This window comes from Marinifilum sp. (genome assembly GCF_965230805.1).
Taxonomy (GTDB): Bacteria; Bacteroidota; Bacteroidia; order Bacteroidales; family Marinifilaceae; genus Marinifilum.
In genome coordinates, this window is the sequence record NZ_OZ246019.1 from 3,344,944 (window position 1) to 3,402,614 (window position 57,671).

General features: G+C 35.2%; 39 protein-coding genes (2 of these 39 only partly in view). 37 read left to right on the forward strand and 2 right to left on the reverse strand.

The features are described 5' to 3' along the window. From ACO05S_RS13475 to ACO05S_RS13600, 26 genes are all read left to right on the forward strand, one after another. Positions 1-2,980, forward strand: partial view of a SusC/RagA family TonB-linked outer membrane protein gene (locus ACO05S_RS13475; protein ID WP_421918530.1) — the 3' portion only. Its footprint begins 503 nt before the window's first position; only the last 2,980 of its 3,483 coding nucleotides appear in the window; its start codon lies beyond the left edge, outside the window; its stop codon occupies positions 2,978-2,980. Between the two features lie 39 nt (positions 2,981-3,019). Further along, positions 3,020-4,498, forward strand: coding sequence for a RagB/SusD family nutrient uptake outer membrane protein (locus ACO05S_RS13480; protein ID WP_421918531.1), 1,479 nt, complete (start codon positions 3,020-3,022; stop codon positions 4,496-4,498). A 41-nt stretch (positions 4,499-4,539) separates the two neighbouring features. Beyond that, entirely contained in the window at positions 4,540-5,268 is a 729-nt protein-coding gene (locus tag ACO05S_RS13485) for a DUF4843 domain-containing protein (protein WP_421918532.1), read from the forward strand. Positions 5,269-5,280: 12 nt separating this feature from the next. After that, positions 5,281-6,711, forward strand: a complete 1,431-nt coding sequence (locus ACO05S_RS13490) for a PKD-like family lipoprotein (RefSeq protein WP_421918533.1) — start codon at positions 5,281-5,283, stop codon at positions 6,709-6,711. 961 nt (positions 6,712-7,672) lie between these two features. Continuing rightward, positions 7,673-9,904 (forward strand): glycoside hydrolase family 3 C-terminal domain-containing protein, encoded by a 2,232-nt coding sequence (locus ACO05S_RS13495; RefSeq protein ID WP_421918534.1) that lies wholly within the window; start codon positions 7,673-7,675, stop codon positions 9,902-9,904. Between the two features lie 185 nt (positions 9,905-10,089). Next, entirely contained in the window at positions 10,090-11,010 is a 921-nt protein-coding gene (locus ACO05S_RS13500) for an ABC transporter ATP-binding protein (protein WP_421918535.1), read from the forward strand. Positions 11,011-11,092: 82 nt separating this feature from the next. Next, positions 11,093-13,558, forward strand: a complete 2,466-nt coding sequence (locus ACO05S_RS13505; RefSeq protein ID WP_421918536.1) for a Gldg family protein — start codon at positions 11,093-11,095, stop codon at positions 13,556-13,558. Positions 13,559-13,657: 99 nt separating this feature from the next. After that, the gene (locus ACO05S_RS13510; protein WP_421918537.1) at positions 13,658-14,986 is read left to right on the forward strand and encodes a MutS-related protein; all 1,329 of its coding nucleotides are present in this window, start codon (positions 13,658-13,660) and stop codon (positions 14,984-14,986) included. A gap of 230 nt (positions 14,987-15,216) precedes the next feature. Beyond that, a complete protein-coding gene (locus ACO05S_RS13515; RefSeq protein WP_421921290.1) occupies positions 15,217-15,291 on the forward strand; it encodes a hypothetical protein in 75 nt (24 codons plus the stop codon). 163 nt (positions 15,292-15,454) lie between these two features. Continuing rightward, positions 15,455-16,786, forward strand: a complete 1,332-nt coding sequence (locus tag ACO05S_RS13520; protein ID WP_421918538.1) for a MutS-related protein — start codon at positions 15,455-15,457, stop codon at positions 16,784-16,786. A 228-nt stretch (positions 16,787-17,014) separates the two neighbouring features. Further along, positions 17,015-17,161, forward strand: coding sequence for a hypothetical protein (locus tag ACO05S_RS13525; protein WP_421918539.1), 147 nt, complete (start codon positions 17,015-17,017; stop codon positions 17,159-17,161). Positions 17,162-17,671: 510 nt separating this feature from the next. Next, on the forward strand, positions 17,672-18,223 hold the full coding sequence (locus ACO05S_RS13530) for an RNA polymerase sigma factor (RefSeq protein ID WP_421918540.1): 552 nt from the start codon (positions 17,672-17,674) through the stop codon (positions 18,221-18,223). A gap of 408 nt (positions 18,224-18,631) precedes the next feature. Beyond that, entirely contained in the window at positions 18,632-19,771 is a 1,140-nt protein-coding gene (locus tag ACO05S_RS13535; RefSeq protein ID WP_421918541.1) for a FecR family protein, read from the forward strand. Positions 19,772-20,116: 345 nt separating this feature from the next. Next, positions 20,117-23,377 (forward strand): SusC/RagA family TonB-linked outer membrane protein, encoded by a 3,261-nt coding sequence (locus tag ACO05S_RS13540; protein ID WP_421918542.1) that lies wholly within the window; start codon positions 20,117-20,119, stop codon positions 23,375-23,377. 10 nt (positions 23,378-23,387) lie between these two features. Continuing rightward, the gene (locus tag ACO05S_RS13545; RefSeq protein WP_421918543.1) at positions 23,388-25,010 is read left to right on the forward strand and encodes a RagB/SusD family nutrient uptake outer membrane protein; all 1,623 of its coding nucleotides are present in this window, start codon (positions 23,388-23,390) and stop codon (positions 25,008-25,010) included. 11 nt (positions 25,011-25,021) lie between these two features. Then, on the forward strand, positions 25,022-25,702 hold the full coding sequence (locus ACO05S_RS13550) for a DUF4843 domain-containing protein (protein WP_421918544.1): 681 nt from the start codon (positions 25,022-25,024) through the stop codon (positions 25,700-25,702). A gap of 19 nt (positions 25,703-25,721) precedes the next feature. After that, complete coding sequence (locus ACO05S_RS13555; RefSeq protein ID WP_421918545.1) at positions 25,722-27,284, forward strand: PKD-like family lipoprotein; 1,563 nt, start codon at positions 25,722-25,724, stop codon at positions 27,282-27,284. A 174-nt stretch (positions 27,285-27,458) separates the two neighbouring features. Further along, positions 27,459-28,394, forward strand: a complete 936-nt coding sequence (locus tag ACO05S_RS13560; RefSeq protein WP_421918546.1) for a hypothetical protein — start codon at positions 27,459-27,461, stop codon at positions 28,392-28,394. Positions 28,395-28,446: 52 nt separating this feature from the next. Continuing rightward, positions 28,447-29,883 (forward strand): TlpA family protein disulfide reductase, encoded by a 1,437-nt coding sequence (locus tag ACO05S_RS13565; RefSeq protein ID WP_421918547.1) that lies wholly within the window; start codon positions 28,447-28,449, stop codon positions 29,881-29,883. Between the two features lie 72 nt (positions 29,884-29,955). Beyond that, the gene (locus ACO05S_RS13570; RefSeq protein WP_421918548.1) at positions 29,956-31,383 is read left to right on the forward strand and encodes a TlpA family protein disulfide reductase; all 1,428 of its coding nucleotides are present in this window, start codon (positions 29,956-29,958) and stop codon (positions 31,381-31,383) included. 69 nt (positions 31,384-31,452) lie between these two features. After that, complete coding sequence (locus ACO05S_RS13575) at positions 31,453-32,886, forward strand: TlpA family protein disulfide reductase (protein WP_421918549.1); 1,434 nt, start codon at positions 31,453-31,455, stop codon at positions 32,884-32,886. 83 nt (positions 32,887-32,969) lie between these two features. Next, positions 32,970-34,391 carry a redoxin family protein gene (locus tag ACO05S_RS13580; protein WP_421918550.1) on the forward strand — a complete coding sequence of 474 codons (1,422 nt, stop codon included), beginning with the start codon at positions 32,970-32,972 and terminating at the stop codon, positions 34,389-34,391. Between the two features lie 79 nt (positions 34,392-34,470). After that, the gene (locus ACO05S_RS13585) at positions 34,471-35,880 is read left to right on the forward strand and encodes a TlpA family protein disulfide reductase (RefSeq protein ID WP_421918551.1); all 1,410 of its coding nucleotides are present in this window, start codon (positions 34,471-34,473) and stop codon (positions 35,878-35,880) included. Positions 35,881-36,016: 136 nt separating this feature from the next. Next, entirely contained in the window at positions 36,017-37,384 is a 1,368-nt protein-coding gene (locus ACO05S_RS13590; RefSeq protein ID WP_421918552.1) for a TlpA family protein disulfide reductase, read from the forward strand. Positions 37,385-37,490: 106 nt separating this feature from the next. Next, the gene (locus tag ACO05S_RS13595; protein ID WP_421918553.1) at positions 37,491-39,173 is read left to right on the forward strand and encodes a S1C family serine protease; all 1,683 of its coding nucleotides are present in this window, start codon (positions 37,491-37,493) and stop codon (positions 39,171-39,173) included. Between the two features lie 18 nt (positions 39,174-39,191). After that, complete coding sequence (locus ACO05S_RS13600; RefSeq protein ID WP_421918554.1) at positions 39,192-40,763, forward strand: DUF4369 domain-containing protein; 1,572 nt, start codon at positions 39,192-39,194, stop codon at positions 40,761-40,763. A 519-nt stretch (positions 40,764-41,282) separates the two neighbouring features. Here ACO05S_RS13600 and ACO05S_RS13605 read toward each other — a convergent pair. Continuing rightward, positions 41,283-41,447, reverse strand: coding sequence for a hypothetical protein (locus tag ACO05S_RS13605; protein WP_421918555.1), 165 nt, complete (start codon positions 41,445-41,447; stop codon positions 41,283-41,285). A gap of 139 nt (positions 41,448-41,586) precedes the next feature. Further along, positions 41,587-41,757, reverse strand: a complete 171-nt coding sequence (locus ACO05S_RS13610; RefSeq protein ID WP_421918556.1) for a hypothetical protein — start codon at positions 41,755-41,757, stop codon at positions 41,587-41,589. 441 nt (positions 41,758-42,198) lie between these two features. Between ACO05S_RS13610 and ACO05S_RS13615 the strand changes: the two genes are divergently transcribed. The 11 genes from ACO05S_RS13615 to ACO05S_RS13665 form a co-directional block, all read left to right on the forward strand. After that, positions 42,199-42,678 carry an RNA polymerase sigma factor gene (locus tag ACO05S_RS13615; RefSeq protein ID WP_421918557.1) on the forward strand — a complete coding sequence of 160 codons (480 nt, stop codon included), beginning with the start codon at positions 42,199-42,201 and terminating at the stop codon, positions 42,676-42,678. Positions 42,679-42,861: 183 nt separating this feature from the next. Continuing rightward, on the forward strand, positions 42,862-43,998 hold the full coding sequence (locus ACO05S_RS13620) for a FecR domain-containing protein (protein WP_421918558.1): 1,137 nt from the start codon (positions 42,862-42,864) through the stop codon (positions 43,996-43,998). Positions 43,999-44,146: 148 nt separating this feature from the next. Beyond that, positions 44,147-47,410 carry a SusC/RagA family TonB-linked outer membrane protein gene (locus ACO05S_RS13625; protein ID WP_421918559.1) on the forward strand — a complete coding sequence of 1,088 codons (3,264 nt, stop codon included), beginning with the start codon at positions 44,147-44,149 and terminating at the stop codon, positions 47,408-47,410. Between the two features lie 11 nt (positions 47,411-47,421). Then, positions 47,422-49,083 (forward strand): RagB/SusD family nutrient uptake outer membrane protein, encoded by a 1,662-nt coding sequence (locus tag ACO05S_RS13630; RefSeq protein WP_421918560.1) that lies wholly within the window; start codon positions 47,422-47,424, stop codon positions 49,081-49,083. Positions 49,084-49,094: 11 nt separating this feature from the next. Next, complete coding sequence (locus ACO05S_RS13635) at positions 49,095-49,766, forward strand: DUF4843 domain-containing protein (protein ID WP_421918561.1); 672 nt, start codon at positions 49,095-49,097, stop codon at positions 49,764-49,766. Beyond that, a complete protein-coding gene (locus ACO05S_RS13640; RefSeq protein WP_421918562.1) occupies positions 49,738-51,363 on the forward strand; it encodes a PKD-like family lipoprotein in 1,626 nt (541 codons plus the stop codon). The genes ACO05S_RS13635 and ACO05S_RS13640 overlap by 29 nt, the downstream gene beginning before the upstream one ends. 144 nt (positions 51,364-51,507) lie before the next feature. Continuing rightward, positions 51,508-52,623 (forward strand): thioredoxin-like domain-containing protein, encoded by a 1,116-nt coding sequence (locus ACO05S_RS13645; RefSeq protein ID WP_421918563.1) that lies wholly within the window; start codon positions 51,508-51,510, stop codon positions 52,621-52,623. A gap of 1 nt (position 52,624) precedes the next feature. Beyond that, the gene (locus ACO05S_RS13650) at positions 52,625-54,277 is read left to right on the forward strand and encodes a DUF4369 domain-containing protein (RefSeq protein WP_421918564.1); all 1,653 of its coding nucleotides are present in this window, start codon (positions 52,625-52,627) and stop codon (positions 54,275-54,277) included. Positions 54,278-54,335: 58 nt separating this feature from the next. Beyond that, a complete protein-coding gene (locus ACO05S_RS13655) occupies positions 54,336-56,666 on the forward strand; it encodes a Gldg family protein (protein ID WP_421918565.1) in 2,331 nt (776 codons plus the stop codon). Between the two features lie 44 nt (positions 56,667-56,710). Further along, positions 56,711-57,640, forward strand: a complete 930-nt coding sequence (locus ACO05S_RS13660; RefSeq protein WP_421918566.1) for an ABC transporter ATP-binding protein — start codon at positions 56,711-56,713, stop codon at positions 57,638-57,640. Positions 57,641-57,648: 8 nt separating this feature from the next. Next, positions 57,649-57,671, forward strand: the 5' portion of a protein-coding gene (locus ACO05S_RS13665; RefSeq protein WP_421918567.1) for a Gldg family protein. It continues 2,281 nt past the right edge of the window; only the first 23 of its 2,304 coding nucleotides appear in the window; it begins with the start codon at positions 57,649-57,651; its stop codon lies off the right edge, out of view.

Consider the following 57,671-nt stretch of genomic DNA (forward strand, 5'->3'; position numbering starts at 1 on the left):
CTTCAATATTACCGTTGACGAAGGAACTACTTTGGTGTTCTCATTTGTGGGTATGACAACACAGGAAGTGTTGGTTGAAAATCAAAAAACATTGCAAATTGTAATGGAGGAAGATGCCAAGCAGCTTGAAGACGTAGTTGTAAATGGGTATTTTGTTCGTAAGAAGGAAAGTTTTACAGGTTCAGCTACCGTAGTTAAGCAAGACGAGCTTAAGAAGATGGGTGTTGATAACCTTGTACAAAGTCTTGGTTTACTTGATCCATCTTTCCAAATTCTTGAAGGCAATGAATTTGGATCAGACATCAACCGTATGCCTGATATCAGACTAAGGGGAAGTGCTCTTCTTCAGGCTCCTGGTCTTGGAAGTGTAAGCCGTTCATCCCTTACCGGTAATCCAAACCAGCCTATCTTTATTATGGATAACTTCGAAACTACTCTTGAAAAGGTACTTGACCTTGACATGAACCGAGTAGAGTCCGTTACCATATTAAAGGATGCTGCAGCAACTGCCATTTATGGTTCAAGAGCTGCCAATGGTGTTATTGTGGTAAAAACCATACAGCCAAAATCAGGACAGATAAAGGTAAGCTATAACCTGAATATGGACTTTTCTTTTCCCGATCTGGATACCTATGACTTGCTTAATGCAGAGGAACTATTCCAACTACAGAAAGATCTTAATGTACGTAGCTATAGATTACCTACGTATAAAGCGCAGGCTTCTGCCATAGAAAAAAATCTTGCAAAAGGAACCGATACTGACTGGTTGGCACAGCCCGTAAGAAATGCAGTTGGGCATAGGCATTCACTTAACCTTATGGGTGGTGATGACAAAATGCGATATATGTTCGACCTTTCCTATGCCGACAGAGCTGGTGTAATGAAAGGTTCTGATAGGGAAAACCTTGGAATGGCAGTGACCCTTCATTACAATTCCGGTGATAATTTGGCATTTAGTAACCGTCTTTCTATCGATAAGAACAACTCTTCTGAGTCTCCCTATGGTTCGTTCGATACTTACACCAAAATGCAACCTTATTTCCCTATATATGATGATCAAGGAAATTTGCATCAGTATTATACTTATTACTCTTCTATTTATGAAAGAGATAGAGTGTTTGATCGCCCATGGATTTCCAACCCTATGTACGAGGCAAGTGTTGGAAATAAAGATGAATCAAAATACACTGATATTTCCAATAACTTTCAGATGGATTGGACAATTCTCCCATCTCTACGTTGGAGAAACAACTTTACATATAACTATAAGTCGACAAAAAGAGAACAATTTGTTTCGCCTAAATCAATTGAATATACTCTTGCTGATGTTAATCCAAATGTTATATCTATACCAACAGAACTAAGAGGAGCTTATCGTTCTGTAACTACAGAATATGAAAATTTCAATATCAACTCGGTATTAACATTTACAAAAGATTTTAACGGACATTTTGTGAATGCCTCATTGGGATTCAATGCCTCTCAGACTGATACCAGAACGGATGGATATGCAGCGCAAGGATTTTCTACTGCCAAATACCCTGATCCTTCCTTTGCTGCAATGTATGAATTGCTAGGAGTACCAATTGCAGAAGAGGGAAAATCAAGACTGATGGGACTTCTTACAGGTATTAACTATTCCTATAACAACAGGTACCTTTTTGATTTTACATACCGTCTTGACGGATCTTCGCAGTTTGGTGCAAATAAAAAAACAGCAGGTTTCTACTCCGTAGGGCTTGGATGGAACCTTCATAACGAGAATTTCCTTAGGAACAATAAAATCATCAACCAGCTAAAAATTCGTTCAACATACGGAGAAACAGGTTCTATAAACTTTGCACCTTATCAGGCAAAGAATATTGTAAACTATTTTAAATATACCAGATACTTAAACTTACAGGGAACAGCTCTTAAGGGTATAGGAAACGAAGACCTGAAGTGGCAAACTACTGAAACTCTTGAGTTAGGATTGGATTTTGGCTTGTTTAATAACACTTTGTCGGGTAGTGTAAATTTCTACGATAAGCACACCGTAGATATGGTAAGCCCTGTAGATACACCTACATCTATGGGATTCAGAAACTTCACGGCTAACCTTGGAGAGTTGTCTAACAAGGGGATTGAGTTTAGCCTAAAGCTTAACTTAATGCGCAAGAACGATATTAACTGGAACGTTTATGCAAACGGTGCCCACAACAAATCAGAGATCTTGTCTATTGGGAATTCTTTATCAGCCTACAACGAATTTAGTGATCTGGGGGGCTACTCAGCAGACGATGTTGAGCAAGGATACGTAAGAAACGAGGATGGTTCTACAACGACTATCGATCTGGAAGCATTAAGTCACCAGTTTAGGGTGCGATTTGAAGAAGGAGGGTCTCCTTCAGCTATATGGGCTGTAAAGTCTTTGGGAATAGATCCTTTAACGGGCCAAGAAATCTTCCTAAAGAAGGATGGTACTCCTACATTTGTATGGAACACCAATGATAAAGTAGTTGTAGGGGATGAAGAGCCAACCCTTAAAGGAACATTTGGAACCTCTTTTGCCTACAAAAATATTGATATTAATCTCACTTGCAGGTATCAGTATGGAGGGCAGGTCTATAACGCAACACTCGCTGACAAGATTGAAAATTCAGACAAGAACTATAATGTAGATCGCAGGGTATTGGAAGAGACCTGGAGAGAGCCGGGAGATATGGTTAGATATGTCTCCAATGTAGATGAATCAGGTTTTAATAGTAGGACGACAGGATTAAGTTCAAGATTTGTTCAGGACTTTGACCTGTTGGAGCTTAGTTCGATTAACGTAAATTACAATCTACCAAAGAATATCTGTCAAAAGTTTAAGATGGAATCTATGCGATTGTCATTCAATATGAATGATATTTTCTACACTTCAACTGTTAAGAGAGAGCGTGGAACTGCTTATCCGTTTGCTCGTTCATTTACACTTGGCTTACGTGCTAATTTTTAGTAAATAACTGTAACCTACGAAATTTTAAAAGATACTAAAATGAAAAATACATTTATAATATTACTGTTCATTTTAAGCCAGTTGTTTATCGCATGTGATGAGTGGCTTGATATACAGCCAAAGCAAGACGTAGATCTTGAAGAGCAGATCAGTACTGCCAACGGAATATTTGAAAGCCTTACCGGAGTATATACCACTATGGTGGGAGAAAATCTGTATGGGCAGGATCTTTCCTACGGATTAATCGAAGTAGCAGCGCAGAACCATTATCCAAACACACCAAGACCATTTGCCGATTTTAACTGGACAGAAATAGAGGCAAAAAACCAGATTGATGATATCTGGCTGGCGATCTATAATGCGGTTGCAAACAACAATATTATACTGGACAATATTGATGCAGTAAAAAATCAGTTTGCTGCTGACGACTACAACTTGGTTAAAGGTGAAGCATTGGCAATTAGGGCTTTTCTTCATTTTGATGCTTTGCGTTTGTTTGGTGAAAAATACGCAGAAGACACAAAAGGAAACAAACAAATACCTTATGTTGTAAGCTTTGATTTAAAACGTTCTCCACACCTTTCAATGGATAGCGTTTACAGCCATATTATCAAAGATCTTGACGAGGCGGAAGCATTGTTTTTAGAATCAGACCCCATTGTTGGAGCTTATGACGGGTATTACTTTGATACCGATAACAGAAAGTATCGTTTTAACTATTACGCCGTTCGGGCTCTGAAGGCAAGAGTTTATATGGCCAAGGGTGATAAAGAAAATGCAAGATTTTATGCTGAAAAGGTAATAGAAGAGTTCAACTGGCAATGGGTTTCACAATCAAACCTTGTTGGTAGCAATATTGGTGAAAGGGATTTGTTATTTTTCGATGAGGTGATTGCGTCCCTTAATGTTCGCAGTTTAAATACTTTTTACGAGGATAACTTTTCTTCGTCAAGCGTAGGTTATACTGCCTTTGGTTCAGGAACGAATTATGGAGAGTTTATTTTTGAAGTTTCAATTCCTGGTCCATATCCGTGGAATCCCACAACGCCAAGTATTGGAATTAACGATTACAGATATCAGTATCTATTCAAAGCTAATGATGATGGAGCACTTGCAGTATCAATTAAATACAATCAGTACGTAAATGAATACTCTACCAGATATCAGGAGTATATGGCTATACCTTTGTTTAGGGTAAGTGAAATGATGCTTATTGCTGCAGAATCATACTTGGGAGTTGATAACAATAAGGCAATAACACTTATAAATGACTTAAGAGACCACAGGAGTGTTCTTCCGGAAGATCTTAGTGGAAAAACAGAAGCTGAATTGCTGGAAATAATAGTGAAGGAATTTCGTAAGGAAACATACCTTGAGGGTCAATTATTTTATATGTACAAAAGGCTTGGATTAACAAGTATTCCACAAATGAACAGTTGGGATCCTTTGAAAACAGTTGATCCCGACAGCTATGTAATTCCTCTTCCTGATGTCGAAATTGAATATGGTAACCTATAGGAGAATCCGGATTGATTTAAAAATTTTAAAAAAATTACATTATGAAATTTAAATATATATGTTTAACACTGATAGTCCTTTTTGCTACGTATGCCTGTAATACCGACGACCCTATAGAATATATAGGAGTGGACTATGTATATTTCGAAAGTGAAGAGGAGGAGGGTACACTTCTTGAAAAAAGCTTTACTTTTTTGTTCGAAGAGGAAACGACGACAAGCAAGGAGCTTGAAATTCCTGTAGCTGCAAGTGGTATGCTGGTAGATAGCGACAGACTATTTTCTATTAGTATTATTGACAGCCTTACAACGGCAACCGAAGGTACGCACTTTAGCATTGATCCTGCCAAACTAGTTATTAAGGCTGGAGAAATTAATGGCAATGTGCTTGTTACGCTTAATCGTACTGCTGAAATGAAAGATACGGTATATACCATTGGGATTGAACTTTCTAAAAACGATCAGTTTGACAGAGGATTCCGAACGGTGTGCAAAGTAAAATTCAGTGACCTTTTCCTCGAGCCTGAATGGTGGTATTCAAGCTGGCAAAATATAGGACCATTTACAACTACCAAAGGTTTGTTATGGCTTGAATACCACGAAGTAACGGATGGCTCTGATCCTATAGAGATATACTATGATGATGACTTTGGCATGTATGCGAGAGAGGAATTTAATGCAATTAAAGAAGGGTTTAAGCAATGGCTAACGAATCATCCGGAAGCACCAATTTATGACGAAAACGAAGATTTGGTAGCATCAACACTTTAAATACTAATAATTATGGAAAGAATTATATATATACTTTTAATCATGGTAATTGCCTGGTCATGTATCGAGGATGACGGCAACTACGAATACAAAGATCCACAGGAAGTGGACTTTTCATCCATGCCATCCGAAATGGATCTTATACTTGGAGAAGACCTTTTTATAGCAGGAGATATTGAGACTGATGCAGATATGGCTGATCTTGACTTTGCATGGTATGTAGAGGGGAATGATGAATTTGGTCATCCTACTTTTGATACGCTAAGCATTGATAAAGACCTGGATGTTATAGTAAACATTCCTCCGGGCAACGGAATACGTCTGTTCTATTCGGTTTATAACAATAAACTTGATGTTCATTACGAAAAAGCTATCTCTGTGAACGTTGTAACACCTTTCTCTACTGGATGGGGTTACATTACTGACAAAGGAGGAAATACGGAATACTCATTTATTTCCGAGATTACTGGTAAAACATATTTAAACGCACTTGAAGCTATTGGTGGAGAGGTGCTAAGTGGTAAACCTGTGAGGTTGTCTTATAATTCTGATAAATATGAAGAATATAACCATGTAGTGATACTTACCGAAACAGGAGGGGCGGTTTATGATGGCTATTCTGGAAGAAAGATTGAGGATTTACTGGATAGGTGGAGATCAACAGATAAGGTAGAATTTCCTTTTATTGATGGCGCATTTGAATATGGGGCATCTCACTCACTAGCATTATTTTTTGCAGGAGGAAAGATTTTCCCTAAGGAAGGATTCCATTTCCATCAGGGATTTTGGGAAGTCCCAGCCACGGGCGATTATGAAGCAACAGGTCCAGTTGCTCACTATTATGAAAAAATGATATTCTTTGATGCGAAATACAAGAGATATATGTACATAAATCCGGAAGATAATCCTTGGGAAGTAGAGGAACTCTCAGTAACTAATCCGGAAACGAAGCCCTTTGATCCTGAAAATCTTAACAAAACATGTCTTTGGATGAGGACTAATGTTGTCAATGGTAATCATGCAGGATCTAATACTACTATGGCAGTACTTAAGGATGATGCCGGTAAATTTTATGTGCAGGAGTTTGTTAATGATAACTCTGATGGATTTATTCCATTGGCTGAAGTAGAGCTTCCAGGGGATTTAGATGATAACTCATGCTTCGATACAAACCCTGTTTTTCCATATACTTATGTAAGTGCAGGCAATGTTATTCACAGGTATAACAGAACGACTAAGGGGATTCAGACTGATTACATTACTGTGGAAGATAACATTACCGATATGTATGTACACAATGATGGAAACATGCTTGGGGTAGTTGTTGACAATGGAGCAGGCTCTAAGGTATTGATACTTGATCTTGATAATAACGGAGCTGTATTAGAAAGCTATGAATCCGAAGATAAGATTGTTGATCTTAAATACAAGAGAATGGAATAACAGTAATGTGTCATAAAAAAAGTAAACTACTATAATTAGTAGAGATTCAAGAGGAACGCTATAATGTGTTCCTCTTGTTGTAAAATTACATTTGATGATTTAAAATGGGTATTTAACGTCGAACTCACGTTATTTAGGAGCAAGCAGGTAAGGGGGCTTGCTCCTTTTTGCATGTTGTAATGTGGGGTATCAATTGAGAGCATAAAATAATCAATTGAGATAGAGAAAATACCAAGTGGAATATCTATTTGATCAATTATTGGCATAAAAAATCGAATTGAGATCGTACTTTTTTCAATGGGGATAGTAAAACAGTAAATTGAGATTGTACTTTTTTCGATTGAGATAGAAAATGAAGTCAGGGGATGCATTGGGAAGCCAATTATTGGGTGCTTTTTTCAAATTGAGTTCGAAATTTGACCGAGGGGATAGGTGAAAAATGAAATTGAGATACTTCCCGACTTAAGGGGGGCTGAAAAATTCCCCAATGGCGAGTCAAATCTTTATCGGGGTCAGTATTTATAAAGGTTTTAGGAGTTAGGATCTTTAATTTCTCAGTGACCAACAGATTTTTATCGTGTCTATTTCATTTCTGCCAACACTTAGCAGGAAATACCTCTATGTGCGATAAGCCATAAACTAGTGTAAAGAATGCTAATTCCCCGAACTAATGTTTTGACCTATTTTCCTTTCTACTGCGTTAAGCTTTTTCGCCGTAGCTACGGCTATGCCTGTAAACCTTGCCTTGTAAAAAGAAAAATATTTTCAAAAACTTTAATTCGTTTTATTAACACTCTTCATACTAGTCTTTTTATGATCGCATTTATTGCGATTGAATTCTGTTATTAATGACTATCAGCTATCGGAATCAATAATAAAACACTAAATTGCACAACAGGATAGAACAGGATGGAATATTTTAAAATATGGGTATAATTAAGGTAAAATAGAAAGAATTGAAATGAAAAGACTAGTTTATGGTTTAACAATTGCCAGTTTGTTATCGCTAACAATGATGAATTGTGCGCCAGCAGATCAAGCGACAGAAAAAAAAGTCAAAGTTTTTAAATATGAGTTTCAAAATACAGCCCTGCCTGTTGACGAACGAGTTAAAGCACTTATTAAAGAGCTAACATTAGAAGAAAAAATTGGCCTGATGGAGAACAACTCCAAGGCGGTTGAGCGTTTAGGAATACCGCAGTATCATTGGTGGAACGAAGGATTACATGGTGTTGCACGTTCGGCTCCGGCAACGGTTTTTCCACAAGCTATTGGTATGGCAGCAACTTTTAACCCCGATTTGGTGGAGAAGGTAGCAACAGCCATTTCGGATGAAGGAAGAGCGCTTTACCATGCTGCAATAATCAAAGGAATCCGTAAACAGTATTTGGGTTTGACTTATTGGTCGCCCAATGTAAATATTTTTCGCGATCCTCGTTGGGGCAGAGGTCATGAAACCTATGGCGAAGATCCTATTCTATCAGGTAAAATAGGCTCATCCTTTGTAAGAGGATTGCAAGGGAACGATGATAAATACATTAAAATTGCAGCATGTGCCAAGCACTTTGCCGTGCACAATGGTCCCGAAGCAAAACGCCATACATTTAATGCTATTGCTAATCCTAAAGATTTAAATGAAACTTATCTTCCTGCATTTAAGTCCTTGCTCGATCAAAATGTTGCGGGATTTATGTGTGCATACAACCGTACCAATTCAGAGGCATGTTGCGGAAGTCCAACCTTGTTGCTAAATATCCTAAGAAAACAATGGGGATTCGAAGGTTATGTGGTGTCGGATTGTGGCGCATTAACTGATTTGCATAAAAATCATAAGTTAACGGCAAACCGCGAAGAATCGGCTGCCATGGCCATTAAATCGGATGTAAATGTAAATTGTGGAAACGTTTATCGTTATTTGCAAGCAGCCATAGATAAAAAACTAATTACTGAAGAAGAATTGAATGGCGCTTTGGCAAAACAATTAAAAGTTCGCTTTCAATTGGGAATGTTTGATCCGCAAGAAGATGTGCCTTATTCTAGTATTCCTCTATCGGTTGTAGCAAGCGAAAAGCATAAGGATTTGTCGCGTGAGATTGCCCGTAAATCAATTGTGATGCTGAAGAATGAAAATAACACTCTGCCCTTAAAAAAGAATCTATCTCAAATTTATGTAACGGGTAATAATGCTACTGATGTAAATGCATTAATGGGGAATTACTACGGAGTTGCCAAGAATTACGTGACCGTATTAGAGGGTATTGCCAATGCTGTAGATCCAATCAGTATTGTGCAATACAATCAAACCATTCTTTTAGAGCAGGATATTAATAGAGTAAACACAGGTCAGGTATGGAATGCCAAGTTTGCAGATGCTGTAATAGCTGTTGTGGGTATTTCACCATTGTACGAGGGAGAGAATGGTGATTCTCCCTTTTCGAAAACTGGTGGCGATAGAGAAAAGATTGAGCTACCTGCCAATCAATTGAAATTTTTAAAAGCATTAAAAAAAGAATGTAATGACAAACCATTGGTGGTGGTTGTAATGTCGGGAAGTGCATTAGCCATGCCCGAAGTTCATGAATTGGCCGATGCCATATTATGGGCATGGTATCCGGGTCAAGAAGGAGGCAGTGCTGTGGCAGATATTTTATTTGGTGATTATTCGCCATCCGGAAAGCTTCCTGTTACAATTTATAATTCTACCGATCAGCTTGGTGATTTCGAAGATTACAATATTTCAGATGGTGGATGGACATACAGATATTTTAAAGGAGAACCACTCTATCCGTTTGGATATGGATTAACATACAACGATGTAAGCTATAAATTAAATGGCAGTTCAAATATCGATATGAATGAAGAAGAATCAATTGATATAGAATTGAGTCTTACCAACCATGGCAAAATGGTACAAAGTGAGGCAATCCAATTGTATGTGAGCAAAACAGATGCCGATTTTATTACTCCAATCTATGCCTTAAGAGATTTTGAAAACATTACAATTGGAGCTGGTGAAACAACAAGTGTGAACTTTACCATCGATAAAAAAATGCTTTCGCAGATTGATATAAATGGCCAAGCGGTTCTTCTAAAGGGACAATATCAAATTTACATTGGCAGTGCCAGTCCTTCTAAAAGGATAGAAAAATTAGGAGGTGCAAGTCCGGTTAAATTAAATGTAAGCGTAAAGTGATCGTTCACTGCAAAAATGAAATCAATTCTATTGGAGGCAGTCACTCATTTATGTGGCTGCTTTTTTTATCATTATTGTGGCTGTTAACCTAAATTAACCTTAATTGTGTTATAATTAACGTGACACCCAAATAATTATAATTTAATTGTGACTTAATTAATACAACTTATTATAACCCGAAAGACATGAAAGAGTCATTAGTACGAGTAGAGAACTTATCCCACCGTTATACCATTCAATGGGCGGTTAAGGATGTAAGTTTCGAAATTCCTACCCAGGGAATTTATGGTTTGCTAGGTTCAAACGGTGCCGGTAAATCAACCACCATGAACATCATGAGTGGAGTGTTAAAACAAACCAAAGGTCAGGTTTATATTAATGGGGTAAATATGTCGAAAGACCCTATTAAAGCCAAAAAGCAGATTGGTTTTTTGCCTCAAAAACCCCCTTTGTACACTGATACAACAGTTGAAGAATATTTAACCAATTGCGCCCGCTTGCGACAGATTCCATCAAACGAAATTAAACGTGCGGTTGATGAAGTATTGGAGAAATGTGCCATTAGCCATTTTAGAAAGCGTTTGCTAAAAAATCTTTCAGGTGGTTACCAGCAACGTGTAGGAATTGCTCAGGCTATTATTCACAAGCCTGCATTTATTATTCTTGATGAGCCAACAAATGGATTGGATCCCAACCAAATTGTTGAAATTAGAGGATTGATCAGAGAAATTGCTGAAGAACGTGCAGTATTACTTTCAACTCATATCCTTACCGAAGTACACGCAATTTGCGAATACATTTATATGATTGAAAATGGTAAACTGGTATTCTCGGGCAAAACCGAAGAATTTGATAATTACCTCCAGCCAAATTCCATTTTTGTTCGCTTGCTTGAAATGCCATCAGTTGGTGAATTAATGAAAATAGAAGGTGTTGAAGGCGTTGAAGAATTAGGAGGTCCGGAATATCGACTAAAGTTTGTCGACTTAAACGGAGCCTCTGAGCGAGTAGTTCAAGAGAGTGTGAAAAACAATTGGCGTCTTGATGAAATTCGCGCCGAAAAGAATTCACTGAACGAAGTATTCTCTGCATTATCGAATAATTAATTCTAATTCTCAGGAAAAAGTTTTGTGTCTCCTATATAACGGAGCAAGTATTGATTCCTAAATTTAAAATTTAACAATAATAATGAAAAATATATTCACAATAGCAAGAATGGAACTTCAGAAGATGTTCTTTTCTCCCATCGCATGGTTGGTTTTGATCATATTTGGTATCCAATGCGGTTTTGAAATTATATCTGACCTCAATAACCAGGTCCGCATGTTTGAATTGGGATATGCACGACCGGCAGTTACGGCTAGTATGTTCGCGGGCATGAACGGTTTCTTTGTTCGAATACCACAATGGTTGTTTATTTATATTCCTTTGGTAACCATGGCTTTAATGAGTAAAGAGTATAGCTCTGGTTCTATAAAGCTTTTATATTCGTCACCTATTTCAAATATCCAGATCGTTCTGGGGAAATACCTGGCAGCCCTGGTTTTTGTAGCTTGTATGTCAGTTTTACTTTTATTAGCAGGAGTATTAGGATTGTTTACGATTGAAAATGTTGACTTTCCACATATTCTAACAGCAGTATTAGGTTTGTTCCTGATGATGGCAACTTATGCAGCAGTAGGGCTTTTTATATCATCCTTAACTTCATATCAGATAGTAGCGGCCATCGGAACTTTTCTTACCCTGTTTGTTTTTCAAAAAATTGGCGACCTGTGGCAAACTGTTGAGATGGTAAGAAATATTACCTATTGGTTATCTATCAGTGGAAGATCAAGTACATTTGTGCGTGGATTAATTTGTAGCGAAGATGTTCTCTACTTTATCCTTGTGTCTGGGCTATTCATTTCCTATACTATTTTCCGTCTTAAAAGTATCAGGGAAAAAAGCCACAGATTGGTGTCAACAGGCAGGTACTTATCAGCATTTTTATTGGTAGCCATTATTGGTTTTGTTTCAACTATCCCTTCATTAATGAAGTATTACGATGCAACCGCTACCAAAACCAATACCTTAACTGTTAGCAGCCAGGAGGTGGTTTCAAAGCTCGACGGAAAGGTGAAAATTACTGCCTATGCCAATGTTTTTGGCGATAACTTTTATGGATTAAGCCCACGATCTCAGGTAAGAGATGCGGATAATACTTGGGGGCAATATTCACGTTTTTTCCCAAACCTTGAATTGGAATACAAATATTACTACGCACTTCCAACCAATGAACAGGCATTAAAAAGCCATAACAGAAGATATGCTGACATGACCTTGGAACAGGCTTTGGAAAAAGTATGTAATACCTGGGATATGAATCCTAAAAAAGTAAAACCAGCCGAATTTTACAAAGATGAAATTAATCTTGAGGCTGAAATGAACCGTTGTGTGCGGAAAATTGAGACCGCAGATGGTAAATTTACTTATGTACACTTTTTTAATGATATGTACAGGGTTCCGTTTGAATCACAAAAAACAGCTGCCTTAAAAGGGCTTGTTCAAACACTTCCAATGATCGGTTTTGTTGATGGGCACCAGGAACGTAATGTAAACAACATTAGCGAAAGGGGCTTTTATACCGTGGCTAAAGAAAAAACATTCAGGCATGCCTTACGAAACAACGGAATTGATTTTGTAACCGTAAACCTGAATCAGCCTGTTGAACCGTTTATTGATGCTCTTGTAATAGCCGAAGCAAAAACACAGTATACGGAAACGGAGATGAAAAACCTGAACGACTTTGTCGACCGTGGAGGTAATTTAGTTATTGCTGCCGACCGTAAACGTCAGGAAGCCATGAATCCATTGGTAGAGCGCTTTGGAGTAACATTTGAGCCTGGTCAAGTGGTGGAATACAATAAGGGGTATACGATGGATCTGGTAACTTCCGTATTCACTGAAGAAGGAATGAAATTGTCTTATCCGTTTGAAGAAACAATTGTAGCTAGAGAACAATGTGTTACTATGCCAGGGGCTTTGGCATTAAGCTACGAAGATAAAGGTGAATTTGCATACACCACTGTACTTAGAGCTGATTCAATTGGCAATCTGCCAAAAGCTTCTGATATGGACGAAATTAAAAAAAACATAGCCAATCAGGCAATCAAGTTTGAAGGCATGAGTGCTGAGGACAAGCGCTTGATGATGATGTTGCGTGGACGCGAAGACAAGTCAAAAGATTCAGGAAAGTATAAAGGTTCGTGGAACGAATTGGTAACTACAGATTTTGTTGATGAAGTGCCATTGTACAATCCTGAAGAAGGTGAAATAGGTGGCCCTGTAACAACAGCTTTGGCACTTACTCGTAAAGTAGGTGATAAAGAACAACGTATCATGATTTTGGGAGATGCCGATTGTATCTCAAACGGTGAAATTTCAAGGCAACGTGCCAACATTCAGGCCGGGAACTTTAACTTTGTGGGAGGTTTATTCTTCTGGCTAACCAACAACGAATCTCCGGTTGATATGCGTCGTCCTACTCCTCCAGACAATGCTTTGAAGATTGTAAAAGATGATGCTGGACCGTATAAGATGTTATACCGATTTGTATTCCCAGCTTTACTGTTACTTATCTTTTTATTGATTTGGTTAAGAAGAAGAGGAAGATAATCTAAGAGATAAAGGCAAAGGTGTAGGCGAAGGCAAAGGGTAATTTCCTGCGTCTTTGCCAACACCTCATCCATTTCCTTTCAAAAAAAACAAAAAAATATGGCTTTTAAAGTAGATCATCAAACCATAAGCGATCTGAAGATTATTGGCGGTGCCCGGGAAAAAGACATTTATGGTTTATTCAACCGTACCAAAACAAGAGGTGGTGCCAGAATACTCAAAGACATGTTTATGTACCCACGTTCGCGAGAAGAAGAGATCATGAACAGGGTAAACATCATCTCCTATTTCAAGGAAAAAGAAATTGAGTTTCCTTTTGAAAGTAGTGGTTTTGATACCATTGAGCATTATTTAGGCAATACCGATGAGCGAACACGCTTAATGGAGCACGATGATAATCTGAAACGCAAGTTCAATAACGCCATTGGCGGGGATACAGAATATCAGCAAATCAATAAAGGGGTTATTAGCACATTGGTTTTTCTTTATGATTTAAAAGAGTTTTTATCAAGCTTGGACAGCAATGGGGCAACTGCTGAAATCAATAAAGATGTTATTGCAATTAAGAAAGTTTTGGACATACCCGAACTGGAATTTGTGAATGGTCTTGAAAAACGAACAACTAAACTTTCGTATGCAAAAACAGCGAAATACGATAAGCTTTTACGTTTCGAAATCAACAAGCAGGTCCAAAAACTGCTTTACCATGTGTTTGATTTTGATGTGTACATTGCAGTAGCTGAAGTTGCCAACCAACACAAGTTTTCATTTGCTGAGATTGAACAAACCGATGGCAATCTAATTCAATTGAATGAGGTATATCATCCTTTGGTCCCCAATGCCATTCCAAATACCATTCACATCGATCAAAACAACAACATGATTTTCCTGACGGGAGCCAATATGGCGGGTAAATCTACCTTTATGAAGACATTCAGTATCGCCATATATCTGGCGCATATGGGATTTCCGGTGCCAGCTAAAAGCATGCGTTTTAGTATTCAAAACGGAATGTTTACAACCATAAACCTGGCTGATAATTTAAATTTGGGATTCAGCCACTTTTATTCCGAAGTAAATCGAGTAAGAAAAGTAGCCGAAAGTGTGAATCAAAATGAACGCCTGGTTGTATTGTTCGATGAGTTGTTCAGAGGAACCAATGTAAAAGATGCATACGATGCAACCGTGGCAGTTATGGATGCTTTTGCAACCAAGCGAAATTGCACTTTTGTGATTTCAACCCATATTATTGAAGCTGGTGAAGAGCTCAAAAAAATGAGGGATAATATAAAATTCATGTATTTGCCCACTGTCATGAAAGATAATCTGCCTCAATATACCTATCAAATTGAAGAGGGTATTACCGAAGACAGGCATGGGATGATCATTATTAATAATGAGAAGATATTGGATATTTTAAAGGAATAGCTGTTGGGTGTTAGCATTTAGGTTTTTGTATTGGGGTGTTAGGTGTTTTGCGAAATTAAGTAACATCAATTAAATCAAAAGTAAATGAGAGACATTAGGCAATTGAATATTTGGAAGGAAGGATTGATTATTATTAAACATGTATATCGTGTATCTGAATTACTTCCAGATGCTGTGAAATATGGTTTAAATGCCAGATTTGTCGCTCTGCGGTTTCAATCCCTTCAAACATAGCTGAAGGTTGTAGCAGAAGCAGTCAGTTGGAGTTTAAGCGTTTTTTAAAAAATGCCATAGGATCCTTTTGAGTTAGAAACACAACTAATCCTAATCGAAGAATTATCTTTAGTACCCCAAAATGAAACAGCAGAAATAATTGACGCCATTAATAAAGAAAAAACATGATTAATAGTTTTATTAGTAAACTAAAAGCTAACAGCAAATAGCCAACAGCAAGAAACAACAATAACAATGGACTTTGTAACTGATAAACAAACGCTACAGGATTTAAATATCCTTGGGCAATTCAAGAATAACTCAATTTTTAGCCTGTTTAACCAGACCATTACAAGCGGAGGAGGACGATTACTTGAACGCATGTTCAACAATCCCTATACTGAGTTGGAACCAATTGAGAGGCGAAAACAGAATATTGCTTTCTTTGAGAAATTAAATACTTCTCTTCCATTTACCGAGAAAGAGTTCGACGAAGTAGAGAATTATTTGAGAAACACCGAATCAAAAAGCCGGATAGTGGCTGCAATGAATATTTCCCGCACAAAGTTCATGAACTTTATTGCTCAGGAAAAAGAGTATCTGGTTATTCGGGAAGGTTTGGAAAGAAGCATTGTTTTATTAAAGAAGTTTCGTGAAACAATAAAATTAATTGTTTCAAAATCTAATGGCACTCCCTTTTACGAAAAGGCATTAAAATTACAAGCTCTACTTGAGCGCAAAGAGCTTTTGGAGGCATACGAATTGGAAGGAATAAGTCCTCTGCCATATAAAAATGTATTTCGTTTTGACTATATTTTCCGTGGACTCTTAAATGATGAGATGGAAGATCTGATCAATGAAATTTACAGTCTGGATGTTTTTATGGCTGTTTCAGATGTAGCCAGAAAACGTGGATTTAAATATGCCAAAGCACTTGACAAAGAACAGAAAGTAATTGATTTAAAAGGGGTGTTTCACCCGGCAATTCCCAATGCGGTTGATAATGATATCAAAATTGAGGGGAACAAGAATGTGTTTTTTCTGACCGGGGCCAATATGGCAGGTAAATCAACCTTTATGAAATCATTCTCGGTGGCGGTTTATTTGGCTCACATGGGTTTTCCTGTACCAGCAAAGGAAATGACTTTTTCGGTTCACGATGGAATTTATACTTCGATTAATGTGCCTGATGATTTGGCTCAGGGGTATAGTCACTTTTACGCAGAAGTTTTGCGTGTAAAACATGTGGCCGAAGAGGTGGCTTCCAATAAACAATTGGTAATTATATTCGACGAATTGTTTAAGGGAACCAATGTTAAAGATGCCTATGATGGTACAGTCTCAATCGTTGATGCCTTCTCTAAACGATTAGGCACATTCATTATCTCAACCCATATTATGGAAGCGGGTCAAACATTGCAAAAAAGCAACGACCGTTTATTTTTCAAATATCTGCCTACGGTAATGAAGGGGGCAGTGCCTACCTATCCATATAAACTAGCCGATGGCATTACCGATGACAGGCATGGAATGATCATTATCGAGAATGAAAAAATACTGGAAACCATTAGAGGGGGTAAATCCTGAAACTTTTTTGATTACAATTCATAGTAAGTGTGAATAACAAGGAATCTACTATTCAATTTTATAAGGGTTTTGTTTACGAAATACTTTCAAATCATAGTCGGGTTTAAGAAAGTATTTTAATTGATTAGTTGTTAGGGAGCAAGCAGGTTAGGGGGCTTGCTCCTGTTTTTTTGTGTATAAGAGGAAGATAAGAAAGGCTCAGATTATTGATTGCTAGCTTATGTCATCATGGAGTTAAAGCGATTAATATTCGGAAAGAAAAGCTGGTTGGAGAATAAAGATGTTAGTATGGGAAAAAGACAAAAGAATAATATTGATTTCATGGTAATGCAGGTATTAGGATTAGGTATGAATGTTTATGAATCCACTTTTTGAATTTACTTATTTTAAAAGCAAATTTTAATTTTCCGTCCATTCTTTGCATTTGTTGCAATATCTACAAAACAACTTTAACCTCCTACATGACCGCAAGTTCAAATATTTAGCGGTAAATGTGCTTCCCATATTTTTTATACCTGTTTAATTATGAAGTGATTCTTAAATTATTTTGTGTTTAGTCAAGACAAAATGGTGTTATAGCCTAAGCTACTATGATATTTTTTATTGGAAGAATCAACTTAAAAGGACAAAAGAAGCAGACTTGTTTTGGTTTAAATTTCCTTAAATCTTCTCGCAATATCCCGATACTCCTTCGGTAATTTGAGAAAATTTATAAGCAAAACCTTTGCAAACTGTAACAATAATTTTAGACGAACTCAGGCTAATACCAGTATAAGTTTGAGAAGACAAGTTGCAGCACGGAAATTGCTTTATTAGGTATACAAATTACCATTTGTTTTTTTCAGTGTAGTTGCATTTCAAAGAAAAAATTTATATTTGAACACAATGACGCTAACCAACAACCACATAAAACAGATTAATCAAGGGGATATTAAGGCTTTTAAAGAGGTGTACAATAACATGTTTAAATCTCTCTGCTTATATGCTTATAAAATGTTACAAGAAGAAGATGTGGTGAGTGATGCCGTACAGGAAGCCTTTATCGTTATGTGGAACAAGCGTAAGGAATTTAATTCAATGCGTGGTGCACAGAGCTATTTGTATACGGTGGTGCGAAATAACATCATTAACGAGATAAGGAATCGTAAAAAAGAAGCAAAAGAAGCTGAAATTGCAGAAGAGATCGAATTCGATAATCAGATCACCAAGGAAGAAACCTACAAGTTGTTGCATCAAGCAATTGCCACTCTGCCCGAAAAAACTCAGAATGTGATAAAGATGTCGATGAATGGTCACACCAATCCCGAAATTGCAGAAAGACTTGATGTTTCAGTAAATACGGTAAAAACATTAAAAAGAATTGGTTACTCAAGACTGCGTGAGCAGTTAAAGGAAAACATTTTCTTATTGATTTTACTCTCCGAACTACTTGGTTAATCCTCTCTTGTTTAGATTTATTCCTTTTAAGTGAAGCGGCTTGCCGATATTCAGCAAGTAGGCTAAATTGATAACTGTACTAACTAAAGTTTGAGATTTATAGTGTTTTGAGTATTTAAAAGAGCTTAAAATACTCATTGCAAAAAAATCTGAAAAGCCTTATAGATTATAGCCCAGGGCATTGCCTTGGTGATGTATAAGAAAATGGAAAATCGTAGCATTTTATGTTGTTGATAATGGAACATACGTTTCATACGACGAAATAGGAGTAATCGAAATGAAAGGATTTTTTTTCAAAAAAATAAAACTCAGTTCACCCACCTTTATGTTTTTGCTCTATTAGTATCAAAGTGCACACAAAAATACCATTTGTAAAAATCAATTGTCAATTGAACAAATATTGCTTAAATGAATTCAGCTGAAAAATACATAAATAAGGCAAAAGAATGGGCCAAAGCAATCTTGAATGATAGTTTAGGTTCTTTGGAATTGAATGAAGAGGAGAAAAAAGATCTTCATTCACTTCGGAATGGTTCCTATTCAGAATGGCGTTCAGATTTAGAGGCAAAATTCGATGAAGAATTGGTATGGAAGAACATCGAGAGTTGTATAATAAAAGGGAAGAAAAAGACTAAAGTTATTCAATTGTTAAAATACTGGCCATCGGTTGCGGCTATTTTAGTAATTGGTTTGCTTTCTTATCAGGCTTACTTTATTTACAACGATTACCAGAGAAAACATCATGAGGCTTTAATGGTTCCAGGTCAGTCCAAAGCATATCTAGAGATCGATAATACGCATAGAATTGAATTGGGACAATTGGATACCTTAATGACATTTAATGGGACGAATTTGCAACTCAAAGCAGATCGGATTTCCTATACAGGTTTAGAAAGCAAGAATACTGAGAAGAGCTCTCACAAGTTAAGAGTTCCGCGAAATGCAGAGTATTGCATTCAGCTTGCCGATGGTAGCGTAGTGTGGGTCAATTCAGAATCTACTTTAGAATTTGATACTCGTTTCGATGGCAATAAAAGAATTGTGGATCTAAGTGGTGAGGCTTATTTTGAGGTAAAAAAAAATCCAGATCAACCATTTATTGTGAGAACCGAAAATGCTGATGTTAGAGTTCTGGGAACAAAGTTCAATGTAAGAGCTTACAATGATGAAGCCTACACAGTGGCAACTTTGAATGAGGGAAGAGTGAGAGTTCAGACCGATGAAATTAGCCAAGATCTTTGGCCGGATGAACAGTTGGTATTTGAAAATGCGACAGGAAAAATCACAAAAAAAGTAGTTGATGCAGATATTTATTCAGCTTGGGTGAATGGAAAGTTTGTATTCAAAGATCAGCGTTTGGAGGATATTCTGCATACCATAAGCAGATGGTACGATATACAGGTGTTCTTTGAGAATCAGGAATTGCAGGAAGAAAGATTCTCACTCAGCTTAAATCGAGATGCGGATATTTCGGATTTGTTAGAGCATATTGAAATGACTGAATCGGTGCAATTTGATATCAAGGGCAAAGCTTTGATTGTGAAGTGAGGTGTGGGATTCAACTGAGCTAGATGTGCAAAGATGAGTGAGTGAAGAGTTTAATGAGTGAAATAATAATAACATATTAATTGAGGAGTTCGCTTTTTAGGAGAGACCTGGAAAAGAAAAGGGGGTGATTTCAATTCAGAAAAATCAGCGATAATCATATCGATCATATATAACCTAAGTCTAAAAAAATAAAATAAAAAGAGGGAAATGATACTGCGAATATCATTTCCCTGAGATTAAATAACCCATTGTTCAATTAAATTATCTAATCATTACAAATCTATGGAAAATAATTTAGAATCTTTCCGTGTCTTGATGCGGAAAAGGATTAAAATCCTAAGAGTTATGAAAATTACCGTTCTACTTCTGCTGATTGGGATTCTACAGGTTTCGGCAAGTGTTTATTCCCAGAATGGGAGAATAAGTGTTGAAGTCAATGAAATGGAACTTTCTGATTTGCTTTGGCAATTGCAGGAAGAATCGGGAATTGTGTTTGTTTACAAAACCAAAGATTTAAAAGGAATCGATAAAGTTACTGTAAACAAGGAAGATGCTACCTTAAGTGAAATTCTGGATGAGTTATTGGAAGATACTAGTTTGGAATACAGGTTAAAAGATGATGTTGTAACGATTAAGCGAAAAGCGAAAGAAATCGATCAACAACAGCAACAACAAGATGTCAAAACGATTAAAGGAAAAGTCACCGACAAAAACGGCTTAGCCCTACCAGGAGTATCTGTTCGTATTAAAGGAACATATACAGGAACTTCTACCAATAATGATGGAATTTATGAAATAGCAGTTTCAGAAGGAGCCGTATTGGTATTCTCTTTTGTGGGGATGGAAAGTAAAGAGATTATGGTTGGCACCCAAGCCGTTATAAGTGTGGTGATGAATGAGTCTGATACACAGTTAGAGGATGTTATTGTTACTGGTTTAGGATTTTCATGGAACAAAGAAACCTTTACAGGTGCAACAACAAAAGTAACAGCTGATCAAATTAAAGAAATTAATCCTATTAATATATTTCAAGTGTTGGAGGTTATTGATCCATCTTTTCAAATTATGGAAAATGAAGAATTTGGCTCAGATCCTAATCGATTACCTGAAATTCGTCTTAGGGGTAACAGTTCTCTTCCAAATCTTTCCGATGTATACGAAGGTGACCCGAATACGCCTGTATTCATGGTTAATGGGTTTCAAAAATCGCTACAGTATGTGATGGATCTTGCACCTTCTGAGATTGAATCGATTACTTTATTAAAAGATGCAGCAGCAACTGCCATTTATGGTTCTAATTCATCCAATGGTATTGTTGTTATTGAACTTGTTCGGCCTAAAGCTGGAAAGCTCAGGGTAAACTATGCAGTATCAGCTATTGTGCAACAGCCAGACTTATCGGACTACGATATGCTAAATGCTGAGGAAAAGTTAGAAATGGAATTGATTCGTGGATATGAAGGGCGGCATACTGATTCATATAACAGTAAGCAATTCCAAATATCAGATGGTATTGATACCGACTGGCTTCGTATTCCAACCCGAACAGGAACTAACATAAGGCACTCATTAGGTATCAGCGGTGGAGCCAATGAGTTTAATTATCGTATAAGCCTAAATGCCAATCCAACAAAGGGTGTTATGAAAGGTTCTGATCGTGATAGATATTCTGGTGGGGTTACTTTAAATTACCGGACCGATAAGATACAAGTAAGCAACGACTTTAACTATGGCGAGGTTTTAGCTGAGCAATCGTTGCATTCTTCCTTTAGCCAATATGTTAGCATGAACCCTTATTACAGCCCTGTTGACAACGACGGTAATATTGTTTACAATATGGCCTTGGAAGACGATCAGAACGAAACAGTTCTTAATCCACTTTGGAATACTACAATTGGTGGTTATAATAGAACTAAGACAACATCGTTTAACGAAAATTTTAGGTTGCGTTGGCAACTAATTAAGAGTCTTGCATTAACTGGGGGAGTTTCGTATGCAAAAAGTATTAACCATGCCGAGGTATTTTTACCTTCTAAACATACCGGTTTTAATTCTATTTTAAATCCGGCAGAAAGAGGCTCTTACTCATCTAATCATAATACTACTCAGTCGTTTAACACAAGAATAGGATTGAGCTTTTTTAAGGCTTTTGGATACCATAATATAAACGCTAATGCCAACATGCAATACGATGAATCGGAATCTGAGAGTGATGGTTTTATCGCAACCGGGTTTCCTTCGCCAAAACTGGAGCACCCTCAATTTGCTGTTCAATATCAAACGGGAACCAGACCTAGCGGTTCAAGTCAATTGTTTCGTACTTTAGGTTTATTGGGAACATTCAGTTATAATTACAAATTCAAGTATTTTGCTGATTTTTCTTATCGCACCGATATTTCTTCTCAGTTTGGAGCAAACAACCGTTGGGCTGGTTTCTGGTCTGCTGGTGTGGGTTACAATCTAGATAAAGAACCCTTTATTAAGAACCTTGGCTTTGTTGAGAGGCTATCGATAAGAGGCTCTGTGGGTAATACGGGCTCAACTTCTTTTAATGCTTATCAGGCTCTGCAAGTATATAGCTATAATACCAACGAATATTATATAGGAAATGTTGTAGGAACTTCGTTAAGTGGTATTGGAAACCCAAACCTTAAATGGCAAAGGGTATTGCAAAAAAATATAAGCTTTAATGCATCTTTGTTTAACAATCTGTTTGATATTTCAGCATCCTATTATCACAATACTACAGACGACGCTATTGTTGATCAATCTATTCATTCTTATTCAGGGTTTTCTTCCTATGCCATAAATCTGGGAGGAATAATAAATAAAGGGGTGGATTTTAGCTTTAGGTCATTGCTTTACAATAAAAATTCTGTTCAGGTTTCAGTTGGTTTATCAGGCAATCGAAATTGGGAAAAACTAAAAGATTTGGGTGATACCTACTTCAATTACAACCAAAGCCAATTAAGTAACAAGAGAAACTTAACTCCGCTAAGATTAATTTACGAAGATGAGTCTACTACTGTAAGATATATAGCACATTCGCTAGGCATAGACCCTGCAACAGGAAAAGAATTGTTTTTGGACGAAAATGGCAACCAAACCTTTGAATTTACTGATGCTGAGATTATTTCTTTCGAAACAGCTCCCGATCTAAGAGGTTCTGCGAGTTTAAATTTTCGCTATAAAACATTTCGATTAGGATGTAGTTTTCAATATGGAATTGGGGGGAAAAACTTTAATTCAACAGTGTTAGGAAAAGTAGAAAATATTGGTTTAGTTTCCTCAAATGTAGACTCAAGGGCTTTTGATGAACGTTGGAGGAATCCTGGCGACATCTCATTTTACAAAGATGTGAGTGATATCGCTGCTACTTACGCATCTTCGCGTTTCTTGCAAGATGCATCATTTTTAACGTTGGGTTCTTTATCTGTTTCCTATGATTTTAATCAGGAAAGTTTAAAAAACTTAGGATTTATACGACATCTCACAATTTCGGCTGTTACCAATAACTTGTTCAGGCTATCTACAATAAGGGAGGAAAGAGGAACAATCTATCCATTCGCCCGAACATATAATTTTAGTTTAAGAATGAACTTTTAATACCTAGGTCATGCAAAAACAAATCATTTACATATTTATCATATTCACATTGGTTATTCCGATCTCTTGTGAGGATCATTTTGATATTGATCCAAAAACGGAAATTTTGGAGGAAGACCTTTTTAGTGAAGAATCAGGATATTACAACGTACTTTACGGAGTTTACCTAAAACTGAACCAGCAAAATCTTTATGGGAAAACATTAACTTATGATATCCTGGAAGATTTGGCACAATCGTATAGTGGAACTCGCTACAGAATAAGGGGATACGACTATTTTGAGCCTTTGCTTGGGCAATCGGGTATGACTGCTCATGATCGCTTTACAAGTATTTGGGAAACAATGTACAACGCAATTGCTGAATGCAATAATTTACTTGAAAACCTTGAAGCATCTCCTATTGAATTCCCGGATGGTAATCGGGAAATGGTAAAAGCAGAAGCAATGGCCATTAGGGCATTCTTGCATTTCGACCTGCTTCGGATGTTTGCTCCTTCCGTTATCTCAGATCCGGAATCTCCGGCAATTCCTTATGTCGATAACTTTTCGCTTCAGGATTTTCCACGATTAACTGTCAATCAAGTCTTGGACAAAATAATAGCCGATTTAAAGTCAGCTGAGAGCCTTCTACAGGTTCACGACCCAATTTTTATTGATGATCCTGATGCAAAGCCTACCCTCTTGGATTTGCATAATAGCAGCTTGATTAGATTTAACCGTGAAGCCAGAATGAATTATTATAGTGTGCTGGGTATTTTATCTCGTGTTCAATTATATGCCGGAAATAAGAACGAAGCATTTACTTATGCTAAAAAGGTTATTGAAGCTGATCGTTTTAGATTGCCTACAAATGCTATAGACTATAGAGACCCGATTTTAACGGGGGTATTTGCTATAAGTATCTCCTATAATGGATTAAATGGTGTATACGCCAAAGATTTTATAACTGAGACCAGAAGGGACATTACGTATTACCAGTTAGAAAGTGTATACGAAGCCGATTTAATTCGAAGTAAAGACATTCTACCCTGGAACTATAGAAACTATGGGCTCTCTGAAGAAGAATACCAACTATACGCTAGCTTTTTTTCTGAGAATGGGACTAATGATGCAAGAATATCAAGAAAAACAGGTAAAATGCTAATATGGGAAGATCTTTTAGAAATAAACGACACGCTCGATTTTGTCTCAGACAATCCAGGTGATAGAGATTATCGCTTATTTGAGAACTTCTACAAAAGTACAGAGAATTCTGGTGTTAGGTTTTTAAAATTTCCGGATTTGCTTCATGAGAATGTACCAAGTTATTTACCCTTGTTAAAGCTCAGCGAACTCTATTTAATTGCTGCAGAAGCTGCCCCTGATCTAAACGAAGGCCTAAATTATTTAAATATGCAAAGGGCATCGGCAAATGTGATGCCTTCATTGTCAGCTGATGATATTACGAGTGCAGAACTGCTTCAAGACGAAATAGAAAAAGAATACAAAAAAGAACTACTTGCCGAGGGACAATTGTTTTACTATTTCAAACGACTCAATTTAGACACTTTTAAGGGAACCAACGGAGTTACCATACGCGAGGTTGATGATGAAATTTATGTTATTCCAATCCCTACCGATCAGGGATTCTAAAATCTGATACTATGAAATATTTTGCTATAATTTTAATTACCATTTCTATATTATCTTCTTGTAACGAGGAGTTTATGAATTATAATGGCGCAAACGACTCAGTATTTTTTGAAGAAGAAAGAGATTCGGTTACAAAATCATTTGTATCCACTTCTGAGGATGAAATTACAATGGATGTCAATATCCTATTGACAGGACTAACTGTTGAACATGACAGGAAATACAACATTACCGTAGTTGCTGATTCAACATCGGCTGTAGAGGGCGAAAATGGGGATTATGTACTTGTAAATAATGACTTTACGATCTCTGGAGGTGAAATTTCAGACATGTTCAATATTAAATTCTTTAAACGAGACTATTTAAAAACCGAAACACGTACCCTTTATCTCAAAATAACTGACAGCAATGATTTAAAGGCAGGCAATGTTAACCAGCAAGATTTAAAAATTAACATTACCGACCAAGCCGTAAAACCAGACTCCTGGCCATATTCGTACAAAACTTATCATGAAATTAAGCTCAGGGTATTTTACCAAATTACCGGCTTGGAGGAGTTTCCTCCAGCAGAAGATTTTAGGAGAGGCAGTCCGAATTATGAATACCTGACAGGTACAGTTGTCAGGGCTATGACAATCTATTTCGTTGAGAACGAATTTTATGATGAGTATGGAAATAGAATAACTTTGTAAAATTTCAAAAGAAATAAAAATGAAAAATTACATTATAATAGTATTCTTACTGATTAGCATGGTTTGGATATCATGTGAAGAATACGGAATTCAAGAATTAAACCGGATTGGAATCGAGAATGATTCGATCTCAATATCCGGAGTTGATGCATTCTATGAAAAAATTGTGGGCGACCAGCTTACTATAGAACCTCAGATTACCCAAAGGGGAAATAAAGAGCTAAGTTACTTGTGGATTGCACGTTTAAGGGATGATATTGGTTTTACTGTTTTAGCAGATACTTTATCTTATGAGAAGAATTTAAACTATCCAATTAGTTTGTTTCCTCAGTTTAAGCCTTACGAGCTAGAATTCTATGCAATTGATAATGAAACACAAGTATTTAAACGAAATGTGTCGGAATTAAAGGTTTCAACTGACTTTGCACATGGGGTATTGTTATTAAATGAATTGAACAATACTGCAAAATTAGATTATATCCGTTTTGATGGAAAACTTTATGATGATGTATATGCTGCTAGCAATGGTGAAGATCTTGGGGAAAATGGATTATCCATAAAATTTACACCTACCAGTGATATATATGTCCCCACCTATATACAAATTACTTGCGCAGACAGTAGGGGTGGAGTGATGCTGAATCCTTTCTCCATGACCAAAATACATGAAACGAAAGACTTATTTGCATTTCCCCCATCAAGTATGGAATCAATCAAGTCTTACACTACGGTTCATCAAAGTGATTTAAGTATATTAACCTACAATAATAACTATTATTTTAGAAGATATTCTGAAGGCTGGGCTTCGTATGTAGGTAGTTATGCTTTAGTGGACAATCATGTGTATACCATTACATATGATTACACTTCAAACATTAATTCTAAGTTCGGATATCCTCAGTCGATTGCAGAAGGGGATATACCTGAATTTGATCTCTATCACAAAGGTTTTTCTGCAAGTACTGGATCAGTATTCTATTTTGACAAGTTAAATAAACGTTTTTTAAGTTTTGAAGCGCCAAATTCACCCTATCTCCGAACAGGAGTTTTCCCAACTTCTACTACCAATCTCAATTTTGATATAATTAATGCAGGTTGGGGTTATTCCGGTGGCCAATTTAGAAACAATACTTCTTTTTTGGTTAAAAATGAAGATGATGAATTTGAGCTTTTTGTCTCGTATAAGGGTAATGCTCCAATTTTAAGGGAAGTTTTAACCGGTACATCAACAATCTTTACAGAAGATACTCCAATTGCATTCTCAAATTACGCTCATGGCTTTTATTATGCCGACGAGGCAAATAACCTGATGTTTTATAATGCAAATGGACATTCTAATACCAACTTAGGCAATTTGGGTCAGCAAATTACAGCATTAAAAATAAGACCTCTTCCGCAACGAGATGATTTTACTAAAATGGAATCATACCGTTTGTATGTGGCCACTTATGGAGGAAGCGAAGGAACAGGTAGTGTTTATGTGTATGAAATTGACATCGAAGACAATAAAAATGTTACTCTTCTTGAATCTTATGAGAATGTAACTGATCGCGTAATTGATATTGATTATAAAATGTATTAAACATTTTTAAACCTATTTCAGGAAATCCTATTTGAGATAGGGTTTCCTGAAACCTCAAAAAGACAGAAAAACCAACAATACATTAAGCAAGGGAATAATTAGTGTTTGCAGTGCATTCATGCATTTCCTGTGGATTGACTGTAGCAGCAAACAATCAGAAATAAATTATAAAACATGAAAACTAAAAGCGTCCTATTTTTTATTGTCCTAATATTCATGGTTAATCTAGGTTATGCACAAAGCAAAATCTATTTGGTAGGAGAAAGGCATAATAATACCGATGATAATATACGAAGCAATGCGATTACCCAAGAAGCCCAAAAGGGAGATTTTTTTCTGGCTCTGGAGGGGAAAGAATTTTTAAAAGAAGATTTAAGCAAAGACTCGTTACGCATAAAAACCAGTAGGATATTTGGGGTGGAGGATCAGTTTGAACTTGACATGGTTATGGCCATGAAGTTTCGCTTGCTTTTTTACCTGTACTTAAATAATCTGGACGACGGACAGTTCAGGCTTCAAAAGGTTAATTTTATTACAAGTTTTTTGAACAGCCCGATTTTTATTGATGCCTGGAAATTAATGGATCGGCCGTTTAAAGATAAGTATGCTGAAAAAGTAGCTTTTAATATTGACCTCATTATACTGACTAAAGACTCAGAATTAAAACACCTCAACGGACCAACTCCTGAAAAAAGCTTTTCGATGAAGTTTGTCAATTCCAAGGCTTTCAATTACAACTATGCTTTTTCAATCGTAAGCAAAGAGCTGGCAGGTGCTTTTTACCAATTAGGTCAAGAAAAGAAGGATCAATATAAATACATGCCCGACCTTACACTATACCAAAAGTTTAACCAACAACCATTTAACAAGGATTTAGAGCTTGGATTTACTAACGATTTTGCTGTGAACTGGAGGAATGAAACCATTGCAAATAATATAGCTCAAATCTATAAACAGGCTAAAAGCGAGAAAAAGGACTTAAAAGTAGTTATAGGACAATTACATCTGAAAGGAATGGAAAGCATGCTCAGTGAACATACTGAAGCTGAAATAATAGTAATAAAAAGCAATTCGGCAAATAGCAAAAAAGTCGAAGAAGGCACTGAATAACCAAGGGAAAAAACAATAAGAGAACTTGAAAAAGTATAAACAATACATTATCATGAAAATACCCAAAGCAATTGGGAAACTTTATATAGCAATAGTTACATTATTGGTTATTGGGGGCTTGCAAATAACATCATCTATAGCTCAAACACCAAATACTGTTAGGATTGAAGGTATTATAAAACCCATTGAGAGCAATTTGCAACAGGTCGATATTTATTTTAGGACTAATTCTCCAAGGGTTAAATTTGAGGTAGATAGCAACTTAAGGTTTTCAGGAGACTTAAGTCTTGAAAAGCCAGACTATGTTGAATTTACCAGCAGAAAGTGCGGATTTCGGTCAGCAAAGTTCTATCTAAAACCAGGTATAAAGGTTAAGCTGGAAATTATTGAAAACACAGACCGTAAATGGGAAGTTCGTTTTATTGGAGATGGAATAAGCGATATCAACTCTTACCTTGGTAAAAAAGCACAAATCGTTGAAAAAATAAAAAGAAGCAAGGGGAAAAACATTTATCAATTAAACGGATCTGAGTTTCTAAAAACAGCCAATACTATTGAAACACAAGTTGAGGATTTGCTGAAAGAAATGAAATTAGAACCGAAATTTACAAATACTGAAAAGCAAAAACTGGAAGAAGAAAAGTTGCAAATGCTTACCAGATTTTCTTCGAATAGCGAGTTTGTAATGAGTGGGGCTCAATTGCCCGAAAATTTTGATGATGGTTTTATAGGTTATAATTTAAATACCCCACTTACCCCCGCTAAAAAAGCCATTGTTAAAAAAGCATTTGAATTGCAGGCTATACATCTATTTAAAACAAAGAATATTACATTATTCGAAGCTCAAAGAAACATTATCGAAGGTATTGATTACAAAGAAACAAGAAACTACATGATCCGATCTTTGTCAGAATATACACGTTATAGGTTGCCATCAACGAAAGAACATTTAAAATTTATAATTAATAATATTGATGATAAAGAGCTTGCCAATGGTGTTAAGACCACTTATGAGATCATATCATCAGTAAAAATTGATGATTCATATTCGCTTTTAGATAGTTTAAAAACTATTAACGACGAGTATGTCAATTTATCGGATTTCAAAGGGAAATATGTATTTCTTGGCCTTTGGTCTACCTGGATGGAACCGATTAAAAAGGAGATGGTTTACCTGAGAAAACTCGAGAAGGAATATCGCAATAAAAACATTGTTTTTGTGGGTTTATCAAAAGATGGCATAACAAATACAGAAAGATGGAAGAAACTGGTGAAAGATCTAAAGCCCGGAGGAGTTCAATTAATGATAAATAGGAATAAAAAAGAACATACAGATTTTCTGGCACATATAAAGAAAATTGGGATTTATCGTTTTTTATTATTTGACCCTAATGGCAAACTAATACACTCTTATGCCCCAAAGCCTTCAGATGAATTTTTATTGAAAGAGCTATTTAATACGCTTGATGTAAACTTAGTAAACTTCTAATAATCAAAATGCCCATAATAAGACACAGCATAATATTGAAATAAAAAATAAGAAACATCAAATTAAATAGTCATGAAAACAGGAAAATTTTATATCGCAATATTCACATTATTATTTATTGTAGGGCTGCAATTTACATCCTCTTTTGCTCAATCATCAAATTCTGTGAGAATTGAAGGTATCATAAAGCCTATTAAAGATAATTTTCAGCAGGTTGATGTTAATTTTGAGCCTATTAGTTCGCAGAGGGTTAAATTTGAGGTAGATAGCAATTTAAGCTTTTCAGTAGACTTGCCACTTGACAAACCGGACTATGTTGAATTTACTAGCAGGAAGTGCGGTATTAGGTCAGCAAAGTGTTATCTAAAACCAGGAATAAAGGTTAGGCTTGAAATTATTGAAAATACAGATCGTAAATGGGAAGTTCGTTTTGTTGGAGATGGAATAACCGACATCAACACTTACCTCGCTAAAAAAGCACAAATTGTTGAAAAAATAAAAAGAAGCAAGGAGAAAAACATCTATCAATTAAACGGATCTGAATTTCTAAAAAAAGCCAATACGATTAAAGCACAGGCTGGGAATTTGCTGAAAGAAATGAAATTAGAACCGGAATTTACAAATGCTGAAAAGCAAAAACTGGAAGAAGAAAAGTTGCAAATGCTTATCAGTTTCTCTACAAATAGCGAATTTATAATGAGTGGCGCTCAATTGCCCGAAAATTTTGATGATGGTTTTTTAAGCTATAATTTAAATACTCCACTTGCTGACTTAAAAAAATCCATTATTAAAAAATCCTTTGAATTGCAGGCTATACATATGCATAAAACAAAGAATGTTTCATTGTTCCAGGCTCATAAAAATATTATTGAAGGTGTTACTTACAAAGAAACAAGGGACTTTATCATCCGATCAATGTATAAATATACATTGTATAGAGATCCCTCATCTAAGGAATATTTAAAATTTATGGTTGATAATATAAACGATAAAAGTTACTCCAGCGATTTACAATCGATCAGTGAAAGCATTTCATCAATTAAAATGGATGATTCATATCCACCTTTAGATAGTTTAAAAACGATTAACGACGAGTATGTTAATTTATCGGATTTCAAAGGGAAATATGTATTGCTTGGCCTTTGGGGAACTTGGTGCGGTCCGTGTTTGAAGGAGTTGGTTTATATGAAAAAACTAGAGAAGCTATATCACAATAAAAACATTGCTTTTGTGGGTTTATCTATTGATGGTGCAAGATCAGAAAAAAGATGGAAGAAAATGATCAAAGGTTCAAAACCTGGAGGAGTACAATTAATAATAAATCGTAACAAAAAAGAACATACAGATTTTTTAAAATATATAAAGCTTAGAGGGGCTTCTCGTTTTTTATTGTTTGAACCCAATGGCAAGCTAATACACTCTTATGCTCCAAAGCCTTCAGATGATTTTTTACTGAAAAGCTTATTGGATTCATTAGAACTAAAACAAGCACAATCTTAATAAAAAAATGCTAAGAATAAGACACTGTATAGTTGAAATAATAAATAAGAAACTTAAAAGTAAAATACAATGGAAATATGCAAAATGACAGGAAAACTTTACAATTTCATATTCATATTATTGGTTTTTTCGAGCTTGCAAATTACATCTTCTTTTGCCCAATCATCAAATTCCGTAAGGATTGAAGGTATTATAAAACCCATTGAGAGTAATTTGCAACAGGTTGATATTTATTTTAGGCTTATTGGTTCCCCGAGGGTTAAATTTGATGTAGATAGCAACTTAAGGTTTTCAGGAGACTTAAGCCTTGATAAGCCAGAGTATGTTGAATTTAATTGCAGGAAGTGCGGAATTAATGCAGCAAAGCACTATCTAAAACCGGGTAAAAAGGTTAAGGTTGAAATTATTGAAAATACAGACCGTAAATGGGAAGTTCGTTTTATTGGAGATGGAATAACCGACATCAACGCTTACCTTGCTAAAAAAGCACATACCATCGAAGAAATAATAAAAAGAAAAGGCAAAGTCTACAATTTCTATAAATTGAATGGAACTGAATTTCTAAATGCAGCCAATACTATTGAAACACAGGTTGGGGGTTTGCTGAAAGAAATGAAATTAGAACGGGAATTTACAAATACTGAAAAGCAAAAACTGGAAGAAGAAAAGTTGCAAATGCTTATTAGGTTTCATTCAGAAAGCGAATTTGTAATGAGTGGCGCTCAATTGCCCGAAAATTTTGATGATGGTTTTTTAAGCTACAATTTAAATACTCCACTTACCAACTTTAAAAAAGCCATTGTTAAAAAAGCCTTTGAATTGCAGGCTATACATATGCATAAAACAAAGAATGTTTCATTGTTCCACGCTCATAAAAAAATAATTGAAAGTATAGATTTCAAAGAAACAAGGGATTTCATGATCCGATCTTTGGCAAGATACACACGCTATATGTTGCCCTCGCCTAAAGAATATTTAAATTATATAGTAAATAATCTTGATGATAAAGAGTTCACCAAAAGTATTGAGTCCACTTACAAGGAATTTTCATCAATTAAATTGGGTGACTCATATCCGCCGTTGGATAGTTTAAGAACCATTAACGATGAGTATGTTAATTTATCAGATTTTAAAGGGAAATATGTATTTCTTGGTTTTTGGGCTACCTGGTGTGGTCCGTGTAAAAAGGAGATGGTTTACCTTAAAAAACTAGAAAAGGTATATCACAATAAAAACATTGCGTTTGTGGGTTTATCTATTGACGCTGTAAAATCAGTTGAAAAATGGAAGAGATTGGTGAAAAAGATAAAGCCTGGAGGACTCCAATTAATAATAAATCGTGACAAAAAAGAACATACAGATTTTCTGAAATATATAAGCCTTAAAGGCATTTCTCGTTTTGTATTATTTGATCCGGAAGGCAAGCTGATACATACAGACAATCCTAAACCTTCAGAAGATTTTTTACTGAAAGAGCTATTGGATACATTGGATATAAAATAAGCACATTTCTTATAAATAAATGCCCATAACAAGGCACTGAATAATTTTGAAAAAATAACCAGGGAACTTCAAAATAAACGATCATGGAAACATGGAAAACGTTAGAAAAACCTTATAAAGGTATATTTGTATTATTGCTTATTTGCGGCTTGCAAATTACATCAGCTTTTGCTCAAACACCAAATTCTGTATGGGTTGAAGGTATCATAAAACCCATTAAAAGTAAGGCTCAACAGCGTATTAGTTTTACAAAATCAAATTTCAAAAAAGTCAGCATTACGGCAGATAGTACCTTAAAGTTTTCAGGGGAAATACCACTTGACAAACCTGATTATGTTGAGATGGTTGGTATGTACAAGATTAAAAAAAAGTTATACCTAATACCAGGGGCAACTGCTAAAATAGAAATTATTGAAATAGGTGATAGAGTTTGGGATATTCATTTAATTGGAGAAGGTGAAATTGTCGACATCAATTATTATGTCAGTAAAAAAGCACAAATCATTGAAAAAATAGAAAAAAGCAAAGGGAAAGACATCTTAAGATTAAGTGCCACTGAATATCTGGAAACGATGGTTAAAATTAAATCGCAGCTTGAAACTTTGCTTGAAGAAATGAAATTAGCACCTGAATATATAAATGCTGAAAAAGAAAAACTGCTTGAGGAAAAATTAGACAAGCTTATTAAATTCAATGCATTTGCTACTTACATTGGAACTAATACCGGATATCCCGAAAACTTTTTCGATGATTTTTTAACCTATAATTTAAATACACCTCTCACTCGCGAAAATAGATCCGTTATTAGAGAAGCGTTTAAATTGCAGGCTTTGCATAAGGCTAAAAAAAGGAATGTTTCATTATTTCAGGTTCAAAAAAATATTATTGAGGGTGTAGATTTCAAAGAAACAAGAAACGTTATGATCAAATCTATGTCAAGGTTTGTGCTAAAAGGAATGCCTACATCAAAAGAATATTTAAATTATATTGTTAGTAATCTAGATGATGAGGATTTCACTGACTATCTTCTATCAAAGTATAATTCCATTCCACCAATTAAACCTGATGATGCATATCCATCATTAGACAATCTAAAAACTATAAATGATGAATATGTAAATCTATCTGATTTTAAAGGAAAATATGTATTTCTGGACCTTTGGGCTACCTGGTGTGGTCCCTGCAAAGCACAGATACCTTACCTGAAAAAATTGGAAAAGGAATACCACAATAAAAATATTGTGTTTATGAGCTTATCTATTGATAAAGCAAAGGCAACTGACAAATGGAAGCAAATGGTGAACGACATGCAGCTTGGAGGAGTACAATTAATAATGGATTATAACAATAAAAAACATACCGATTTTCTGGCACATTTTAATGCTAAAACAATTCCTCGTTTTATATTATTTGGCCCCAATGGTAATGTCATACATCCAAACACTCCAAAGCCAGTAGATCAGGCCTTATTAAAAGAGCTATTCGACTCGCAGGAGATAAAATAAAATTGAGTTATAAATTAAACAGGAATATCATAACAAATACAATTTTTTAAACAATTAAGACACTTCAAAGTAAACAATCATGAAAATAAAAAAGATCCATACGATAACAGTTATATTATTGGCTTTTCTGAGCTTACAGTTTATTACTTCTTTTGCTCAAACACCAAATTCGGTAAGGGTTGAAGGTGTTATAAAACCCATTAAAAGTGACCGCCAACAGCGTATCAGTTTTGTAAAATCAAATTTTAAAAGATTCAGTTTTAATACAGATAGCGACTTAAAGTTTTCAGGAGACATCCCGCTTGACAAACCCGAATATTTTGAAATGAGTGGCATGTACAAACTTAAAACAACCTGTTACCTGAAACCAGGTATCAAAGTTAAAGTTGTGATTGTTGAAATAGCGCGTCATATGTGGGATTATCATTTTATTGGAGAAGGAATAACCAATATAAATACCTATTTAATTAAAAAAGCACAGATCACTAAAGGAATACAAAAAAGTTATGGAGAAGAAGACATCTATAAACTGAGTGGAGTTGATTACTTGAATGTAATGAATACGATTGAAAAGCAGGTTGGCGCTTTACTCGAAGAAATGAATTTAGAACCGGGTTTTACAAAAATTGAAAAAGAAAAACTAGCTCAATATAAATTAAATCAACTTGTTCAGTTTCCAATAGTATCTGGTTTTATGGGGTATAACACTCAATTACCTGATAATTTTTACGACGAATTTTTAAGCTATAATTTAAATATTCCATTCTCGGCACATAAAAAATTTAGCATTTCAAAAGCATTTGAGTTACAGTATTTGCAAATGGCTAAAGCAAAGAAAATATCAGTGTTTCAAGCTCAAAAGAATATTATTAAGGGTATCGATTATCACGATACAAAAGACTTCTTAATTAAAATGATGTCAAGATTTGCACTTAGTAAAATGCCCTCGTCTGAAAAATATTTAAAGTATGTGCTTAAGAATGTTGATGATGTAGATTTTACCAAGGATCTTCAATCAAAGTATGATTCTATTTCATCAATTAATATGGGAAATGCGTATCCACCCTTAAATAATATGAAGGATTTAAACGATGAATATGTAAACTTGTCTGATTTTAAAGGGAAATATGTATTCCTTGACCTTTGGGCTACCTGGTGCGGTCCGTGCAAAGCGCAGGTGCCTTACCTGAAAGAACTTGAAAAGGCATATCACGGTAAAAATATTGAATTTGTGAGCATGTCCATTGATAAACCAAATGCAGTAGACAAATGGAAAGGCATGGTAAAAAAGATGGAGCTTGGAGGGGTGCAATTGGTCATGGATCATTACAACAAAAATCACATCGATTTTCTGGAACATTTTAAAATTACAGGAATACCTCATTTTATATTATTCGACCCTAAAGGCAATGTGGTACATCCTGACACACCAAAGCCTTCAGACGAGGCTTTATTAAAAGAGCTTTTTGACACACTGAAACTAAACTAAATCTCATTTAAAAGAATATAATAGAATAGCCATGATACAACATCAGCCATATATGCATATGGGAAATTCATGGAGGTTTCCAGTCTGCCTAGTGGGTAGGCAGCTTAAACCAATAAATAATTTAATATTAAATAAGATGAAAAATATTGGAATATTATCTGTATTGATAATAGTTAGCTTAATAAGTTTTAGCTGTCAAAAAGTAAGTGAAAATGTAACAGTTTCCGGAACGATAAAGGGACTGGAAAAATTGAATAAAAAAGTGCCAAGCCATGTTTATTTGCACCATGGCTTCATACATGAAAGTATCCCCATTCAAAAAGATGGTTCCTTCCAAAAAGAAATTCCACTTTCAGAACCTGTTTATTGTTCTATTACGATTGGCAAGATGCAACAGCAAGTGATCCTACTGAAACCAGGCGAAAATTTAGAAGTATTTGTTGATTTTAATAAACCATTGGAAGAGGCATTAAGCTGCGGTGGAACATTGGGTGAATACGCTAATAAGTTAATAGAAATAGAAAAGCCTTTGAAGAAAAAGTATTTGTACCAGCTTTATACCGAAGATGAATACATTGCAGAAATTGAGGCACTAAAAGCAAATGTACTTGCTATGGTTGACACGCTGATTAGTGATGCCGATTTACGCAGACAACAGATAATTAGGGTTGAAAATGATATCCGTATTAAATACCAGAACTACCGCAAAGAGATTCTTTCGATATATAAGGATCGTGTTCTTTCCGACAAGTTTAAATCAAAAATTAAAGATTTAAAAATGGATGACATGGAGGCGTTTAATTATTCAATGGATTTTCGTCGTTATGTGTTAAGAGACATATATGACACTTTGTATTATAAATATTACAAACACAATGGGGAGTGTTATGGAAAAGCAGGTATTTCTGCGATTAGTAAGCTGAAAAATGACTTGATAAAGGATCATGTAATTGTTTCTTCACGCCTTAGTATGTTGAGAAGCGATGTTCGTAAGGAAGCCTATGAATTCTTAATTTCTAATGCTACAGACCCAAGAGCCAAACAAATTGTTGAAGAGGCTTACCAGCAAATTGCTCCTGGTAAAAAATTGGAATCGTTTACCTACAAATCATACGATGGTAAAATGGTTTCGCTCGAAGACTTTAAAGGCAAATACGTTTACATTGATATATGGGCAAGCTGGTGTGCACCTTGTATTAGACAAATGCCGTACTTAGATACCATAGAGCAAAAATATCATGGAAGAAATATTGAGTTTGTTTCCATTTCGGTTGATGATTTGCGCAACACCGACAAATGGAGAGAAAAAATTGAAAATCTTAATCTGAACGGTATCCAATTGATTTCCGACCAGCGAACAAATTCTCCTTTTCTAGAGCAATTTGGAGTTAAATCCATACCTCATTTCCTACTAATAGGTCCCGATGGTCATTTAGTGGATGGCTATGCACCCCGCCCTTCGAATCCAAAATTGATTGAAGTTTTTGATGGATTAGGATTGTAATGGAGGAGTTCTACCAACTTTATTTAGGCTAGAGTTTATATAAGACAGAGAAAATGAACGAATCAATAAACTTCAGTAGAACGTGTATTTTTTTAAACAAAAAAGCATGATTAAATATTTCATTTTGGTTTTGTTAAGTGTTTCAAACTTTGGGATACAACTATCAGCTATAGCTAATAGTAAACCAGGAAAGCATAGCAATATCATACAAATACAAAATGAGCTTGGTGTTGAAAAGGAAGTAGCCAAGCTTGAAAAAAGAATCCAAAAGAATTATACAAAAATGCTGGGCGCAACAGTAATTATTGGAAACTTTAATAATCGTGCAACTGGTGTAATTGTTTCAGAGGATGGTTTAATATTAACAGCAGCGCATGTTGCCAAAAATATTTCCAAAGCTGGAACTATCGTTGAGCTAAGTGACGGACGTACATTCAAACCTGAAATACTAGGAAGAAATGAAAAGTTAGACTGTGCACTTCTTAAAATACAGGGAGCAAAAGACTTACCCTTTGCAAAAATTGGGAAAACTTCTCAGATGGTCGGAGGTGAAGCCTGTGTAATGGTTGGCTACTCAGAAATCACCAAAACAAAGCGCAAACCGCATATCAGGTTAGGATTTGTAAGTGGCAAATCCGTAAACGGATATCTAAGAACCAGTGCCAACATGAAACCGGGTGATTCTGGTGGACCACTTTTTAATATGGACGGAGAAGTAATTGGTATTTGTAGCTATAACACCTACCAGAATATTGACGACAACTACTATGTTACCACCGAAACGATAGAGAAATACTGGGAGAACATGATGAAGGGTATTGTTATTGAAGGCAAACACGATTTTAGCAAAGAATATACACCTGTCGAGTCAGCAAACAAAAAATTTGTGCTTACACATGGTAAAAAAAGCATGAACATGGCTTTTAAAAAACAGCTTGAAAAAACAAGGAAATCGGTTGTTAAAATTTATTTAGGTTCAAGCAGTGATTTTAATTCGATGGGAACAATAATTAGCCCCGATGGATATTTGGTTACAAAATATTCCTTGCTGCAATCCGATAAAGTAGTTGTTGAACAATACAATGGAGAGAAAGACACTGCTGAGTTAATTGGCTTTGACCTCCCAAACGATCTGGCTATTCTAAAATTACCTGGCAACAAGTCCTACCCTTGGATCGACTTGAACAAGGCAAACGATGCAAAGCTTGGGGCAATCATTGCCACTGTGGGCAATCAAAACAAAGCCCATCATTCAGGGGTATGTGGCAAAAGCAGTAAACCAATGGACAGTGTAAAAGGATTTTTTGGGGTTTATTTTGATAAAAGCGCCGCGGTTAGCAAAGTCTTTAAAAACCAGGCTGCACAAAAAGCAGGAATTATAGTCAGCGACAAAATACAATCTATTAACAACAAAGAGATATCGGATTATGACGAGCTAATGGAAATTCTTTCCAAAACGTATCCGGGACAAATTATATCCGTAAGCATTTTGCGCAACAACCAGCAAATAAACCTTAAAGTACGCTTGGGCGATTATTTTGATGAATTTGACAGAGTCACTTCTTTTTTAATACCACTCCACAAGCGTAGACGTGGTTTCCCGCTGGTTTTTGGTCATGATATGCCTATTAAGTTAAACGAGGCAGGAACACCTGTAATCAATCTCAACGGAGATGTTCTTGGAATAAATATCGCCAGAAAATCCAGGGTGATATCATACGCAATACCTTCCCTACATGTATTTAAAACTGCAAACAAAATTATCAACCAATCAAAAAATATAAACTAATAAGTAAAAATTGATCAAATGAAAATTAAAAAGTTAATAGCCTATCTTACAGTTTTGCTCATTGTAGCTTCCTGTGGTAATGTTGGAAAAAAACAAGAAGCAAAATTTACATTAAGTGGCACCCTGCAAGGTATCGATAGTGGCATTATAACCATGAGGGCTTTTAAAAGCTCTGAGAATTTGGATACAGCAGTCATTGAAAATGGTCAGTTTACATTTAAGGGCAATTTTCCTCATTTGCAACACGTATCACTAAGCATCCCGGATCGATTGGCTGGTTTATACTTAATTGCAGAAAATGCACACTTAACTTTATCAGGGCACGCTGACACGCTGTATAAGGCTAAAATACATAACAGCCCATACTTAGATGCCATGTCGGATTTTTTTTATTATTTAAACAATCCCGGGAAAGACCCAAGTTCGAGTATAAAGACCTCTAAAAAAATTACTTCATTAAAAGACGTACGAAGTGCTTTTCGTTATTTTTCGCACCCAAGAAATTTACCAACCGGAGATTCTTTGATTCAGGAATATATTTTGGCACACCCTTCCAGGTATGTATTTGATATGATGAAATCTTTTTCAAAAGATAAGCACATAGAAAATCAGAAACGAACCTTTGCCTTATTGCCTGAGGAATTGAAGAACTCTTACGAAGGAAAGTTATTTTTAGAAAAACTGAATTATGATTCAAAATCAAATGTAAGTTTGGAGACTTTTGTAAAAGATGCTTCCAATATTAATTACAAAGTGGATCCGCTTTTTAAAGGGGCAAACTTTAAAGACATCGCTTACCTGAGCAAATTTGATGAGCAAACAATTTGTGCGTTAACAAAAGAGAAACAAATTCTGTTTATTAACAAGCAGGGTAAACTTATTAATTCACTTAAAGTGGATGCCGAAGGCGATGCTGCTAGCATATGCGTTGATGAAGATGCACAAATACATGTGCTGACAAACGTAAAAAAAGAAATTAAATATAAACATAGAGGGAAAGTGTCAACAAGAAAAAGCAATTCGCATTCAAACTATACCCTCCTGAATAGCAAGGGTGAGATACAAAAACAGTTTCGTGTTGCAGGCATAAATAATGTTTCAGGTGCGAAAATTGCACAAGGAAAACTGTTTTTGGCATCAAGTATAGGTAGAAAAGTAATTGTACTGGATCCCAAAAGTGAGAAAATTGTTTCAATCATTAATAACGTTAGACCTTGTTGTCATATTTTAGACATTGATATTTCAACCAAGAATGAACTTATAGTGGCAAACTTAGGAGGATTTAGTGTTGATGTTTATGATTCGAAAGGTGACATCAAATTTGGATTTGGGCAAAGAGGAAGAACCCTTAACGATTTTCATGGGTGTTGTAATCCGGTAAATGTTGCCTCTTTATCAAATGGAGGTATTGTTACGGTTGAAAAATCACCTACCAGAATTAAAGTATACAGCAAAGAAGGAGCAAGCGAGGTAGAAGGGGTAGAAGAACTGGTTAAAGGTTGTAATTATATTCCCATGGCAGTGGATGGAAAAGACAATTTGTATTTAGCTTCTCCTGATAAAGGTATTGTGAAGTGTGTTTCATTTTAATAATTAGAGGTTAAAAATAGAACAACTGTTTTCAAATTTTAAACGAGTAGTTAAGGATTTTTTTCTTAAAATAATTGTACAAAGAAAAAAGTCATGTGATTAGTTCCAAGGAGCAAGCAGGTAAGGTGGCTTGCTCCTTTTTGCATGTTGTAATGTGGGGTAGCAATTGAGAGCATAAAATAATCAATTGAGATAGAGAAAATACCAAGTGGAATATCTATTTGATCAATTATTGGCATAAAAAATCGAATTGAGATCGTACTTTTTTCAATGGGGATGGTAAAACAATAAATTGAGATTGTACTTTTTTCGATTAAGATAGAAAATGAAGTCAGGGGATGCATTGGGAAGTCAATTATTGGGTGCTTTTTTCAAATTGAGTTCGAAATTTGACCGAGGGGATAGGTGAAAAATGAAATTGAGATACTTCCCGACTTAAGGGGGGTTGAAAAATTCCCCGATGGCGAGTCAAAACTTTATCGGGGTCAGTGTTTATAAAGGTTTTCTATCCCTTTATAGTTAAATGCATACTTTTCGATCTTCGTTCTTCCAAAAAACGTAACGACCATATTCGCGAATTGTGCTCATATGGTTTGTAAGCAAAGTATAAGCTCTATCACGTAAAAGCTTACTCTCACTTCGTTCATCTTTGTCGCCATTGGCTGTTGCCAATAGTTCCGACATTGAACTAGTGTGAAGAGTGTTAATAAAACGAATTAAAGTTTTTGAAAATATTTTTCTTTTTACAAGGCAAGGTTTACAGGCATAGCCATAGCTACGGCGAAAAAGCTTAACGCAGTAGAAAGGAAAATAGGTCAAAAAATTAGTTCGGGGAATTAGCATTCTTTACACTAGAAGTAGTCATCGCTTTTCCGTTTAAACTTAGATCGTAATTTACTTTTGCCAGCGGTTCAGGATATTTTCCACCCAAAATGGCTAATTCAACCAAATCCTGAATCATATCGGAATGCCCATCATCTTCTAAAACTCTCATTACTTTCTTTGAAGAATTTTTTAAGTAAATATTGGGTGAAGGTGACTTTTCAAAGAATTTAACTTCTTGTGGCATAAAAATTCCTCAAAATATCCCGATATATATTCGGTAATTTGAGAAAATTTCTACTCGAAATCAGACTACAACAATTCCAATGATTCATTGGGACGCTTATTTCAACAAAATATTAAATGGATTTATTCTATAATAGCTTATCCTGCCTATTACTGGCCAAAAATTAATATATTAAAAGCACAAAAAGCTCAGCAATGTTATAAAGAGAGGGATAAAACTCACATTTGATACACCCATATAGGCTTACAAGTAGTTATATTTATTTAGAGAGGTAATGTTTTAGATTTTTGTATGGAGTTTACCAGCAAGCACATAAGATTGTTTACAAATGGTGATCTTAAGGTTTTCGAAAGAATACACTTAGACATGTATCATTCTTTATGTCTTTATGGCGAGAAAATTATTCCTGAATCGGATATTGTAGAGGATGCGGTTCAGGAGGCTTTTATAGCGCTTTGGGATAAAAGAAAGGATCTCGACAGTATTTTTAGAATCAAAGGCTACTTGTATACCGTGGTTCGCAATAAAATAATTACTCACCTGCGATTGAAAAAGACCGTATCAATCGAAAATAATTTAATTGAAGCGGAAGAAGAGGAAACCGACCTCCAAGTATTAAGAGAAGAAACGTATAAAATACTTCGCTCTGCAATTGAAAACTTACCGGAAAGAACAAAATTGGTAATGAATTACAAGATTGGAGGATACACCAACAAGGAAATAGCCGAAAATCTGAATATATCTGTAAATACTGTAAAGACACTTCAAAAAGTTGGATATACAAAGCTTAGAGAACAACTAAAAGAGAATGTTTTTGCACTGATTTTACTTGCTGAATTATTATAATGCAGGAATTATCACTTATTGATGTAATAGCTGCTTATTTACTGACCTTCAAAAAAAAACAAAAAAATCATTTTTTTGATACGCCCACTTTAAACTTTAGGTAGTTGTATAAATAAACACAGGCATTGACAAATAATTTTATTGCGGTAATATCATGTTTTGTCAATGTTAATATTACCGGAAATGAAGAAAAATATCGAAAAACAAATAAGAAAAGCAGATCAATACGCAAAATCGATCTTGAAGAATGCGAAAGATGATTCTGGATTAAGTGCATCAGAAAAAGAGGCACTTTTATCTATTGAGAATGGAAGATATCAGTCTGAACGAGAACGAAAGATTAAGATTTATCTCCGGAAGGAGAATTGGAAGCGTGTTGAAAAGCAAATTAAGGAAGGAACAAGAACTCCAATTGTTAAAACTTTACAATTTTGGTATTCGGCAGCAGCAATATTGTTGTTGATTGTTCTTGCTGGAGGAGCATATCTGATTTATGATGATTTTAGAACCAATACTCCTGACTTGGTTCAACCAGGATCTTCAATGGCCTATCTCGAGGTAGATGGTATTGAAGTAATAGACCTTGGTAAAAAAGATACAACAGTAATGTTTGATAAACTAAACGCTCGAATTGATTCAGGAAAAATAACTTATTCTGATGGCAACAAGGAATTTAGTGGAAACGATTTTCACAAAATAATTGTACCGCGAAATGCAGAATATGATGTTGTGCTTCCAGATGGAACAAAAGTATGGATCAATTCAGAGTCGATCATAGGTTTCCAACCGAAATACAGTTCCAACATCAGGATTGTTGAATTGAAAGGAGAGGCATACTTTGAAGTTGCAAAAGACAGCTTGCGACCATTTATTGTAAGAACAAATGATATAGATGTAAGAGTGTTGGGTACACATTTTAATGTGAAGGCTTATGGCGACGAAGAATATACTTATGCCACATTAAGTGAAGGAAAGATAATCTTGTTTGTAGATGAAAAAATGATCGAAATGAAGCCTGATGAACAAGTTGTTTTTAATAAAGTTAACAGAGAATATGAAAAGAATGAGGTTGATGCCTCGATTTATACTGCTTGGAAAGATGGTAAGTTTATTTTTAGAGACGAACCTCTGGAAAATATCATGTCTGCATTAAGCAGGTGGTACGATATTGAGGTGTTTTACCCAAATCAGGATATAAAGGATGATTTGTATTCGATGAGAGTAAATCGATATGATGATATTGAAGTTTTATTACAAAAAATGGAAAAAACAGGTGCACTTAGCTTTACATTAAACAAGAAAGCATTAGTAGTTGAGTGATAAAAAAAGGGAAAATGATATTGGCACTATCATTCTCCCGGTAGTTAAATATATGTTTTCACGATTATCTAACCAGTACAAATTTATGGAAAAAAAACTAGACTGGTTCCGCAATTTTATGCGGAACAGGAGAAAAACATTGAGAATTATGAAGTTATCTCTAATGTTTCTGATTATTGGGATGCTGCAGGTTTCTGCCAGCGTGTATTCACAAAACGGGAAATTTAATGTTCAGATTGAAGATGTGGAACTTGCCGATTTATTTTGGGAGTTGCAAGAGTCTTCGGATGTTGTTTTTATCTACAAATCTTCGGATTTAGTAGGGTTTGATAAGGTTAGCATTACAAAAAATAATGCAAGTGTCGAAGAAATTCTTGATGAAGTTCTTGAAGGAAAAAATCTGGAATACTCTATCGACGATGATGTTGTGATTATTAAGCGTAAGCTGATTAAAGAAGAAAACTCCGCAAAAGGAGATGCGCAGCAACAAAAAACTATCAAGGGAAAAGTAACCGACGAAAATGGCAATGCGCTGCCAGGCGTATCTGTTTTTATTAAAGGAACATACACGGGAACTTCTACCAATATGAATGGTATTTATGAAATCACAGTTTCAGAAGGAGCTGTATTGGTATTCTCATTTGTAGGGATGGAAAGTAAAGAGGTTTTGGTCGAAACTCAAACTAAGATAAACCTTGTGATGAAAGAGTCAGCTACCGAATTGGATGGAATAGTTGTAACAGGTTTGGGTTTTTCTCAAAAGAAAGAAACTTTTACCGGAGCAACCACAAAAGTAGATGCACAAAAAATTATGAGTCTCAATCCAAAGAATATTATGCAGGTTTTGGAGATTATTGATCCTGAATTTTCTGTGGTTGAGAGTAACGAATTTGGTTCCGACCCAAATAGATTGCAGGAGATCCGCTTAAGAGGAAACAGTTCGCTTCCAAAAGCAGATGATGCAGGTAGTCTCGAAAGAGCTTTTGAAGGTGATCCAAATGCGCCTATTTTTGTAGTAGATGGTTTTCAAACCTCAATGCGTGAGGTATTCGATATTCCTCCATCAAGGATTGAATCGATAACTCTATTGAAAGATGCTGCTGCAACCTCGTTCTATGGTTCAGTATCATTAAATGGTGTTGTGGTTATAGAGCTTAAAAAGCCAAAAGCTGGAGAACTAAGGATAAATTACAGGCTAATGTCCTCAATAACGGCTCCGGATCTCTCTTCTTATGATTTGTTAAATGCTGAGCAGAAACTCGAGTTAGAGCGAATTAGAGGATTACATCCATTCGACGATGAATATAATGGTAAGCAAATGAATATTGCTAAAGGAATTGATGTGGATTGGATCAATAAACCTCTACGTGTGGGAACGAATTTAAATCATAGCCTTGGCATTAGTGGTGGTTCAGAAACTTTTACATATGGTATCTCTTTTAATGCAAACCCTGAGCATGGGGTTATGAAAGGTTCATCGCGCGACAAATATTCTGGAAATATGACATTTACTTACAGAATCAAGAAGTTTCATTTCCAGAACAGTATGTCCTATTCTGAAACAACTGCGGAAAACTCTCCTTATGGAGTCTTTTCTGACTATGCTAATATGAATCCTTATTTGCCTGCAAAAGATGAAAATGGACAATTGCTTTATAGTATTGAGCCAGAGGGTGTAAATTATCAATTCATGAACCCCTTGTGGAATGCGAGTACTGATATGTTTGATAGAGTGAAATCATCTGTTATTACAAATAATTTTTCAACAAGATATAAGCCATTTAAATTTCTAATTCTGAATGCCCAGATTTCATATAGTAGCACTAAATCTGAATCTGAAATTTTTAAACCGTTTGATCATACCGATTTTTTATCGTCTAGTGATAATGGTTCATATAGCTATGATACAAATCAAAAAAGAACCTACATGACTCGTTTAGGGGCTTCATTTTTCTATGAGATAAATAAACATAATTTTACTTTGAATACTTCGGTTGAGTATAAGAACAACAAAGGGGTAGGTACAGGCTTTACAGCTGTTGATATCCCTTCAGGTAATCTATCTCATCCAATTTTTGCAGGGAAATTCAAAGATAATTCTACCCCAAGAGGGGAAAGCACAATTTCCAGACATGCAGGATATTTGGCTACACTAAATTATGTTTTTGATCATAAACTATATGCCGATTTTACATTTAGAACTGATATTTCCAGTGTATTTGGAGATATTAATCCTTGGGCAAAATTTTGGTCGGCAGGTTTAGGTTATAACCTCGAGAAGGAAAAATTTATTAAAAATATTGGCTTTTCTCAGTTCAGATTAAAGGCATCTATTGGTAATAATGGATCTCAATCTTTTGGTCCTTACCAGGCCTTGAAAATTTATAGAACAAATACCAGTACATATTATTATAATAATGGTGTTGGTGCATTATTAGGTGGTATGGGAAATCGCAATTTAAAATGGCAGACGGCTCTTAATGCAAATGTAAGTGCTGATATTGGGATTTTCAATAATAATTTGATGTTCGACTTTAGTTATTACAGAATTAAAACAAAAGACGCAATTGTATCAAGGTCATTGCCGGGCTATCAAGGTTTTTCAAGCTATTTTACAAATTTAGGTGGTGTAGAAACTGAGGGGTATAGTTTTGGAATTAATGCAAACCTCATACGAAAAAGAGATTTATACTTAAGTGTTAACTTAAATGCAAATCACAGTTCTGAAAAAATGGTTGACATTGGAGATGCCTATGAAAATCAAAATGAAAGACTTTTGAGTGATAAGCAAACATCCCCGTATAACATTGTTAAGGAAGGTACATCAACTTCAGTTCGTTATGTAAGAAAATCTTTAGGTATTGATCCCATGACAGGTAGAGAACTTTTTATGGATGAAAACGGAAATGAAACATTCAACTATATGGATGCGGAAATGATGTCCTTTGAAGAAAATCCGGATTTAAAAGGTTCATTTGGGTTTAGTTTAAGATATAAACAACTAACTATTTCTTCAAGTTTCCAATATCAGGTAGGTGGAGAGAAATTCAACTCTACAGTTTTAAATCGTGTTGAGAATATTGGTAGTGCAAGTTTTACAAACTATGATACCAGAGTATTTGATGATAGATGGCAAAAAACAGGCGACATTGCTTCTTTTAAGAATATTAATGATAGAGAAACAACCTATGCATCATCCAGGTTCCTGCAAGATGCATCTTTCCTTAGATATTCAAGTTTAAACCTTACCTATCGATTTAAACCAGAGAGTATTAAACGCTACGGATTAGAAGGGCTAAGTCTGTCATTTACTACAAATAATCTATTTTATCTACAGCATGTTAGACTAGAGAGAGGTACATCATATCCTTTTGCTCGAACATTTAACTTTTCAGTGGGAATTAATCTTTAAATGAAACGATTATGAAACTAAAAAAAATAAATAAATTATTGCTCCTCATTGTATCAGTTGTGCTATTTGGAGCTTGCGAAGATCACTTTAAAATTGATCCGCTCACTGAAATTGATGAAGCTAAACAATTTAGCTCAAAAACCGGATATTATTCAGCATTGTATGGAGTATACCTGGAAATGGCCGGGTATGATATGTACGGGGCCAAAATGAGGTACTATCTATTTGATGATTTAGCACAAACTTTTGCTGACTCAAAATGGTCTTCTCGATTTGAAGGCTCAAATGGAATGTATGATTATGAAACAAATGAGCCAATAAAAGCCGAGCTAGATCTTTTGTGGAACAAACACTATAACTTAATTGCCAACCTTAATAATTTGTTAGAAAATTTAGAAGATGGTTCTGCCACAAAAGAAATGTTTCCTGATGGGAATTATGAGATTTTAATTGCAGAATCGAAGGCCCTAAGAGCTTTTTTCCATTTTAATTTAGTGAAAATATTCGCCCCTTCAATAGCCAGCGATGAAGCTGCTGATGCAATTCCGTATATGAATAAATTTGATATTAATACGATAGCTCCATCTACTGTTAGGGAAGTATATAATAAAATTATTAAGGATCTGGAGGATGCCGAAGCACTATTAGCAGTTCATGAACCTTTATTGCAAGCCGAAACAGAAGATGAAAAAGATGAAATGCTGGCAACTTATAATGTTAGTAGTGAGGAAAGATTGCGAGAATTAGGTTTTCGTTCAAACAGACTTGCAAGATTCAATTATTATGCTGTTCAGGCATTATTAGCTAAAGTCTATTTGTATGCCGGAAATAATGAAAAGGCCTATGAATATGCGGAAGAAGTATTGAATAATGCTCATCAACAGCTTAATTTTGGGATATCTTTCCTATATCAGGATGGAACTATCTTTGGAGTATCTGTTGATGAAGACGGGCAATATGATAAAGTAAAATCTGATTTTACTACAGAAAGAAAAATCTTCCCCGATAATCTGGAAGCTTTATATGAGGTTGATTTATTAAGCACTTCTGAAGCTGTTAGTATTAGTTATTGGGACTCTGAAGAAGTAAAAGCCTTAAAGCAGCCTGTTGTAGATTGGCTAAACCAGAATACAACTGCTGTCCAGTATTATTATATGGAGGGATCTTCATCATATAATACTGGAACATTTGTTCTAAGAGAGAAGGGAACTTATCTGCCGGTAGAGCCTAGCCCGGGCGATAATGATATTCGTTGGATGAACTTTAAGTATTCCTATTTTTTTAATCAATACTCTGTATTAGTTAATTCGAATTGGGTATCTCCAATACATAAAAAAGGACTCAATTATTTTGACTTATTAAATCATCATGAAATAAAATTAATTGCTGCTGAAACTGCAAGTTCTACGGCAGATCAACTTCAGCACTTAAATGAACTGAGGGGCATGTATAGTTTGGCTCCGCTAGAAACTACTGATATTGATACCGAAGAAAAACTGGAAATAGAAATTGAAAAAGAGTATAAAAAGAACTTTTATGGAAAAGGAGAACTCTTTTTCTATTTCAAACGAAAAAATAAAGATACATTCAAGGGAATCAATCAGTTTCCAGTTGAGAATGCCATTGATGATAATATTTATGTTTTACCCTATCCTTTAGGTGAAGGATTCTAAAATTATAAATTATGAAAAAAATAATCATATTAAATATCATTTTGATGTTTGCTATATGTTCATGTGATCAGGGTTTTATGGACTTTGATACTAGCAAAGCTTCGCTATATTTTACCCAAACTAGTGTTGAAAAAGTATTTTATGCTTCCGATAAAGATACTTTAGAAGTAAATTTAACTATTAATACTACGGGTATAATAGGAGAAACTGACAGGTCATTTGCTCTTAAAATAATTAATGACTCTACCAGTGCCTTATCTGGTTTTGATTATGAGCCCCTTAAAGAAAGCTATATATTTAAAGCTGGTGAGACTTCAGCTAATGTCAACATAAAACTGTTTAAGAATGATTCGGTTGATGTGAGAGCTTCTCGATTGTACTTAGGATTTGAGGAGTTGAATGGATTTAGACCTGGTCCGTTGGAAAATGCTTTTGTTGATATTAAAAGCTCAAATGTTATTGAAAAACCCGATCATTGGCCCTATCAGTATGGACAATTTAGCCCGGAAAAATTCAATATCTTCTTCCTGATCACAGGATTTGATTCATTTCCTTCAGAATCAGATTTTGCTTCTGGTTCTGCTACAAGATTATATTTAATGTCTTCTGTTTCCTATGCTTTAAAAACCTATTGGGCAGAAAATGAGATTTTAGATGAAAACGGGAATCCTGTTCCTTGGTAAAAATTATTTAAATCAGAAAATTATGAAAAATAATATAGTATACATATTTATATTGTCTTTGATAATCTCCTCCTGTCTGGAACATGAGGATCTTGACATCGATTACAATGAACTTAATAAAATAACAATAACCGGTATAGAAGATTTATATGAGGTTGTAGCAGGAGAAAATATTTTAATTGAACCAGAAATATCTCAAACACTTCCCAGCTCTGATCACAGGTATGTCTGGGTAACCAGATCTGTTACCGGAAAATTGGATACGCTTTCTATATCTGAATCAACTCCTACATTGGATGTTCCTGTAAATTTAATCCCAATGGCAGATAATTACGAACTTGAGTTGTATGCTTACGATAATAATACAAATGTTTTTGAACGTTTTGAGTCTGAGTTATCTGTATCTACAGATGTTGCTTATGGCTTATTGGTATTGAGTGATCTGGACGGTACAGCTAACTTGGATTATGTTCGGTTTGATGGCGAGATTATGAATGATATGTTCCAAAAATCAAATTTGAACAGATCGCTTGGTGAAAAACCAATTAGAATTAATTATACACCAGGACGTGTCCCCGATTTAGGGCGAGTATCACATATTAGTATACTTTGTCAAAATGAAACAGGAGGCCAGATCCTTGATCCCGCGACTCTTATTAGTACAGGAAGCATCAAGGATAAGTTTGCTTTTTTAAACGATGACATTTCAAAGATTAGAAATATAGCAACACTAACAGAAGGATATAAATGTAATGTAACTTCTAGATATTTTTTTGACGATTATGTTTTAGGAACTGCACATAAACCTCATGATGCAATTTTAATTGATAATAGTGTATATCAAGGAGAAGTTCTTTTAGAATATCCAATAACCGGGATAGAGCAGTTTCAATTTAATCTTCATAATGATATTAAATATGCTCCTGTTGGTGGTTATTTAATTGCATTTGATACAAGCCTAAAACAATTCATTGCTATTAGACAGGGCTATAGCAGTTCATACAACCCAACTACTAGATTTCTTCCTATTTATAGTAGTGATTTTAGTAACCCATCCGGTCCTTTTGACTTTACTGTTTTAAGAGGAGGTTTGGGTGTGAGCGAATATGGGTATGGCGATTCTGGTCACTGTTATATTGTTAAAGATGATGTTTCAGGTGAGTATAAATATTTATCATTTGCTTGCAGTGGGAGTTCTGTTTATGGATCGGGGCAATTATTTAAACCTGTTAGTATTGATAGCTTTACTGAAGACTCTCATGTGGCTTTTTCAAATTATGAATTTGGATTTTATTATATAAATTCATCAAACCAACTAGTTTACTGTGATGCATCTACAGATACACACACCATTATTGATGATTCATTTGGTGGCTTGGAGGTTACTGCAATGAAAATTAAACCTATTGCCAATAGAATCGATAATACAAAACTTGAAACTTACCGTTTATATGTTGCTACTTATGAAGGTAGTGGGCGTACCGGTAGTGTAAGAGAATATCATGTAAATACTGATGATAACTCAGATGTTACACATATGGCTACTTACGAAAATGTTGGTGGTAAAATTGTTGATATGGATTATAAATTTAAATAATTCGGATAATCATTAATATGAACCCGGCTGAATTTTTTGGCTGGGTTCTTATTTCCAAAGCAAATTTATACAATCAAACACTTACCCAGAAAAAAAACGACTGCTTAATCTGGGATATAAAGTTGTTAAGAAAACTAAACAAAAATGAGATTTACACAGTTAGCAACTTGTGTTGCTGTAGGTATTTTATGTCTTAATTCTTGCTTAAGCAAACAAAAAGGATACACTATTCATGGGAAAGTGAATGGATTTACAGAAGGCGAAACCATATTCCTGAGGAGTTGTGATGAAAACATGTATGTTGATTCTTGTGTCATTGAAAATGATGAATTTGTATTAAAAGGGCAAGTAAATTATCCTAAACAGTTTTACTTACATAGTCGTTTGGGCCAAGAAAAATTGGCACTAACTTATATCTATGTCGAGAATACAAACTTTGAAATTGAAGGAGACTTTGAGAATTTTAGGATATGCAAAATAAAAGGAGGGAATGCGCAGCAAATTGAAAATAAGTATTTGTCTCAGGTAGCTGAAATGATCTATGAGGCTGATACACTTTCTTCATACTTGAACAAAAATTGGGATAAACTTCCTGATGACGAAAGGAAAAAAATATCGCTCAGGAACAGGGATATTTTTAAGCATACTAGGAAAATAGAGCTACAGTTTTTAAAAGATAATTTTAATTCATATCCTGGGCTGGATCGTCTGGCTAAAGTTCCTCCTATGCTATCCTCTGACGAAATAAAGATGTTTTACAATCAACTTTCAGATGAACTTAAAAATACCACTAAAGGTCAGGCAATTTATACAAGGTATTTCAATAAGCCGATTGCTTTGGGCGAACAATATGAAGATTTTGAAGCAAAATACATTAATGGGGAAACGTTTCAGTTTTCCGACCTATGCAGTAAAGACAAATTTGTTTTGTTGAATTTTACCGGTGTCCATTGTGGTTGGTGCAAACAATTTGATAAACTATTGGCTGAAAAGTATGATAAAATTAAAGATAAAGTTAGTGTAGTATACTTCTATAACAATCGTAAGGAAAAAGAATGGATCGATCATGTAAAAAGAACTGACTACCCATGGCTTGTTGTTTCTGATTTAAAAGGTAGAGAAAGTCCGGTTGTTATCAAGTATAACGTTACTGGAATCCCACGTCAGTTCTTAATCAACAAGAACGGAACAATTATTAAAGATAACTCAGGCTATCGACCTGAATTTTTAAAAGAATTGGAAGAACTACAAGCAGAATGATATGAAAAAGTATTTTCTAACTCAGATTTTAATGGGGATAGTAATAACTATCACGTTTTTAGCATGCAATAATTCCGAAAAGCAAACAAAGGAAAGCTTTGTTATGCATGGTGAAATTAAAGGATTGTCAAATGGGAAAATCATCATTATAAACAAGGATTCCGTTTATAATGATAAAAATAAACATGTATCTGTACCTGTAAAAGATGGAGTGTTTAAGATAATAGGAGACTACCCTTCTCCTTCAGAAATCAACTGTATGATTAAAGAAGAAGACAGAATTTTGGGTAGTATGAATTTTTTTGCTGAGAATACTAGTATGAGAGCTATTGGTCATGCTGATAGTTTAGGAAAGGCCGGATACAAAATTAAAATTGTGGGTGAGGAGTTTGGAAGTGAATTGAAAAAGTACTATGAATCATTAACTGAATTCAATAGAAAATCTTACGAAGAATTGGGTATTAAGGAACTTAATCATCAATTCTTCAACTCAGGAAAAATGTTGAGTCCAAAAGAAAAGGCCCAATTAAAGAATAAAATCGATCAAAGGATGGAAGTGCGTAACAAACAGAGTGCCGAATTCCGTTTGGATTACATCCGAAACAACCCTGCATCTCAGGTTTCTGTTTATCTCATTGAAGAAGGTATGGAAGGCAAAAATCTGGCCCAAATTGAGTCGGAAATCAGCTTGTTAGATGCGAGCTGTTATGTGTTGCCAATGTATGCACGCCTTATGGATAAAACTGGAGAAATGAGAAGAACGGAAGTTACCTATGATGATCTATTTCCTGGTATTTCAAATATAAGCTACAAGTTGGATGATAAATACGATGGTTCTGAAATTAAAGATGTCATTTATTTAGGGGTGTTTTCTGATAATAACCTATGTGCAATTACCAAAGATGCAGAGCTTTTGATCATCAACCAACAGGGTGAAGAAATAAAAAGATTTAAAATTGATGTGGAAGGGAAAGCCACTACAATTGCAGTTGATGATGATGACAATATTTATGTTGTCCATAGTATTACTGAGAGAAAAATTGAAAAAATTAGAGGGAGAAAACGATCCCGAACGATTCCTAAAGAAAGCCTCTGTAGCATTTTTGATAGAAGTGGAAACCTACTTAAAAGCTACAAGTTGAAAGGGATATTTTTATCAAGTGGAGCCAAGCTTACAGGTAAAAAGCTTTTGGTAGCTGATGCTAGTAAAAAAAGAATAGGGATTTATAATGCAGTAGACGGAACGCAATTGGCTACGATTGAAAGCCTTCGTACTTGTTGTGGTATTCTTGATATTGACGTAAGAAAAGAAAAGCAGATATTGGCCACAGGCTTAGGGGGATTTAATGTGGTAGGTTATGACTTTAGTGGAATTAAAAATCTAGAATTTGGTCAGCGTGGAAGGGGGATCAATGATTTTCATGGCTGCTGTAATCCGGTGAGTTTGGCCTATATATCAAATGGTGCCATTGTTACAGTTGAAAAGGATCCAACCCGTGTAAAAATATACAGCCAAACAGGAGCAAAGAAAATTGAAGGCATAGAAGAATTAGTAAAAGGCTGTAGTCATATTCCTTTGGCAATAGATAGCAAAGATAATTTGTTTTTGGCCTCAGCTAAAAAAGGAATTGTTAAATGCGTGAGAACCAATTAAAAGAGTGGTAATATAAACTCTACCCCAAATTAGTAACTAATAAAATCTCATACACATTATGATATACAAAATAATAAAACTGGAGCTGAAAACCTTGTTTTTCACTCCTATAGCCTGGCTGGTTTTAATCATTTTTACGGCCCTTTTAGGAATCAGGTATACGGATATACTCGATGGCCTGTTTGATCTTATTAAAATGAATAACAAACCTGGTAGTATAACAATAAGATTGTTTGAAGTTGGTTTGTACAAGAATATTGCCGACCTCTTGTTTTTGTTTATCCCTGTGCTGACAATGGGACTTATTAGTCGTGAAAAAAGCAGTGGAACCATCAAATTACTTTATTCATCGCCTCTCAGGATGAGGACGATTATTCTTGGTAAATATTTTGGACTATTAATTTATTCACTCCTTTTTTTAGTTGTTATTACGATTATTATTTTTAATACTCGCCCATTTGTTGCAAATTTTGATATGGGAACGGCACTTTCAGGACTTATAGCCATATTCCTGTTAATTGTGGCATATACGGCAATTGGTCTATTTATGTCAACCCTTACAAATTATCAGGTTATTTCTGCATTGGCAGCGATGGTTTTTATTAAAGGGTTGAGCCTGTTAAACGGTTATGCCAGTTCTGTCTCAATAGTTGGTGATATTGTTAATTGGTTGGCTGTAACTGATCATTCTGTAAGGGCAATTTCTGGATTACTAAAATCGGCAGATATTGTCTATTTTATTGTATTCGCAATCATGTTCCTGTTTTTTAGTGTTTTTAAACTTCAGTCAGAAGGGCAAACGAAATCAGAAAAAAGAAAAACATGGCTTAAGTCTGTGATGGTACTATTAATTGCAATAGGCATTACTTCTTTTTTTGCAGCACCTTCCAGAACCACGTGTTGGGATTTAACAAATAGCAAAAAACACTCATTAAACCCTTACAGTCAAAAGGTGTGCGACTCACTGGACAGAAGTGAACCCCTTACAATTACTACTTATGGAAATATTATTGCAAATTATCAGGTTAGGTTCGGAAAACAACAAAAAGATCAAATGAAATTTAATTTGTATCATAAACATATCCCCAAAATACATTTAAAGTATGTCCCATATTATGACAAAAAAGTGAAAACAAAGTCGCATATTCAAAAACTTGACGCCTTTGAAGAGATTGAAAAAGCAAGCAGATTTGCTCAGTATGATAAAAGAAGAATTGATGATGTTTTGGATATTGAAGACATTGATTGCAAAGATGAAATTAGAGCGTTAGGTGGTCATGTGAGAAAATTTGAGTATAAAGGTAAAACGGAATTTTTATGCGCTAGAATGCTACCGAATAGCCCGGAGGCAATTGAAAGGGAGGTTGTTACATTGCTTAAACGTTTTTTGGTACCGAGTTTAAATGTTGTTTTTCTGGATGGGCACCAGGAACGAAAAACACACACTGATCATAATACTATTGTAAATGATGGGAGTTTTTTAACCGGTCCAACTCCAAATGATCTCCCTAAAGACTGGACAGCTATCTCTTCAAGTTTTATTTACAGATATTCGTTGCGAAATAGTGGCTTTAATGTGTCTGCGATTGATTTTAATATGGAAGATATCCCTTCTGAAACAGATGTTCTGGTTATTGGAGATCCTAAAGTGATGTATCCTTCTGAAAAGATTGAAAAACTTAAAAATTATATTGATGGCGGTGGAAATCTAATTATTGCCGGCGAACCGGGAAGTCACGCAATACTTAACCCTATCCTTGAATATATTGGGGTTGAGTTTTTACCGGGGGTTGCTGTAAAGGAAACAGAGTATATAGGAAAAACTGCAAAGGATCCAAGTGTTTTCTTGAGCAAGTGTTCAACGGAAGACAAAGAGTTGACAGGGACCAATGTTAAATATATGGATTTTAATGGTGCAGGAGGTTTACGAATCTCTGATACGAATAAATTTGAAATTGCTCCTGTTTTCTCTACTACTGATGAGTATTGGCTGGATAGAGAAGGACCGGATAAGAATTACCTGGTTAAATACGATTCAAAAAAAGGAGAAAAAAAAGGCATTGTAAATGTAGTTTTGAGTTTAAATAGGAGTATACATAATAAACGGCAAAAAATTATTGTTGCAGCTGATGCTGATTTTCTTAGTAACCAGAAAATTATAGCTAGGGGGTCTAATCTGTCATCGCAGTTAAATTTTTGTTATGATATTTTTAATTGGTTCGCAAATGGAGAATATCCTATTCGCCTTGTACAGCCAAACTTCTCTAAAGAAAAATTGGAAATGACAAATGAAATAATTGCCCGATTAAGAACAATTTTTATTTGGTTAGTTCCGGGCATTTTTGCCCTTCTTGGGTTTATAATATTGTTTATAAGGCGAAGAATGTAAACCTGCTTATTATTTAAATTAAATAACAATCAATAGAAAAAATCATGTCAGATAAAATCGTAAGAATAGAAAATCTTTCACATAAATATAGTAAGGACTGGGCCATAAAAGATATCAACTTTGAAATTGGCAATAATGAAATTCTTGGTTTATTAGGTTCAAATGGAGCCGGAAAATCCACGACAATGAATATTCTTTGTGGTGTATTAAATCAAACCGAAGGGAATGTATATATCAACGGTATCAATATGCGCAAAAATCCGATTGAGGCTAAAAAATATATTGGATTTTTACCTCAAAAACCACCGGTATATCCTGATTTAACGGTAAGAGAGTATTTAACACATTGTGCTTACTTGAGACTGGGGCCAAAATGTAAAATTGCTAAAGCTGTAGATGAAGCGCTTGAAAAATGTGGTCTGACTTCTATGAGCAAACGGGTAATCCGAAATTTATCAGGAGGGTATCAACAACGCGTTGGCATAGCACAGTCTATCATCCACAAGCCCAAGCTGGTTGTGTTTGATGAGCCCACAACAGGATTGGATCCTAACAATATTGTAGAAATTAGAGCCCTTATTTCTGAAATTGCAGAAGACAGGGCAGTTGTATTATGCTCACATATTTTACCTGAAGTCCAGGCGACTTGTGGAACAATAAAAATGATAGAAAAAGGAAAGCTGGTATTCTCAGATACCATGGAAGCTTTTAACGATTATATCGAACCAAATACCATTAGTCTGGCACTGGAAAATCCTCCATCAAAAGAGGACATCCTTTCAATTAATGGAGTGAAGGAGGTGAGAAACCTTAATGGCAATAAATTTCAAATCGTATTTGATACTTCAATAAACGTATCACGTGCCATTGTAAATAAATGTATTGAAAAGGATTGGGGCTTGTTGGAGATTGTGCTTGAAAAACAATCCCTTGATCTTATTTTTGCTCACTTGTCAGGTAAAAACTCAAAATAATAGAGCGTATGAATAAGTTAGTCAGAATTGC

Coding starts and splice junctions, on each gene's coding strand:
- ACO05S_RS13495 (WP_421918534.1), top strand. CDS start 7,673: ATGAAAAGACTAGTTTATGGTTTAACAATTGCCAGTTTGTTATCGCTA.
- ACO05S_RS13625 (WP_421918559.1), top strand. CDS start 44,147: ATGAAGTTATCTCTAATGTTTCTGATTATTGGGATGCTGCAGGTTTCT.
- ACO05S_RS13490 (WP_421918533.1), top strand. CDS start 5,281: ATGGAAAGAATTATATATATACTTTTAATCATGGTAATTGCCTGGTCA.
- ACO05S_RS13605 (WP_421918555.1), bottom strand. CDS start 41,447: ATGTCGGAACTATTGGCAACAGCCAATGGCGACAAAGATGAACGAAGT.
- ACO05S_RS13595 (WP_421918553.1), top strand. CDS start 37,491: ATGATTAAATATTTCATTTTGGTTTTGTTAAGTGTTTCAAACTTTGGG.
- ACO05S_RS13480 (WP_421918531.1), top strand. CDS start 3,020: ATGAAAAATACATTTATAATATTACTGTTCATTTTAAGCCAGTTGTTT.
- ACO05S_RS13615 (WP_421918557.1), top strand. CDS start 42,199: ATGTATCATTCTTTATGTCTTTATGGCGAGAAAATTATTCCTGAATCG.
- ACO05S_RS13585 (WP_421918551.1), top strand. CDS start 34,471: ATGAAAATAAAAAAGATCCATACGATAACAGTTATATTATTGGCTTTT.
- ACO05S_RS13630 (WP_421918560.1), top strand. CDS start 47,422: ATGAAACTAAAAAAAATAAATAAATTATTGCTCCTCATTGTATCAGTT.
- ACO05S_RS13535 (WP_421918541.1), top strand. CDS start 18,632: ATGAATTCAGCTGAAAAATACATAAATAAGGCAAAAGAATGGGCCAAA.
- ACO05S_RS13520 (WP_421918538.1), top strand. CDS start 15,455: ATGGACTTTGTAACTGATAAACAAACGCTACAGGATTTAAATATCCTT.
- ACO05S_RS13560 (WP_421918546.1), top strand. CDS start 27,459: ATGAAAACTAAAAGCGTCCTATTTTTTATTGTCCTAATATTCATGGTT.
- ACO05S_RS13660 (WP_421918566.1), top strand. CDS start 56,711: ATGTCAGATAAAATCGTAAGAATAGAAAATCTTTCACATAAATATAGT.
- ACO05S_RS13640 (WP_421918562.1), top strand. CDS start 49,738: ATGAAAACGGGAATCCTGTTCCTTGGTAAAAATTATTTAAATCAGAAA.
- ACO05S_RS13505 (WP_421918536.1), top strand. CDS start 11,093: ATGAAAAATATATTCACAATAGCAAGAATGGAACTTCAGAAGATGTTC.
- ACO05S_RS13645 (WP_421918563.1), top strand. CDS start 51,508: ATGAGATTTACACAGTTAGCAACTTGTGTTGCTGTAGGTATTTTATGT.
- ACO05S_RS13620 (WP_421918558.1), top strand. CDS start 42,862: ATGAAGAAAAATATCGAAAAACAAATAAGAAAAGCAGATCAATACGCA.
- ACO05S_RS13545 (WP_421918543.1), top strand. CDS start 23,388: ATGCAAAAACAAATCATTTACATATTTATCATATTCACATTGGTTATT.
- ACO05S_RS13570 (WP_421918548.1), top strand. CDS start 29,956: ATGAAAACAGGAAAATTTTATATCGCAATATTCACATTATTATTTATT.
- ACO05S_RS13635 (WP_421918561.1), top strand. CDS start 49,095: ATGAAAAAAATAATCATATTAAATATCATTTTGATGTTTGCTATATGT.
- ACO05S_RS13510 (WP_421918537.1), top strand. CDS start 13,658: ATGGCTTTTAAAGTAGATCATCAAACCATAAGCGATCTGAAGATTATT.
- ACO05S_RS13500 (WP_421918535.1), top strand. CDS start 10,090: ATGAAAGAGTCATTAGTACGAGTAGAGAACTTATCCCACCGTTATACC.
- ACO05S_RS13555 (WP_421918545.1), top strand. CDS start 25,722: ATGAAAAATTACATTATAATAGTATTCTTACTGATTAGCATGGTTTGG.
- ACO05S_RS13565 (WP_421918547.1), top strand. CDS start 28,447: ATGAAAATACCCAAAGCAATTGGGAAACTTTATATAGCAATAGTTACA.
- ACO05S_RS13485 (WP_421918532.1), top strand. CDS start 4,540: ATGAAATTTAAATATATATGTTTAACACTGATAGTCCTTTTTGCTACG.
- ACO05S_RS13655 (WP_421918565.1), top strand. CDS start 54,336: ATGATATACAAAATAATAAAACTGGAGCTGAAAACCTTGTTTTTCACT.
- ACO05S_RS13530 (WP_421918540.1), top strand. CDS start 17,672: ATGACGCTAACCAACAACCACATAAAACAGATTAATCAAGGGGATATT.
- ACO05S_RS13540 (WP_421918542.1), top strand. CDS start 20,117: ATGAAAATTACCGTTCTACTTCTGCTGATTGGGATTCTACAGGTTTCG.
- ACO05S_RS13590 (WP_421918552.1), top strand. CDS start 36,017: ATGAAAAATATTGGAATATTATCTGTATTGATAATAGTTAGCTTAATA.
- ACO05S_RS13600 (WP_421918554.1), top strand. CDS start 39,192: ATGAAAATTAAAAAGTTAATAGCCTATCTTACAGTTTTGCTCATTGTA.
- ACO05S_RS13610 (WP_421918556.1), bottom strand. CDS start 41,757: ATGAGAGTTTTAGAAGATGATGGGCATTCCGATATGATTCAGGATTTG.
- ACO05S_RS13550 (WP_421918544.1), top strand. CDS start 25,022: ATGAAATATTTTGCTATAATTTTAATTACCATTTCTATATTATCTTCT.
- ACO05S_RS13525 (WP_421918539.1), top strand. CDS start 17,015: ATGGAGTTAAAGCGATTAATATTCGGAAAGAAAAGCTGGTTGGAGAAT.
- ACO05S_RS13580 (WP_421918550.1), top strand. CDS start 32,970: ATGGAAACATGGAAAACGTTAGAAAAACCTTATAAAGGTATATTTGTA.
- ACO05S_RS13575 (WP_421918549.1), top strand. CDS start 31,453: ATGGAAATATGCAAAATGACAGGAAAACTTTACAATTTCATATTCATA.
- ACO05S_RS13650 (WP_421918564.1), top strand. CDS start 52,625: ATGAAAAAGTATTTTCTAACTCAGATTTTAATGGGGATAGTAATAACT.